60 protein-coding genes (2 of these 60 only partly in view) are annotated in these 53756 nt (G+C 68.7%); 31 read left to right on the top strand and 29 right to left on the bottom strand.

The features are described 5' to 3' along the window. The 3 genes in view from ACYVIO_RS25665 to ACYVIO_RS25675 are tightly spaced (at most 44 nt apart) and all read left to right on the top strand, a layout consistent with a single transcriptional unit that may run on beyond the window. On the top strand, positions 1-92 hold the 3' end of the coding sequence (locus tag ACYVIO_RS25665) for an aldo/keto reductase (RefSeq protein WP_460653426.1). The gene continues 928 nt to the left of window position 1, outside the view; the window shows 92 of its 1020 coding nt (coding positions 929-1020); its start codon lies beyond the left edge, outside the window; its stop codon occupies positions 90-92. Between the two features lie 15 nt (positions 93-107). Further along, positions 108-926: an NADPH-dependent oxidoreductase gene (locus ACYVIO_RS25670; protein WP_460653427.1), complete on the top strand. Its 819-nt coding sequence runs from the start codon at positions 108-110 to the stop codon at positions 924-926. A 44-nt stretch (positions 927-970) separates the two neighbouring features. After that, on the top strand, positions 971-1297 hold the full coding sequence (locus tag ACYVIO_RS25675; protein ID WP_460653428.1) for a hypothetical protein: 327 nt from the start codon (positions 971-973) through the stop codon (positions 1295-1297). Positions 1298-1476: 179 nt separating this feature from the next. Here the strand turns inward: ACYVIO_RS25675 and ACYVIO_RS25680 are convergent, their stop codons facing one another. After that, positions 1477-3021 (bottom strand): amidase, encoded by a 1545-nt coding sequence (locus ACYVIO_RS25680; protein WP_460653429.1) that lies wholly within the window; start codon positions 3019-3021, stop codon positions 1477-1479. A 58-nt stretch (positions 3022-3079) separates the two neighbouring features. Here ACYVIO_RS25680 and ACYVIO_RS25685 point away from each other — a divergent pair, with 58 nt between their 5' ends. Continuing rightward, complete coding sequence (locus tag ACYVIO_RS25685; RefSeq protein ID WP_460653430.1) at positions 3080-4282, top strand: MFS transporter; 1203 nt, start codon at positions 3080-3082, stop codon at positions 4280-4282. On the opposite strand, the gene ACYVIO_RS25690 is transcribed toward ACYVIO_RS25685, so the two are convergent. From ACYVIO_RS25690 to ACYVIO_RS25705, 4 genes are all read right to left on the bottom strand, one after another. Beyond that, on the bottom strand, positions 4244-5443 hold the full coding sequence (locus ACYVIO_RS25690) for a PP2C family protein-serine/threonine phosphatase (protein ID WP_460653431.1): 1200 nt from the start codon (positions 5441-5443) through the stop codon (positions 4244-4246). The genes ACYVIO_RS25685 and ACYVIO_RS25690 overlap by 39 nt on opposite strands. Further along, the gene (locus ACYVIO_RS25695) at positions 5440-6243 is read right to left on the bottom strand and encodes an alpha/beta fold hydrolase (RefSeq protein WP_460653432.1); all 804 of its coding nucleotides are present in this window, start codon (positions 6241-6243) and stop codon (positions 5440-5442) included. Before ACYVIO_RS25695 ends, ACYVIO_RS25690 begins: the two co-directional genes overlap by 4 nt. Before the next feature lie 42 nt (positions 6244-6285). Continuing rightward, the gene (locus ACYVIO_RS25700; protein ID WP_460653433.1) at positions 6286-6606 is read right to left on the bottom strand and encodes a hypothetical protein; all 321 of its coding nucleotides are present in this window, start codon (positions 6604-6606) and stop codon (positions 6286-6288) included. A 108-nt stretch (positions 6607-6714) separates the two neighbouring features. After that, complete coding sequence (locus ACYVIO_RS25705; protein ID WP_460653434.1) at positions 6715-7458, bottom strand: GAF and ANTAR domain-containing protein; 744 nt, start codon at positions 7456-7458, stop codon at positions 6715-6717. A 151-nt stretch (positions 7459-7609) separates the two neighbouring features. Between ACYVIO_RS25705 and ACYVIO_RS25710 the strand changes: the two genes are divergently transcribed. From ACYVIO_RS25710 to ACYVIO_RS25725, 4 genes are all read left to right on the top strand, one after another. Continuing rightward, a complete protein-coding gene (locus ACYVIO_RS25710) occupies positions 7610-8074 on the top strand; it encodes an SRPBCC family protein (protein ID WP_460653435.1) in 465 nt (154 codons plus the stop codon). An 82-nt stretch (positions 8075-8156) separates the two neighbouring features. Next, entirely contained in the window at positions 8157-9137 is a 981-nt protein-coding gene (locus ACYVIO_RS25715) for a serine hydrolase domain-containing protein (protein ID WP_460653436.1), read from the top strand. Positions 9138-9231: 94 nt separating this feature from the next. Next, complete coding sequence (locus tag ACYVIO_RS25720; RefSeq protein ID WP_460653437.1) at positions 9232-9597, top strand: hypothetical protein; 366 nt, start codon at positions 9232-9234, stop codon at positions 9595-9597. Between the two features lie 123 nt (positions 9598-9720). Then, positions 9721-10233, top strand: a complete 513-nt coding sequence (locus tag ACYVIO_RS25725) for a VOC family protein (RefSeq protein WP_460653438.1) — start codon at positions 9721-9723, stop codon at positions 10231-10233. A 93-nt stretch (positions 10234-10326) separates the two neighbouring features. Here the strand turns inward: ACYVIO_RS25725 and ACYVIO_RS25730 are convergent, their stop codons facing one another. Next, positions 10327-11037 carry a DinB family protein gene (locus ACYVIO_RS25730; protein WP_460653439.1) on the bottom strand — a complete coding sequence of 237 codons (711 nt, stop codon included), beginning with the start codon at positions 11035-11037 and terminating at the stop codon, positions 10327-10329. 64 nt (positions 11038-11101) lie between these two features. Between ACYVIO_RS25730 and ACYVIO_RS25735 the strand changes: the two genes are divergently transcribed. Together ACYVIO_RS25735 and ACYVIO_RS25740 are read left to right on the top strand one after the other, a co-directional pair. After that, positions 11102-11896: a class I SAM-dependent methyltransferase gene (locus ACYVIO_RS25735; protein WP_460653440.1), complete on the top strand. Its 795-nt coding sequence runs from the start codon at positions 11102-11104 to the stop codon at positions 11894-11896. A gap of 48 nt (positions 11897-11944) precedes the next feature. Continuing rightward, positions 11945-12709 carry an SDR family NAD(P)-dependent oxidoreductase gene (locus ACYVIO_RS25740; RefSeq protein ID WP_460653441.1) on the top strand — a complete coding sequence of 255 codons (765 nt, stop codon included), beginning with the start codon at positions 11945-11947 and terminating at the stop codon, positions 12707-12709. On the opposite strand, the gene ACYVIO_RS25745 is transcribed toward ACYVIO_RS25740, so the two are convergent. The 3 genes from ACYVIO_RS25745 to ACYVIO_RS25755 all read right to left on the bottom strand — a co-directional run bounded on the left by ACYVIO_RS25745 (position 12706) and on the right by ACYVIO_RS25755 (position 15215). Beyond that, positions 12706-13722 (bottom strand): polysaccharide deacetylase family protein, encoded by a 1017-nt coding sequence (locus tag ACYVIO_RS25745; RefSeq protein ID WP_460653442.1) that lies wholly within the window; start codon positions 13720-13722, stop codon positions 12706-12708. The two genes, ACYVIO_RS25740 and ACYVIO_RS25745, sit on opposite strands and share 4 nt — an antisense overlap. Then, positions 13719-14675: a hypothetical protein gene (locus ACYVIO_RS25750; RefSeq protein ID WP_460653443.1), complete on the bottom strand. Its 957-nt coding sequence runs from the start codon at positions 14673-14675 to the stop codon at positions 13719-13721. The genes ACYVIO_RS25745 and ACYVIO_RS25750 overlap by 4 nt, the downstream gene beginning before the upstream one ends. A 111-nt stretch (positions 14676-14786) precedes the next feature. After that, on the bottom strand, positions 14787-15215 hold the full coding sequence (locus tag ACYVIO_RS25755) for a nuclear transport factor 2 family protein (protein WP_460653444.1): 429 nt from the start codon (positions 15213-15215) through the stop codon (positions 14787-14789). Positions 15216-15319: 104 nt separating this feature from the next. Here ACYVIO_RS25755 and ACYVIO_RS25760 point away from each other — a divergent pair, with 104 nt between their 5' ends. Genes ACYVIO_RS25760 through ACYVIO_RS25770 form a run of 3 tightly spaced genes read left to right on the top strand, consistent with a single transcriptional unit; the run spans position 15320 to position 16587 of the window. Beyond that, positions 15320-15865 (top strand): dihydrofolate reductase family protein, encoded by a 546-nt coding sequence (locus ACYVIO_RS25760; protein ID WP_460653445.1) that lies wholly within the window; start codon positions 15320-15322, stop codon positions 15863-15865. Positions 15866-15916: 51 nt separating this feature from the next. Next, complete coding sequence (locus tag ACYVIO_RS25765) at positions 15917-16381, top strand: DUF2975 domain-containing protein (protein ID WP_460653569.1); 465 nt, start codon at positions 15917-15919, stop codon at positions 16379-16381. Further along, entirely contained in the window at positions 16381-16587 is a 207-nt protein-coding gene (locus ACYVIO_RS25770; protein ID WP_460653446.1) for a helix-turn-helix domain-containing protein, read from the top strand. Before ACYVIO_RS25765 ends, ACYVIO_RS25770 begins: the two co-directional genes overlap by 1 nt. On the opposite strand, the gene ACYVIO_RS25775 is transcribed toward ACYVIO_RS25770, so the two are convergent. Further along, entirely contained in the window at positions 16584-17015 is a 432-nt protein-coding gene (locus tag ACYVIO_RS25775; RefSeq protein ID WP_460653447.1) for a MaoC/PaaZ C-terminal domain-containing protein, read from the bottom strand. The genes ACYVIO_RS25770 and ACYVIO_RS25775 overlap by 4 nt on opposite strands. Between ACYVIO_RS25775 and ACYVIO_RS25780 the strand changes: the two genes are divergently transcribed. Continuing rightward, positions 17014-17307 (top strand): DUF4287 domain-containing protein, encoded by a 294-nt coding sequence (locus ACYVIO_RS25780; RefSeq protein WP_460653448.1) that lies wholly within the window; start codon positions 17014-17016, stop codon positions 17305-17307. The two genes, ACYVIO_RS25775 and ACYVIO_RS25780, sit on opposite strands and share 2 nt — an antisense overlap. Before the next feature lie 102 nt (positions 17308-17409). Here ACYVIO_RS25780 and ACYVIO_RS25785 read toward each other — a convergent pair whose 3' ends face one another. The 7 genes from ACYVIO_RS25785 to ACYVIO_RS25815 are packed head-to-tail and all read right to left on the bottom strand — an operon-like array spanning position 17410 to position 24145. Then, positions 17410-18240, bottom strand: coding sequence for a phosphoenolpyruvate hydrolase family protein (locus tag ACYVIO_RS25785; RefSeq protein ID WP_460653449.1), 831 nt, complete (start codon positions 18238-18240; stop codon positions 17410-17412). Beyond that, positions 18237-19559 (bottom strand): Tm-1-like ATP-binding domain-containing protein, encoded by a 1323-nt coding sequence (locus ACYVIO_RS25790; protein WP_460653450.1) that lies wholly within the window; start codon positions 19557-19559, stop codon positions 18237-18239. The genes ACYVIO_RS25785 and ACYVIO_RS25790 overlap by 4 nt, the downstream gene beginning before the upstream one ends. Continuing rightward, entirely contained in the window at positions 19559-20641 is a 1083-nt protein-coding gene (locus tag ACYVIO_RS25795; RefSeq protein ID WP_460653451.1) for a Gfo/Idh/MocA family protein, read from the bottom strand. The genes ACYVIO_RS25790 and ACYVIO_RS25795 overlap by 1 nt, the downstream gene beginning before the upstream one ends. Beyond that, positions 20638-20955, bottom strand: coding sequence for an EthD family reductase (locus tag ACYVIO_RS25800; RefSeq protein ID WP_460653452.1), 318 nt, complete (start codon positions 20953-20955; stop codon positions 20638-20640). The genes ACYVIO_RS25795 and ACYVIO_RS25800 overlap by 4 nt, the downstream gene beginning before the upstream one ends. A 1-nt stretch (position 20956) precedes the next feature. Beyond that, the gene (locus ACYVIO_RS25805) at positions 20957-21850 is read right to left on the bottom strand and encodes a carbohydrate ABC transporter permease (RefSeq protein ID WP_460653453.1); all 894 of its coding nucleotides are present in this window, start codon (positions 21848-21850) and stop codon (positions 20957-20959) included. Further along, positions 21847-22758 (bottom strand): carbohydrate ABC transporter permease, encoded by a 912-nt coding sequence (locus tag ACYVIO_RS25810; protein ID WP_460653454.1) that lies wholly within the window; start codon positions 22756-22758, stop codon positions 21847-21849. Before ACYVIO_RS25810 ends, ACYVIO_RS25805 begins: the two co-directional genes overlap by 4 nt. A 1-nt stretch (position 22759) precedes the next feature. Continuing rightward, positions 22760-24145 (bottom strand): ABC transporter substrate-binding protein, encoded by a 1386-nt coding sequence (locus tag ACYVIO_RS25815; protein WP_460653455.1) that lies wholly within the window; start codon positions 24143-24145, stop codon positions 22760-22762. A 115-nt stretch (positions 24146-24260) separates the two neighbouring features. Between ACYVIO_RS25815 and ACYVIO_RS25820 the strand changes: the two genes are divergently transcribed. Continuing rightward, positions 24261-25457, top strand: a complete 1197-nt coding sequence (locus ACYVIO_RS25820) for an ROK family protein (protein ID WP_460653456.1) — start codon at positions 24261-24263, stop codon at positions 25455-25457. Between the two features lie 14 nt (positions 25458-25471). Here ACYVIO_RS25820 and ACYVIO_RS25825 read toward each other — a convergent pair whose 3' ends face one another. Further along, positions 25472-26209 carry a LysR family substrate-binding domain-containing protein gene (locus ACYVIO_RS25825; RefSeq protein ID WP_460653457.1) on the bottom strand — a complete coding sequence of 246 codons (738 nt, stop codon included), beginning with the start codon at positions 26207-26209 and terminating at the stop codon, positions 25472-25474. Positions 26210-26267: 58 nt separating this feature from the next. Between ACYVIO_RS25825 and ACYVIO_RS25830 the strand changes: the two genes are divergently transcribed. Further along, on the top strand, positions 26268-26663 hold the full coding sequence (locus ACYVIO_RS25830) for a DUF5997 family protein (protein WP_460653458.1): 396 nt from the start codon (positions 26268-26270) through the stop codon (positions 26661-26663). 60 nt (positions 26664-26723) lie between these two features. On the opposite strand, the gene ACYVIO_RS25835 is transcribed toward ACYVIO_RS25830, so the two are convergent. Continuing rightward, positions 26724-27485, bottom strand: a complete 762-nt coding sequence (locus ACYVIO_RS25835; RefSeq protein WP_460653459.1) for a carbonic anhydrase family protein — start codon at positions 27483-27485, stop codon at positions 26724-26726. Between the two features lie 98 nt (positions 27486-27583). On the opposite strand from ACYVIO_RS25835, the gene ACYVIO_RS25840 reads away from it, so the two are divergent. Genes ACYVIO_RS25840 through ACYVIO_RS25850 form a run of 3 tightly spaced genes read left to right on the top strand, consistent with a single transcriptional unit; the run spans position 27584 to position 29297 of the window. After that, positions 27584-27724 (top strand): hypothetical protein, encoded by a 141-nt coding sequence (locus ACYVIO_RS25840; RefSeq protein WP_460653460.1) that lies wholly within the window; start codon positions 27584-27586, stop codon positions 27722-27724. Between the two features lie 31 nt (positions 27725-27755). After that, a complete protein-coding gene (locus tag ACYVIO_RS25845; RefSeq protein WP_460653461.1) occupies positions 27756-29087 on the top strand; it encodes a M20/M25/M40 family metallo-hydrolase in 1332 nt (443 codons plus the stop codon). A gap of 21 nt (positions 29088-29108) precedes the next feature. Then, a complete protein-coding gene (locus ACYVIO_RS25850; RefSeq protein WP_460653462.1) occupies positions 29109-29297 on the top strand; it encodes a hypothetical protein in 189 nt (62 codons plus the stop codon). 392 nt (positions 29298-29689) lie between these two features. Here ACYVIO_RS25850 and ACYVIO_RS25855 read toward each other — a convergent pair whose 3' ends face one another. Beyond that, the gene (locus ACYVIO_RS25855; RefSeq protein WP_460653463.1) at positions 29690-30559 is read right to left on the bottom strand and encodes a LysR family transcriptional regulator; all 870 of its coding nucleotides are present in this window, start codon (positions 30557-30559) and stop codon (positions 29690-29692) included. Positions 30560-30632: 73 nt separating this feature from the next. On the opposite strand from ACYVIO_RS25855, the gene ACYVIO_RS25860 reads away from it, so the two are divergent. The 4 genes from ACYVIO_RS25860 (at position 30633) to ACYVIO_RS25875 (ending at position 37106) form a co-directional block, all read left to right on the top strand. Then, positions 30633-31958, top strand: coding sequence for an MFS transporter (locus tag ACYVIO_RS25860; protein WP_460653464.1), 1326 nt, complete (start codon positions 30633-30635; stop codon positions 31956-31958). Further along, positions 31918-32661: an N-acetyltransferase gene (locus ACYVIO_RS25865; protein ID WP_460653465.1), complete on the top strand. Its 744-nt coding sequence runs from the start codon at positions 31918-31920 to the stop codon at positions 32659-32661. Before ACYVIO_RS25860 ends, ACYVIO_RS25865 begins: the two co-directional genes overlap by 41 nt. A 143-nt stretch (positions 32662-32804) precedes the next feature. Further along, complete coding sequence (locus ACYVIO_RS25870) at positions 32805-33434, top strand: glyoxalase superfamily protein (RefSeq protein ID WP_460653466.1); 630 nt, start codon at positions 32805-32807, stop codon at positions 33432-33434. 636 nt (positions 33435-34070) lie between these two features. Then, positions 34071-37106, top strand: coding sequence for a DEAD/DEAH box helicase family protein (locus ACYVIO_RS25875; RefSeq protein ID WP_460653467.1), 3036 nt, complete (start codon positions 34071-34073; stop codon positions 37104-37106). Between the two features lie 383 nt (positions 37107-37489). On the opposite strand, the gene ACYVIO_RS25880 is transcribed toward ACYVIO_RS25875, so the two are convergent. From ACYVIO_RS25880 to ACYVIO_RS25890, 3 genes are all read right to left on the bottom strand, one after another. Next, a complete protein-coding gene (locus tag ACYVIO_RS25880; RefSeq protein WP_460653468.1) occupies positions 37490-38887 on the bottom strand; it encodes a hypothetical protein in 1398 nt (465 codons plus the stop codon). Positions 38888-39987: 1100 nt separating this feature from the next. After that, positions 39988-40173 carry a DUF5703 family protein gene (locus ACYVIO_RS25885; RefSeq protein ID WP_344171206.1) on the bottom strand — a complete coding sequence of 62 codons (186 nt, stop codon included), beginning with the start codon at positions 40171-40173 and terminating at the stop codon, positions 39988-39990. A gap of 28 nt (positions 40174-40201) precedes the next feature. Beyond that, a complete protein-coding gene (locus ACYVIO_RS25890; RefSeq protein WP_344171208.1) occupies positions 40202-41143 on the bottom strand; it encodes an aldo/keto reductase in 942 nt (313 codons plus the stop codon). Between the two features lie 51 nt (positions 41144-41194). Here ACYVIO_RS25890 and ACYVIO_RS25895 point away from each other — a divergent pair, with 51 nt between their 5' ends. Next, positions 41195-42253 carry an LLM class F420-dependent oxidoreductase gene (locus tag ACYVIO_RS25895; protein WP_460653469.1) on the top strand — a complete coding sequence of 353 codons (1059 nt, stop codon included), beginning with the start codon at positions 41195-41197 and terminating at the stop codon, positions 42251-42253. Between the two features lie 7 nt (positions 42254-42260). Beyond that, a complete protein-coding gene (locus ACYVIO_RS25900) occupies positions 42261-43088 on the top strand; it encodes an undecaprenyl-diphosphate phosphatase (protein ID WP_460653470.1) in 828 nt (275 codons plus the stop codon). 26 nt (positions 43089-43114) lie between these two features. Here ACYVIO_RS25900 and corA read toward each other — a convergent pair whose 3' ends face one another. Then, positions 43115-44089: a magnesium/cobalt transporter CorA gene (corA, locus tag ACYVIO_RS25905; protein ID WP_460653471.1), complete on the bottom strand. Its 975-nt coding sequence runs from the start codon at positions 44087-44089 to the stop codon at positions 43115-43117. A 48-nt stretch (positions 44090-44137) separates the two neighbouring features. On the opposite strand from corA, the gene ACYVIO_RS25910 reads away from it, so the two are divergent. Genes ACYVIO_RS25910 through ACYVIO_RS25920 form a run of 3 tightly spaced genes read left to right on the top strand, consistent with a single transcriptional unit; the run spans position 44138 to position 46235 of the window. Next, positions 44138-44857, top strand: a complete 720-nt coding sequence (locus ACYVIO_RS25910) for a histidine phosphatase family protein (RefSeq protein WP_460653472.1) — start codon at positions 44138-44140, stop codon at positions 44855-44857. Between the two features lie 14 nt (positions 44858-44871). Further along, positions 44872-45447, top strand: a complete 576-nt coding sequence (locus ACYVIO_RS25915; RefSeq protein WP_460653473.1) for a DUF3090 domain-containing protein — start codon at positions 44872-44874, stop codon at positions 45445-45447. Further along, on the top strand, positions 45444-46235 hold the full coding sequence (locus tag ACYVIO_RS25920; RefSeq protein WP_460653474.1) for an SCO1664 family protein: 792 nt from the start codon (positions 45444-45446) through the stop codon (positions 46233-46235). Before ACYVIO_RS25915 ends, ACYVIO_RS25920 begins: the two co-directional genes overlap by 4 nt. On the opposite strand, the gene ACYVIO_RS25925 is transcribed toward ACYVIO_RS25920, so the two are convergent. Beyond that, positions 46144-47097: an AraC family transcriptional regulator gene (locus ACYVIO_RS25925; protein WP_460653475.1), complete on the bottom strand. Its 954-nt coding sequence runs from the start codon at positions 47095-47097 to the stop codon at positions 46144-46146. The genes ACYVIO_RS25920 and ACYVIO_RS25925 overlap by 92 nt on opposite strands. A gap of 244 nt (positions 47098-47341) precedes the next feature. Here ACYVIO_RS25925 and ACYVIO_RS25930 point away from each other — a divergent pair, with 244 nt between their 5' ends. Together ACYVIO_RS25930 and mshC are read left to right on the top strand one after the other, a co-directional pair. Further along, complete coding sequence (locus ACYVIO_RS25930) at positions 47342-48181, top strand: NAD(P)H-binding protein (protein ID WP_460653476.1); 840 nt, start codon at positions 47342-47344, stop codon at positions 48179-48181. 83 nt (positions 48182-48264) lie between these two features. Next, complete coding sequence (gene mshC / locus ACYVIO_RS25935; protein ID WP_460653477.1) at positions 48265-49485, top strand: cysteine--1-D-myo-inosityl 2-amino-2-deoxy-alpha-D-glucopyranoside ligase; 1221 nt, start codon at positions 48265-48267, stop codon at positions 49483-49485. Between the two features lie 318 nt (positions 49486-49803). Here the strand turns inward: mshC and ACYVIO_RS25940 are convergent, their stop codons facing one another. Beyond that, complete coding sequence (locus tag ACYVIO_RS25940; protein ID WP_460653478.1) at positions 49804-50754, bottom strand: AraC family transcriptional regulator; 951 nt, start codon at positions 50752-50754, stop codon at positions 49804-49806. A gap of 118 nt (positions 50755-50872) precedes the next feature. On the opposite strand from ACYVIO_RS25940, the gene ACYVIO_RS25945 reads away from it, so the two are divergent. After that, on the top strand, positions 50873-51574 hold the full coding sequence (locus ACYVIO_RS25945) for an SDR family oxidoreductase (protein ID WP_460653479.1): 702 nt from the start codon (positions 50873-50875) through the stop codon (positions 51572-51574). Between the two features lie 144 nt (positions 51575-51718). On the opposite strand, the gene ACYVIO_RS25950 is transcribed toward ACYVIO_RS25945, so the two are convergent. The 3 genes in view from ACYVIO_RS25950 to ACYVIO_RS25960 are tightly spaced (at most 58 nt apart) and all read right to left on the bottom strand, a layout consistent with a single transcriptional unit that may run on beyond the window. Continuing rightward, entirely contained in the window at positions 51719-52612 is an 894-nt protein-coding gene (locus ACYVIO_RS25950; RefSeq protein ID WP_460653480.1) for a hypothetical protein, read from the bottom strand. 11 nt (positions 52613-52623) lie between these two features. Continuing rightward, positions 52624-53400 carry a L,D-transpeptidase gene (locus ACYVIO_RS25955; RefSeq protein ID WP_460653481.1) on the bottom strand — a complete coding sequence of 259 codons (777 nt, stop codon included), beginning with the start codon at positions 53398-53400 and terminating at the stop codon, positions 52624-52626. A 58-nt stretch (positions 53401-53458) separates the two neighbouring features. After that, positions 53459-53756 carry the final stretch of a polysaccharide deacetylase family protein gene (locus ACYVIO_RS25960; RefSeq protein ID WP_460653482.1) on the bottom strand. Its footprint extends 566 nt past the window's final position, so the window shows 298 of its 864 coding nt (coding positions 567-864); its start codon lies beyond the right edge, outside the window; the stop codon is at positions 53459-53461.

Below are 53756 nucleotides of genomic sequence, written 5' to 3' on the forward strand. Positions count from 1 at the left end.
ACCTCGCCGCGCTCGACTTCCCGCCGCTGACCGACGCGGAGCTGAAGCTGATCGACGAGCATGGTGTCCACGGCACGGGTCAACGTGCCTGACCTAGGGGAGTGGTTGTGACCGTTTCACCTGAAGCTTCGTTTCGTTTGCGGTACGGCGCTGAGGAGGTGCCGCCGGCTGCGTGGACCGAGGTGATCGCCCAGCAGTTGGCGCACCGGTCGGTACGGAGCTACCGGCCTGATCCGGTCTCCGACGAGACGCTGACGGCGCTGATCGCCGCCGCGCAGTCGGCGCCGACGTCGGGCAATCTCCAGCTGTGGAGCGTGGTCGCCGTACGGGATGACGATCGTCGCGCCCGGCTGGCGGAGCTGGCCGGAGAGCAGGACTTCATCAAGCAGGCGCCGTTGCTGCTCGTCTGGCTCGCGGACCTCGCTCGCGCGCGGCACGTGACCGAGCAGATCGGTCAGGCGTCGTCGGAGGGTGCGGACTTCGTCGAGGCAGCGCTGCTCGGGTTCGTGGACGTTGCTCTGGCGGCGCAGAACGCAGCGCTGGCCGCCGAGTCGCTCGGGCTCGGCACGGTGTTCGTCGGCGCGATTCGCAACCGGCCGCTGGAGGTCGCGGCGGAGCTGGAGCTGCCGGCGAACGTTTTCCCCGTCTTCGGGCTGACTGTTGGACATCCCGACCGGTACGACGAGACGTCGGTGAAGCCGCGGCTGCCGCAGGAGGCGGTGCTGCACCACGAGCGGTACGCGCTGGAGCCCCAGGCGGCACACGTCGATGCCTACGAGGAGCTGCTGAACCGGTACTACGTGGCCGCGGGGATGCCTCAGGGGTGGGTGAGCCGGGTGGCGGCCCGCTTCGGCAGCGTGGCCGGTCTGAAGGGTCGCGAACACCTGCGCGAGGCGCTCCGGGTGAAGGGCTTCCAGCTCCGATGAGAGCGCTCGCGTGACGGACTGGACCACTCATCCGTTGTCAGGTCATGAAGACTCACGGGGACAGTGTTGAGGAGGTTCGGCCGGACACGGTCGATCCCGGGTTGGCGGCCGCGACGCTGAGCGTCTACGCACATCGCCACGAGGTGGTCCATCTGTTGTACTCGGCAACCGACGAGCCGGACGCGTTGCGCCGGGTGGCCGAGATCCTGCACCTGGAGGAGTCGACCGTGGCCCGGGTGCTCGACCAGCCGCTGCGCTGGATGGCGGCCCCGGCCCGGGAGGCATTGGAGGCGGCTGCCGCGCGCGGGGTCTCGATGATCCCCGAGACGGCGGAGCTGGCCACGACAGCCGCCGGCGCCGAGCAGCCCTAGGGCCCGATCACGGCCCGCGGGGCCTGACCTCGCCCACCGGGCCCAACCTCTCCCACCGGGCCCGACGCCGGCCTCCCGACCACCACTTTGAGCACCATCCAGCCACATTTCCGGTCTCCGGGCGGCTGGATGGTGCTCAAGGTGGGTTTCGGCGTGCTCGGTGGATGTGGCCTGTCCGCTCAGACCAGTGGTGGAGGGGTGAAGCCGCCCAGTTGCTCTGCCATGAGTTGGGCGAAGTGGATGGGCGTGCGGTCCTCGTACAGGGGGCCGATGAGTTGTACACCGACCGGTAGGCCGGCTGGGGTGAGGCCGATCGGGGCGACGGTCGCGGGGAGGCCCGTGGTGCTCGCGAGGCCGGACCAGACGAGTTGGTCGGCGTAGTTGCGGGCGACGCCGTCGATGGAGAGTTTGCGCGACCACTGATCTGGGTTGTGGTCGTGGGGGAAGGCCGTGGTCGGTGAGGCGGGGGCTATGACGACGTCGTACTGGCGGAAGAGGTCGGTCCACTGGGCGACGTGCCGGGCGCGGAGGGCGTCGGCGGCGATCCAGTCGCGGTAGGAGAGGACCGCGCCGCGGGCTCGTTCGGCGGCCAGGCTGTGGTCGTCGGCATCGATGCCTGCGGCAACCGATCGGGCCTGTTCGTAGGCGGCGGCCGGGTAGCCGGCGGCCATTGAGGCGAGCAGGAGCCTCATATAGAGCCTGGCCGACTCGGTCAGGTCAGGGAGCAGGGGGCTGTGGCGATCGACCTTCGCGCCTGCCGCCGCGAGGTCGACGGCGGCGTGGTCGATCGCCGTACGGACGTCCGAGGCCGTCGGGATCAGCGGGTGGGTGTCGAGGACGAGGACGCGATAGTCGGTCAGGGTGTCGTGCCGCGGCGGGCGAAGGTCGAGGCGGTGCGCGAGACCGAGGCCGGTCTCGTCGGGCTCGGCGAGGAGATCGAGCAGGAGCATGAGGTCCTCGGCGCTGCGGGCCATTGGACCGATGACGGTCAGGTCGCGGCGGTAGGTGAGCGGGGCCGCCGGGGGAGCGATGTGGCCGCGGGACGGCAGCAGGTCGTACGACGGCTTGTGGGCGTAGACGCCGGTGAAGGCAGCTGGGACGCGCAGCGAGCCGGCGATGTCCGAGCCGATCGAGAGGGCGCCGAAGCCGGCGGCCAGGGCGGCGGCCGATCCGCCGCTCGACCCGCCCGGCGTCCTGGTCAGGTCCCAGGGGTTGTTCGTTGTCCCGTGCAACGGGTTGGAGGTCTGCAGGTCGCCGAGCGCGACCGGGACGTTGGTCTTGCCGAGGATCACCGCTCCGGCCGAGCGCAGACGTGCGACAGCGAGTGCGTCGTCTTGAGCGACGAAGTCCTTGTACGGCGGCAGGCCCCACGTCGTCGGCAGCCCGGCGACGTTGAACGACTCCTTGACCGTGGCCGGGATGCCGAGCAGCGGCCGGTCGTCGCCCTGGGCACGCGCGGCGTCGGCGGCGCGGGCCGCGGTCAGGGCCCGGTCGAAGTCCCGGACCGGGACGGCGTTGATCGCCGGGTCCAGGCGCTCGATCCGCGCGATCGCGGCCTCGGCGACCTCGACCGCCGACGTACGGCCGCCGCGAAGTTCGGCGACGAGCGCGGTCGCGGACATTTGCCCGGCGCGAAGTTCCACGGCGAGCTCGGTCGCCGACATCCGGCCGGCGCGACGCTCCTCGGCGGGCTCGGTCGCCGGGAGCTGACTTGATGTGTCCATAGCTAGGAGGTTACGCTCTGACTATTAGTCGGTAAAGTCAGCCAGGAGGAGTGTCTTCGTGTCGCAGCAGGCCGTGATGCAGCGTCGGGTGCTGCCACCGGGGGTCGCCTTTGCCGGTGCCGCTCTCGCGTTCGCCGCGCTGTATCTGGCGGCGGGCGCTCCGACGCCGCTGCTGGTCCTCTACGAGAAGCAGTGGGGGTTCTCGCCGGACGTGCTGACCATCGCCTTCGCGGTCTACTCGCTCGCGTTGCTGGCTGCGCTGCTCACGACCGGCTCACTGTCGGACCACATCGGCCGCCGGCCCGTGCTGATCGGCGCGGTGCTGGTCGAGCTCGCGGCGATGGTGATGTTCCTGGTCGCACCGGACATCGGCTGGGTGATCGCCGCCCGCGTCGTCCAGGGACTCGCGACCGGCGCTGCGACCAGCGCGTTCACGGCCTCGATCGTCGAGCTGGCGCCCGCCCGGCACAAGCGGCTCGGCACGGTGATCGGGTCGGTCGCGCCCACCGGTGGCCTCGGTCTCGGCGCGTTGCTGACCGGCGCGGCGATCCAGTTCAGCACCGCCGCGAACACGATCGTGTTCACCGCGCTCTCGATCATCATGGTGCTCGGTACGGCGGTCGTCGCGTTCTCCGGCGAGACCGTCAGCAGGGCGCCCGGTGCGCTCCGGTCGCTGGCTCCGCAGGTCGCCGTACCGGCGGCGGCCCGGCGCGAGTTCGCGGCCGCCGTACCGGTGCATGTGGCGGCGTGGATGCTGGCCGGGCTGTTCATGGGCCTGGCGCCGACGATCATCCGGAACATCTTCAGGATCGACAGCGGACTGATCAACGGGCTCAGCGGGTTCGTCGCGCCGGCGACGGCCGCGGTGGTCGGCGTGGTGATGGCTCGCTTCGCGGCCCGGCGTACGACGTTGCTGGGTGGGATGGCGACGCTGGTCGGTGGCGTGGTGATCACGGCGGGAGTCGCGGGCGGGAGCCTGACCACGATGCTGATCGGTGAGCTGATCGCAGGCTTCGGGTTCGGGGCGTCGTTCTCGGGCGCGCTGCGGATCATCGTGCCGCTGGCCGAGCCGCACCAGCGGGCCGGGCTGATCGCGGCGATCTACGTGATCGCGTACCTGGCGTTCGGGGTGCCGTCGATCATCGCGGGTCAGCTGGCGGCGCCGTACGGGCTGCAGCACACGGTGATCGGGTACGGCGCGACGATCGTTGTCGTGGCGGCGCTAGGCCTGGCTGCTCAGCGACGGGCCGCGCGGAGCTAGCGCGCTCAACGCGAGCAGGGCGGTGTCGTCCGCGAGCGGCTCTCCGAAGCTGGTGAGGAGTTCGGAGAGGGCGGTCACCAGTTCACCGGCGGGCGCACCGGCGTACTGGAGGGCGAGCGTTCGCAGGGCGTGCTCGCCGTAGAAGTCGCCGCCGACGCGGGCTTCGGTGAGACCGTCGGTGTAGAGCAGGAGCGTGTCGCCGGGCTGCAGACGCAGACGGGTCGGCGGGAACTCACCGGTCGGGAGGATGCCGATCAGCGTGCCGTCCGCGCTCGGGAGGAAGCCGGCCGTGCCGTCGGCGCAGATCAGGAGCGGCGGCGGGTGGCCACCGGAGGCGAACTCGACCTCGACCTGACCGGTCGCCGGATCGGGGATCAGGGTGCCGAAGATCGCCGTGCAGTAGCGCGGGTCGCCGGTCGCGTAGCGCTCGTTCAGTACGGCGTTGAGCGTGGCGAGCGCCGACCCGGGATCGTGCAGCGCGGCCGCGCGCAGGGTGTAGCGGGCGAGCGAGGTGACAGCGGCGGCCGCCGGGCCTTTGCCGCAGACGTCGCCGAGGAAGAAGCCCCAGCGTTCGCGGTCGACGGCGAACACGTCGTAGAAGTCGCCGCCGAGCTGGATGGCCGACGCGGTGTGGTAGTACGCCGCGGTCTCGACGCCCGGTACGTCGGGGAGCTGGGCGGGGAGCAAGGACTGTTGCAGGACCGCGAGCGCGTCCTGGAGTTGCGCGCGATCGGCTTCGGCCTGGAGTTGGGCGGCTTCGGCGACCTGGCGGCCGCGGAGCAGTTCCTCCTCGTACGCGCGGCGGATCTGCGCGTCGAAGACCGTCGTACGGATCAGGACCGGCTCGCCGGCGTCGTACTTGACCACGGACGAGATCAGGACCGGGAGCCGGCCGCCGTCGTCCTGCTTCAGCTCGAGCGCGACCCCGCTGATCTCGCCCTGCATCCGCAGCGACGGCGCCAGGTGGGTCTCGTGGAAGAGCTTGCCGCCGATCGTCAGCAGGTCGGCGAACCGCATCCGCCCGACCACGGCGTCCCGCCGAAGTCCGAGCCAGCCGAGCAGCGTCGCGTTGATCATCACGATCGTGCCGTCCATCGCCGTCGACACCTGACCGCTCGGCGCGGACTCGTAGACCTCCTCGGCGCTGTCGCCGAGCGTCACCTCAGGCCTGCGAGGAAGCCGGCGATCGCTCGATTGGTTGCCTCCGGCGCCGACAGGTGCGGGCAGTGGCCGGTCGCTTCGAGCGTGACGAGCGTCGAGCCGTCGATCGCGGCGTGCGTGTACGCACCGACCTCGCGGGGCGCGATCACGTCCTCGGTCGACTCCAGGATCAGCGTCGGCACCTTGACCGACGCCAGGTCGGCGCGCGAGTCCGACAGGAACGTCGTACGAGCGAAGACCCGGGCCATCGCGGGATCGGTCGCGCAGAAGCTGGTCGTCAGCTCCTCGCCGAGCGCCGGCCGGTCGGCGTTGCCCATGATCACCGGCGCCATCGCCGACGACCAGCCGAGGTAGTTGGACTCCAGCGAGGCCAGCAGTTCGTCGATGTCGTCGCGGCCGAACCCGCCGCGGTAGTCGCCGTCGTTCAGGTAGTGCGGCGAAGGCGCGACCATCACCAGCGCGCCGATCCGGTCGGGCGCCTTGCGGGCGGCGAGTACGCCGACCATCGCGCTGACCGAGTGGCCGACGAAGACCGCGTCGTGCAGGTCGAGCGCCGTACAGACCTCGACGACGTCGTCGGCGTAGCCCTCGAGGCTGGAGTAGCGCTGCTCGTCGAAGGCGGCCGGGTCGGACTGGCCGGCGCCGACGTAGTCGAACAACGCGATCCGGTAGTCGTCGGCCAGGGCCGGGACGGTCAGGCGCCACATGTTCTGGTCGCAGCCGAAGCCGTGGGCGAGCAGGACCGTGCGGCCGTCGGGGTTGCCGGTCGTGGTGACGTTGTTGCGGCGCAGGATGTCCACCCGGCCATCTTCGCAGCCTGGTCCGGATCTTGCGGCGACGGCTTACCGGCGATCTGTACGTCGCGGATGCTGCTGGTCGCGCACCGGACCCGGGCAGGGCTCCTCGCCGGCGGCGTCGGCGAGGTCGTAGGCCACGAGGGGGCAGCGCGTGCAGTAGAGCAGGCCGTCGTCCGGGTCCACCAGCAGGTCGTGGTTGCCGGTCGAGAACGGGACCGGGCAGGCCGTGTCCGCGATCTCCTGGCGGTCGACGAAGTGCATGTCGCAGCGGATGCAGACCGGCCCGGCGGAGAACCGGCCCTCCGAGGTGACCCGGTGCAGGTCGATCACCTGGTGACCGTTGATCTCGGCGTACGGATCCGTCACGGGCGTCGTCCTCCAGGCTGGTGAGCGCTCGCCCTCCTAGGTGCCCACAGCAAGGTTGGGTTATACATCCGGTCTATGACGGATCCGTCACGGGCCGGACGAACCAGCTCACTGGGGGAGTTTCCGGGTGTCGATCAGGTGCTGGGCGACGTCGCGGAGCTTGGTGTTGGTGTCCTGGGAGTACCGCTTGAGGATCTCGAACGCGCGCGACTCGTCCAGGTCGAAGCGCTCCATCAGGATCCCCATCGCCTGACCGACCAGCTTGCGGGCGTCGACCGCGGCCGTCATCGTCTCGCCGTCGCGAGCGGCGGCGACCGCGACCGACGCGTGCCGGGCCAGGATGTACGCGATCGCCTCGTCGTCCGCGCTGAACGCGTCGGGGTGACCGTTGTAGAGACTCAGTACGCCGATCAACTGGTCGGCGGCCAGCATCGGGACGTGCAGGACCGAGCCCACGCCGTACGACGTGAGCCGCGTGCTCCAGCCCGGCCAGCGTGTCTCGGCCGCGACGTCGGCGACGTACACGGTCGTGCCGCTGGTGAGCGCGGCGAGCAGCGGGCCGTCGCCGGCGTCGATCTGCTCCTGGTAGATCCGCGCCACCAGCGCGTCGGTGACCGCGCCGATCTCCCAGCCGGTTCGGCTGGTCAGCATCACCCCGGCGTACGTGCAGGCCTCCGCCTGCAGGGCGAACTGGACGACGGCGTCCACGGTCTCGTCCACGCCCTCCGCGTCGTGCAGTTCCACGGCGAGTTGCGCGAAAACGGTGGCCAGCATCGGCTCGGGACCGTCGTGGTCCAGAGCGTCCTGCAGGACCTGCTTCTCGACCGCCGGGGCCGAGGCGTGCTCAGTCATGCCCATATGATGCACGGCCCCCTCCTCGCCCCGGCCATAGCTCCCGGATGATGCTCCCGAGTCGTTATCCATCGGTCGTTCGCTGTTTGCGGCGGTCCGCCGTGGGTCACCGGGCGTCGTACCAGGTTTGCCGAAGGAGAGGACCGGTTCGATGGGTGACTACGAGGCGACGACGGTGGTGGACGTCGCGCCGAACGTGCTGTTCGACTACCTGTCCGACGTCGAGCGGCTGCCGGAGTACCTGCCGCAGATGACCGAGGCGCACCGCCTGGACGAACCGTCGGCGAAGTCGCAGGGCGCCGAGGCTCGGCAGCCCGGCGAGGCCGTCCACGAGCGGGTCGAGGTGGCCGCGGTGGTGGATGACGAGCGGGAGGTCCGGAGCGAGGCCGAGATCGACATCGTCGAGGAGGGCCGGAAGATTCGCTGGTCGGCGCCGGGCCCGCACGACTACCACGGGGAGCTGGAGGTCGACTTCGTCGCTGATGGCACCGCTCAGCTGACGGTCCGCCTGCACACCGAACACGCGGAGGGGCCGTCCATCGAGGAGGGCTTGGAGCGGACCTTGGCCGGAATCAAGGCGACTGTCGAGCGGCCGGACAAACAACCCCGGGAGTAGGTGGCTCAGACGCTCGGACCAACGCCGCTGGATCGTAGGTCGGCTTCCCGCGAGGAACCAGCGCCGCGGGTAGCCTCCGGGCGTGGAGAAGCTGCAGAGGGTGCTGGATTCGCTGGTTTCGGGTGGGGCGACGGGGGTGCTGCTGGACTGCCGGTCGCCTGCGGGGCGGTGGGTCGGCGGTAGTGGGGTGGCCGAGCGGGCGAGTGGGGACGCGGTTGATCCGGCCGGGTGGTTTCGGGCGGGGAGTGTTACCAAGACGTTCACGGCGGTGGTGGTGCTGCAGTTGGTGGGGGAAGGGCGGCTGCGGCTGGACGAGGCGGTGACGGAGTGGCTGCCGGGGGTGCCGGGGGACGTGACGTTGCGGCAGTTGCTGAATCACACGAGTGGGCTGCACAACTACACCGACGACCTGCCGGATGCGGCGGGGATCTACCGGGACCGGTTCGAGCACTGGGATCCGGCGAAGACGCTGGCGGGGGCGGTGGCCAAGCCTCGGGGGTCGGGGGAGTGGGCCTACTCCAACACCAACTACGTCGCGCTGGGGCTGCTGATCGAGGCGGTGACCGGGCGTTCGTACGAGGACGAGGTGCGGGCGCGGATCCTGGAGCCGGTGGGGTTGACCCGGACGCGGATGCCAGGGGATGACGTGGACCTGCCGGATCCGCAACTGCACGCGTACCTGGAGGTCGAGGGGGAGCTGGTCGACCTCGCGCGGGTGAACGTCTCGCAGGCCTGGGCGGCCGGGCAACTGGTGTCGACGGCGGCGGATCTGAATCGGTTCTACGCGGCGGTGCTGGATGGGTCGTTGCTCGGCGAGGCCGAGTTGGCGGCGATGCTGACCGGCGTACCGAACGGCGACGGCACGGCGTACGGGCTGGGAATCGCGCAGGAGACGCTGCCGGACGGGCGCGTGCTGTGGGGGCACACGGGTGGGATCTTCGGGTACCTGACCCTCAGCTACCACTCGCTCGACCTGTCGCATCAGGTGACGCTGGCGCTGGCCGGAGGTGGCGGGAGCGAGCCGGAGACGAGCGCTGTGCTGGCGGACCTGCTGGGGAGCTAGTTGCAGGAACCTGCAACGGGTTTGCCGGTTCTCGCCGGGCCGACAACGGTGTGCGGACCAGGCCCCGCCGGGGCCCGCCCACTGGAGGTTCCTGATGCTCAAGATCAAGCGCGGCGCTGCCGCCGTACTGACTGTTCCGTTGCTGGCCGGCGGGTTCGTTGTCGTCAGCACGCAGACCGCCGAGGCCGCGTGCAACCGGCCGGCCACGCAGAACCTCAGCCCCGCCGCGGGGCGAGTGAAGTCCTCGTCGCCGCTGCGCGTCGGCCCGTCCGAAGGCTGCGGAGTGGTCCGCACGATCGGGACCGGGACCGACCTGTTCTACCACTGCTGGGTCGAGAACTCGGCAGGCCACAAGTGGACCTACGTCCGCGTCGCGAACACGAACGTCGAGGGCTGGATGTACAACGGCAACCTCAACGACGGAGGCAGCGTCCACCCGGACAACCGCTGCCGCGCCTGACCTGAGCGGGCGGCGCCTCAGACACGGGGAGAGGCGCCGCTCCCGCGCAGCGCGGGTCGACTTCGTCTTGACATTGAGGGCTCAACTAGTCTGGTGGGAAGCGGCGACCAGGGAGTTGAGGACATGGCGATCTTCAGGCTGAATCATGCGGTGCTGTACGTCGGGGATCTGGCGGCGAGTGTCGCGTTCTACCGCGACGTGCTCGGCTTCGGGTACACCGAGGTCGGGGACAGCTTCAAGGGTGGGGCGTTCCTGCGGGCGCCGGGGTCGACGAACGACCACGACCTCGGGCTGTTCGAGCTCGGTGCGCAGGCGGGACCGTCGCAGGCGGGGCGGTCGACGGTTGGGCTGTACCACCTGGCGTGGGAGGTGGACACGCTCGGCGATCTGGTCGATCTGGAGGAGACGCTGGCTGCCGCGGGGGCGCTGGTGGGGAAGTCGGATCATGGGACGACGAAGTCGTTGTACGGCAAGGATCCGAACGGGCTGGAGTTCGAGATCGTCTGGATCATTCCGGCGGAGCTGTTGACTGATGCCGATCGCAACAAGGCTGGTGTCGCGCCGCTGGACTTGGCTGCTGAGGTGGAGAAGTACGGGCGTGAGGCGTTGAGTGGGGTGGGGATTTCTCGGCCCTGACGGGGGCTGGTATTTGTTCGTCGGAGGGCGTCGGAGGGCGTCGGAGGGCGTCGGAGGGTGTCGGAGGTTGGGGCGGGACGGCGGGGCTGGGTTCTAGCCTTCGAGGATCGTCAGGTCGCGTTCGGCGTACTGGCGGTGTTCCCACTCCTCGATGAGGACGATCTGGAGGCATTCCTGCAGCGGGAGGTCCTCGATGATCGGCCAGCCGGGCGCGGTCTGGGAGACGGTCGACGCCAGCTGCTCGTCGGTGAGTGACGCGATCACCTTGCGGACCATCGCCTGTCGCTCGGCCCTGAGTGCGAGCACCTCGTCGAACGGCGGCCGGGCCTCGCGGTCCCACGGGATGCCGGGCCAGCCGGGCGCCTCGTCCCAGGGGAGATCGAGCGGGTGCCACGGCGACGGATCGCCGAGGATCATCCGCCCGACCCACGCGTCGCTCGCGAAGCACAGGTGACGCAGCGTCTGGACGAACGACCATTCCTCGCCGACGTTGCGGTGCAGGTCGTCCTCGGAGAACGTCTTCGCGCGCTCGACCGTCCCGGCCCACAGCCGCTCGAGGATCTCCCACGCCTCGCGGTACTCGTCGGCACTGGACGGACGCATCTTCGCGCGCTCCGGCGTACGGCGGTTGAGCTCGGCGTCGATCAGCGGCGCGATGTCGACGCCGTTCACGACGACGTTCTGCACCTCGCCGTGGATCTCCAGGTCGCACAGCTCCACGCCGTACAGCTTGGTCCGGTACAGGCTGCCGCCGCGAACCTGCAGGTCACTGAACGCCACTTTGCGCACCACGGTCTCGTTCATGCCGCTCACCTTAAAACCATTGCCGGACATTCCCCTTCCGCGAATCAGACCAGATGATGAGCGGATGGACCAGTACGAGGTGAACCGGGCGATCTGGGGCGCCGGAACGTGGGACGCGATCGCCACCCTGATCGCCTCCGTGGGACCCAGGCTGCTCGACGAGGTCCCGGTCGGACCAGGCGTCGACGTGCTCGACGTCGCGACCGGGTCGGGCAGCTCGATCGCGATCCCGGCGGCGCAGCGCGGCGCGAACGTCGTCGGCTGCGACCTGATCCCGCAGCACTTCGTCGCCGGCCGGCGACGCGCGGCCGAGGCGGGCGTCGAGCTGGAGTGGGTCGAGGGCGACGCCGAGAACCTGCCGTTCGAGGACGGCCGGTTCGACCGGGTCTTCTCGACGTTCGGGCACATGTTCGCGCCGGACCAGGCGAAGGCGGGCGCGGAGCTGATCCGGGTCTGCAAGCCCGGAGGCACGATCGCGCTGGCCACCTGGACGCCGACCGGGTACTCCGGGAGCTTGTTCGCGGTGGTCGCCCGGCATCTCCCGTTCGCGCCTTCCGGCCCGCCGCCGACCGCCTGGGGAGACCCCGACCAGGTCCGGGCGATGTTGCCCGGTGTCGACCTCACCTTCCACACCGACACGCTGGTCCTGGCCGCGCCGACCGTCGAGAGGTTCGCCGACCTGTACGCCGAGAACTTCGGCCCGCTGGTCCTCGCCCGCCAGGCCCTCGGCGACGCCTGGCCGGCCCTTCACGACGACCTCCTTGCCTACGACAAGGAGTGGAACACCGCCACCGACGGCACGCTGCGCATCCCCGCCGACTATCTGGTCTCGATCGGGAGGAAGCCCGCCGCAGGGTAGACCGCATACTGTGCACCAAGAGCTGACTCGGCGAAGGAGTGGTGGACGGTGGATCTCCAGCTGAAGGGCCTGCGGGCCCTGGTGACCGGCGGGACGAAGGGCATCGGGCGGGCGGTCGTCGAAGGGCTGGTCGCCGAGGGTGCGTCGGTCGCCTTCTGCGCGCGGACCGAGAGCGACGTGACCGCTGCCGTCGAGGAGCTGCAGGACGGCGGCGCGACGGTCACCGGTACGGCGCTGGACATCGGCGACGGGCCGGCCCTGATCCAGTGGGTCAACGACAGCGCGGCCGAGCTCGGCGGGATCGACATCGTGGTCGCCAACGTCAGTGCGCTCGCGATCGGCATCGAGGGCGAGGAGCCCTGGAAGCTGTCGTTCGAGGTCGACCTGATGGGGACCGTCCGGATGGTCGACGCGGCGATGCCGTTCCTCGGCCGGAGCCAGGCGCCGTCGATCGTCACCGTGTCGAGCGTGTCCGCGCGTGAGATCGATTTCGCGGCCGGTCCGTACGGCACGTTCAAGGCCGCGATCGTGCACTACACCCAGGGCCTGGCCTTCCAGTTGGCCGGCAAGGGGATTCGCGCCAACACTGTCTCGCCGGGCAACACGTACTTCCCGGGCGGCGTCTGGGAGTCGGTCGAGAGCGGCAACCCGCAACTGTTCGCCGACTCGCTCGCGCTCAACCCGACCGGCCGGATGGCCCGTCCCGACGAGATCGCGCGCGGCGTCGTCTTCCTCGCCAGCCCGGCCGCGAGCTTCGTGAGCGGCACCAACCTGGTCATCGACGGCGCCCTGACCCGCGGGGTGCAGTTCTAGCCCTGGGCAACGACTCCGCTGTTGTTGCTCGCGGCAATGAATTTCTGGTGCGACAGGCGGTCGAGCCAGTAGTCCATCAAGAGATCGCCCTGGCCACCCTGGTACGAGCTGCAGCGGATCCGCGGGATCGCCATCGGGTCGAAGCTCTTGCTGTACGGCGACGCGCACGGTCCGGCACCGACCAGCAGCACGCCCTCGTTCCTGTACGCCGTACCGCCGTGTCCTCCGGAAGCGAGGACGTGGCGGTCGCGCGGGTGGACGCCGAGCGGCAGCGCGAGTGTCCGCGGGGCCGCGGCTGGGACTGCGGTGGTGATCATCGCGGCGAGCCGGCCGATCTCGCTCTCGGCCTGGGCGGTGCTGAGGTGGTGGAGGTTGGGGTGGTCCCAGGTGTGGTTCCCGAGTTCGCAGCCGGCGTCGTACAGGTACTTGAGAGCGCGGGGGATCTCGCTGCCCTGCAGGCCGAACGGTGACTTGTTGAGGTAGAACGAGCCGACGGCGGGGAAGTCGGGGTAGCGCGTCTGAAAATCGAGCATGATGCCCAGGGCCGTGTCGGGGACGACGCGCCCGGCCTTGTCGAGGGCGAACTGGCCGGGCGTGCTGTCGTCGAAGGTGAGCACGACCGGGGTCTTGCCCTCCGGTACGGCGGACAGGTCGCGACGGACCAGGTCGATGGTGCGGATCGGGTGGTAGCCCTCGTGGTACAGGCGTTCGAGCTCGGCGCGGAAGAAGGCCGGCGTCATGTCGTACTCGCCGCTGACGTTCGGCGTGAGGCGGTGGTGCATGAGGACCGGGATCACGCCGAGCTCGCTGGGCGCGGGCGGGCGGCTGGTCACCGGCTTCGGCGCCTCGGGGGCTTTGGGGGTTGGCGTCGTCGGTGGATGGTCGGTGTCGACGACCGGCGCGGCGTCCGGGATCGTGGTGTCGTTGCACCCGGCAACGACGGCCGCGGCGGCGATGCCGAGGAACGCGCGGCGGGGGAGCGGTGCGCGGCGTACCGGCGTACTGTCGCTCATTCGTAGATCACCAGCTCGGGCCGCGGCTTCAGCGCGAGGACCTGCGCCGGTGTCATCAAGGGGCCGTGCCGGGTGTCCTCGACGTAGAAGAGCTTGAAGGCCGTGTGGACGCCCTTCGGCAGCTTGGTCACCAGCCCGCGGTACGTCGCTTCCTTCGCGCCGCGCGTGCCGATGCCGTCGACCGACTTGATCAGCGCGACACCGCGGTGCGGGCGCAGCGCGGCTTCGTTGGTGACGATCCTCGCGGTCAGTTGATGGAACACGAACAGCTTCTCCGGCAGCCGGTACTTGGTCGTCACCGCGGACAGGTAGGCGCCGATCTCGTTGAGCTCGGCACCCGACGTACGTCCGAAGACGCGGCCCGGGACCTGGCCGGGGCCGACCTGCCACTCGGGGTCGACAGCGAGGCCGACGTCCGGCTGGCGCAGCCACGGTTCTAGGCGGCGTACCTCGTCCAGCGGCTTGGCTTGGCCGGGCTGGACGTCGAGCATCAGCAGCATCTTGTGTTTCCGCGCGACGGCGAGATAGCGGTCGATCTGCTTCGGATCGATCCGGCTGCGGTACTTGCCGTCGCTGCCGGCGGCGCCCTGCGCGGTGACGACGATCAGCTCCATCACCGGGAGGATCGTGCGACCACCCCGGTACGACGTCGCGAGCTTCTCGAGCCGGCGGGCGCGTTCCTCGAGGTTGCTGTCCAGCGGTCCGAGCGCAGGGGCGCCCGGCGCGCCGACGAAGGCGACGAGTTGATGGGTCGGGAACAGACTCCGGCCGCCGCGGGGGAGCTGCGGCAAGGGCTTCGGCTTCGGTTTCGGCGGCTGCGCGGGAGCGGCCGGCGCGCTCGGGCTCGGTTTCTTGGCCGGCCGGTCGGACGCGCTGACATCGGCCTCCACATCGGCGCAACCGACGGCGAGCGAGAAGACGAGCAGTGAAGCCAGCAGAGGTCGAACAGCCACAGGTACACCCGATTCCCCAGAAGGTGATGAGGCACGTGGCTGTACCTACGTTTCACGCTAAGCGTGATCACGCCGTCGCACAACGTGACCACGCCGTGTCGGTGTGTCTTTCTACTGGCCGACGGTCAGGCCGTCGCGTTCGTCGTCCCAGGCCGCCGACGAGATGCGCCAGCCGGCCGTCGTACGGACGAACTGGATCGTCTTCATGCCGCGGCCGGTGAACGGTTCGCCGTCCTGGACGCCGGACTTGCCGTAGGCACCGAACCAGTGGGCGATGTCGCCGAACACCTCGGTGCGGCCGTCCTCGGCCCACTCGCGGAAGTCGGTCAGGCGGCCGCCGGTCAGCAGCTCCTGGCGGGGTGCGATGAAGTCGTCGACGCCGTACGCGACCGGTTCGGCGCCGCAGGTCTTGACGATGAGGGCCGTGGGCAGCAACAGAGCGCGCAAGCCGTCGAGCCGCTCGGCCACGCCGTCGCCTGACGTGAACGCGCTGAAGAACGCCTGCACCATCGCCTCGAGCTGTTCGGTATCGGTGTCCACTCGTCTGCTCCCTCTCGACCGGTCAAGGCGTCCGAGACTAGCTTCGACAGGAGCGTGAAAGGGAACGTGGTTACCGTCGAGGGATCTGCGAGAAGGAGCCGACAATGAGATCACTCATCGTGTTCTGTTCCGTCACCGTCGACGGGTTCATGGCCGGGCCGGACAACGACCTGCACTTCATGGTCGACGACGAGGAGCTGGAGAGCACGCTCAACGGGGAGCTGATGCAGGCCGCGGACACGATCGTGGTCGGGCGGAAGTCGTTCCCGGAGATGTCGTCGTACTGGACGAGCGCCGAGGGTGAGCTGGCGGACTGGATGAACGGGACGCCGAAGCACGTGCTGTCCAGCGACGACTCGTACGACGTGAGCGCGTGGGGCAGCGCGGTGCTCGCGGCCGGCGACGGGGTCGAGCAGGTCCGGAAGCTGAAGGGGAAGAAGGGCAAGAGCATCGTCGTGTTCGGGGGAGTCGAGACCGTGCGGGCGCTGGTCGTCGCGGGGATGGTCGACGAGTACTGGTTCAAGGTGCACCCGATGGTGGTCGGGCGGGGGCGCTCGATGTTCTTCGACGTGACCGACCGGACCGAGCTGAAGCTGCGCAGCGTGCGGTCGTTCCCGAGCGGGAGTCTGGGCGTCGTCTACACAGCGTGACGCGCGTCGATTGACAGTCGATAGGAAGGCAGTGATAGTCGAGCCGTGCAGATGATGGATCGGGTCGTGGTGCCGCTCAGGGTGTTTCTCGTGCTGCTGTTCGTGGGGCTGGTGTTCGCGCAGGTGGTGAGCCTGCCCGGGCAGTTCGGGCAGCTGAAGGGCGACGGCGCCGACCTGCGCTGGCCGCTGACCGTGTTCTCGATCCTGGAGGTGGTCTGCGTCCAGGTCGTGATCGTCTGCATCTGGCGGCTGCTGACGCTGGTGAAGGCCGACCGGATCTTCAGCGAGAAGGCGTTCGCCTGGGTCAACGTGATCCTCGTCGCGATGGTCGCCGGCTGGGTGTTGCTGCTCGGGATGACGATCTACCTGTCGCTGCGCGCCGACGACCCCGGCCTGCCGATCCTGCTGATCGGGCTCGTGCTCGCGGGCGGCGTCGTACTGCTGCTGATGGTCGTGATGCGCGCGCTGCTGCGCCAGGCGACCACGCTGCAGACCGACATGGAGGCGGTGATCTGATGCCGATCGTGGTCCGGATCGACGTCGAGCTCGCCAAACGCAAGATGGGCGTCGGCGAGTTCGCGGAGCTGGTCGGCCTGACTCCGGCGAACGTCGCCGTCCTCAAGAACGGCCGCGCCAAGGCGGTCCGCTTCAGCACCCTCGAGGCGATGTGCCGCGTCCTGGAATGCCAGCCCGGCGACCTGCTGGAGTGGGTCGAGGACTAGCTCACCCGTACGGCGAGGAAGTTCAGCGCCTCGACCCGCAGTACGACGACGTCGTCCTGGTTGAGCAGCTCAGCCAGCGTGCGCACCAGCCCGCGATCCGGCTTCGACCGGGACAGCCGGGCCTCGAGCACCGTCGTACGCAACCGCAGCTGGTCGCCTGGCCGGACCGGGACCAACCACCGCAGCTCGTCGACGCCGGGGCCGCCGAGGCTGGCGACGTGCGAGAGATAGTGCTTGGCGTACAGCCGCATCATCAGGCTCGCCGTGTGCCAGCCGCTCGCGATCAGCCCGTGGAACGGGCCGCCTCCGGATCGACGTGGAAGGACTGCGTTGGCCCGCCCGAAAAGTTTCTTGAGGACTGATGTCGATCTCGGGTTGGGTTGTCCGACGCAGGGGTGAGGATCGATTTCGACGAAAGGCTGGAGCATGTCTTTTCAGGCGTACCTGGACAAGATCGAGGAGAAGACCGGGATGACCCCGCGGGAGCTGCTGGAGGTCGCTCGGGCGAAGGGGATCGAGGGGCCGGAGACGAAGATCGGGCCGTTGGCGGAGTGGTTGAAGGACGAATACGGCGTGGGGCGGGGGCACGCGATGGCGTTCCTGCACGTGGTGAAGAACGGCACGACGATCAGCGACAAGCACGTGGGGACCACCGGCGTCCACCGCGACGCGAGCAACGAGCTCTGGCTGGACGGCAAGGCCACCAACCCCCTCGGCTGAGGGGGAGGGGGAGGGTGCTCGCCCGGAACGCCACGCTTCGCGGGCGTGCTGTGGTGGCGGCGCCCCCGGGTGGAGGGCGCCGCCGGGCGCCGTACAGCTCGGTCAGTTGCGGATTTCGTGGAAGCTGGTCATGTGGTTGACCATGGCGACCTCGGTGGGGAGGCGTTCCATGCTGCTGGCGCCGAGGAAGCCGACGATGCCTTCGACCTTCGCCAGGACGTGGCGGGCGTCGTCGGGGGTGGCGATCGGGCCGCCGTGGCAGATCACCATCGCGTCGGGGTTCACGGCGAAGATCGCGTCGCGCAGGCGGGTGACGAGTTCGACGGACTCGTCGAGGGTGAGGCTGCTCTGCGCGCCGATCATGCCGGACGTGGTCAGGCCCATGTGCGGGACCAGGATGTCGGCGCCGGCCTCGGTCATCGCGGTCGCCTCGGCCTCGTCGTGCACGTAGGCCAGCGTGATCAGGTCGCGTTCGCGGGCGGCGGCGACCATCGCGACCTCGGTGTAGAAGCCGAGCCCGGTCTCCTCCAGGTTCGCGCGGATGATGCCGTCGAACAGGCAGACCGTCGGGTAGTTCTGCACCCCGGCGAACCCGGCCTCCTGGACCTTGTCGAGGAACCGCGGGATGTCCCGGAACGGGTCCGACCCGCAGACCCCGGCCATCACCGGGAGCTGCTTGGTCAGCGGCAGCACCTCCGAGCCCATCTCCATCACGATCGCGTTCGCGTCGCCGTACGGCATCAGGCCGGCCATCGAGCTGCGGCCGGCCATCCGGTACCGGCCGGAGTTGTAGATCACGACGAAGTCGAGCCCGGCCTCCTCGGCGCACTTCGCGGACAGCCCGGTACCGGCGCCGCCGCCGATGATCGGGCGGCCCTCGGCGACCTTGCGGCGGAATCCGGCCAGCAGTTCGGCGCGGGACAGAGTGTTCATCTCGTCTCCTTCTCCAGCCAGGTGGCCAGCAGGTCCACCGCGGCGGCGGACACCGTGGGGTCGTTGATGTCGGTGTCGAAGTCGTGCACGACGATGTCCGGCCGCAGCGCGGCGCGGAGATTCGCGTAGAGGGCGTGGTCGGCGGCCGGGTCGTGGAACGGCGCACCGGGCACCGATAGCTGCGACAGCCCTTGGTGCGGGAAGAGCACGGCGACCGGCCCGGTGGACGGGTTGATCCTGGAAGCGATCCGCCGGCCCAGCTCCGCGCACTCGTCGGCGCTCGTGCGCATCAGTGTCACGGCTGGGTTGTGCGGGATCAGCTGCCGATCACGAAGGTGCGAGGGGACTCGTTCGGGCCCGTAGAAGTTGACCATGTCGAGCGCACCGACACTCACCACCTGCGGTACGCCGGCGCTCGCGGCCGCCGTCAAGCGCTGCGCGCCGGCCGAACACACTCCGCCGACCAGTTCGTCGGCCAGCTCGGTCGTCGTCAGATCGGCCACAGCCTGTACGCCGCCAGTGCGGACCAGCGACTCCAATGTCCGCCCGCCGACTCCCGTGCAGTGGAAGGTCACCGCCTCGATTCCACGCTCGTCCAGGCCACCGACGACCGCGCTCCCGCAGACCGTCGTCACGCCGAACATGCTCACGGCAACCAATGCGCCGTCCTCGGCCGACTGGCGCGGCGTCGCCGCCATCCCGACACAGGCCGCGGCCGCGTTCGCGAGGACCGGACGACTCAGGCGGTTGAGTCCGTTGATGTCGACGACCGGGTACATCAACGTCAGGTCGGCTTCGCGGACGTACGCCGTGGTGTCGCCGGCGGCGATCGTCGAGACCAGCACCTTGGGAAGCCCGAGCGGAAGCGCCGCGCTGACCTCGGCCATCACGTACGCCGCGTTGGAGCCGCCCACGGCAAGGACGGCGTCGACCTCACCCCGAGCAACCAGTTCGAGCACCACGACCGCAGCGCCCCGACCCATCACGGTCATTGCCGCGTTCCGATCGCCGACGCGGCGCAACTGGTCCAGCTCATCGCCTCCGGCGCGAGCGACCGTCTGCCGTGTGATGGTGAGGGAGCGGGCCCGGCCGACCGCCGCCTGGCCTGCGGCGGCCCGGCCGCTCGGCGCACCGCCTGGCGACCCGCCGGAGGTCGAGCCCGCGGCCGTCGCCTTGCCGAGGGCATCGAGCCCCGGCTCGCCCAGGACACCGACGTCGATCAGGACCGACGAAGCGCCCAGCTCGCTGATCCGGTCACGCAGGAACGCGTACTCGGACGCCTTCGTGTCGAGCGCGCCGATCAGCGCGATCGCAGGCATCAACTGACCCCGTAGTCCGGCACGAGCACCTCGGCCCCGCCCTGCAGCGCTGACTGATGGGCGCAGATCCCCGGCGCGGTCCAGGTCGCCGCGGTCCGCGCGTCGACCCGCGGCCGCCGCTCCTCGACGATGCTGGACACGAACTCGTGCACCAGATGCGGATGTGACCCGCCATGCCCGCCGGCGGTGAACGACCGCAACGACTCAGGCAGCAGCTCCGGCGCACCCTCAGGCCGTACGTCGCGCTCGTCGACCGCTCGTCCACGCCGCCCTGCCTCCAGCGGCCGCATCGCGAACTCCTTCATCGGCCCGCCCTCGAGCTGCGGCCATTCCAGCGCACCCTCGTCGCCGTACACGGAGAAGCCCTCGAGGTAACTCCGGCCGAGCTGGAAGAAGGACATCGTCACGTTGGCCACCAGGTCGCCGGAGAGCTGGAAGAGCGCGGCCTCCGTCCCGTAGCCAGGCCCCGCGACACCGATGCGATCCGGTGTCAGCGGGCTCGACCCGAGACAGCGCACCGACTCCACCCGCGAGCCGGCCAGCGCGAGTGCGGGCGAGAGCGCGTGCGTGACGTAGTGCATGGGCGGATACCCCAGCCAGTACGGCGGGAAGCCGTCGAGGTTCTGCAGATGCTCACCCCGGAAGTAGCTCAATCGCCCGAGCCGGCCCGCATCGAGCAGGGACCGCGCGTGGAAGTACTCGCGGGAGTACACCGCGGTCTCCATCATCATGTAATTGCGCCCGGCCCCTTCCTGGGCCGCGATCAGCAGGTCGAGATCCTCCAGAGTCGTTGCCATCGGCACCGCCGACGCGCAGTGCCGCCCCGACTTCAGCACCTGCTGCACCTGCCCGGCGTGCAGCGCGACCGGCGTCAGCAGGTGGACGGCGTCCCAGTCGGGCGCGGCCAGCGCCTCCTCGAGACTGTCGAACCGGTCCGCGATCCCGAGGCGGTCCGCGACAGCCGCCGTACGGGCCGGATCGCTGTCGACCACGGCGACGCGGCCGACCGACTCGTGGGCCTGGTAGATCGGGACGAAGTCGGCACCGAACCCGAGGCCGACCACGATCACGTCGATGCTCATCGGACCGGTACCTCCCGCTCCTCGCCGAACAGGAAGACCGCGCCGCCGGTGGCGAAGTTGTCCAGGTCGGCGTTCGCCTCCTGGCCGGCCTGCGACTCCAGGACCAGTTCCAGATCGGCGCGGCAGTCGGTGTAGAGCTCGGCCTGGTAGTGGTACGCCGGGGGAGTGCCGTCCGGCGCCGGGTCGAACCGGCAGATCGTCCAGCGCTGCAGGCCCACCATCCGCTGGGCGATCGGGATGTGCTTGTCGTCGTAGTACCGGTCGAACGCCCCGGCGTCGTCCGGGGTTCCGTAGAGCACGGTCACCTTGTACATGTCAGCCCTTCAGTCCGGTCAGCGCGATGCCCTCGACGAAGTACTTCTGAGCGAAGGCGAACAGCAGGACGATCGGCAGCAGCACGACGGCGGCCGCGGCCATCAGGTAGCCCCACTGTGCCGTGTACGTGCCCTGGAACGAGGCCAGGCCCATCGCGAGCGTGTACTTGTCGGAGTCGTTCAGGTAGATCAGGGGTCCGAGGTAGTCGTTCCAGACGCCGAGGAAGGTGAACACGCCGACGACGGCCAGCGCGGGTTTCGACAGCGGCAGGATGATCCGCCAGTAGACCTGGAACGGTGAGGCGCCGTCGATGTAGGCCGACTCGTCCAGCTCGTACGTGATCGACAGGAAGAACTGGCGGAGCAGGAAGATGTTGAACACCGCGGTCCCGAAGAACGACGGCAGCACCAGCGGCACGTAGGTGTTCACCATCCCGATCTTCTGCCAGAACAGGAAGGTCGGGATCAGCGTCACGGCGTACGGGAGCATCACTCCGGACATCAGCAGGCCGAAGACCAGGTTCTTGTGCTTCCAGCGCAGCCGGGCGAACGAGAACGCGGCCAGCGAGCAGGACAGCAGCGTGCCGATCAGGACGCCGGCCTCGATGATGAGCGTGTTCAGGAAGTAGCGGGCGAACGGCACCTGGGTGAGCGCGCCGGTGAAGTTGTCCCAGGCAAACGGTTTCGGAATCCACTGCGGCGGCGAGACGAAGATCTGGCCGCTGTTCATCAACGCCGAGCGGACCAGCCAGATCAGCGGCAGCAACGTCGGGATCGCGCCCGCCACGAGCAGTGCGTAGACGAGGATCTTCTTGCCGAGCCCGCGCGGCGCGAGCGGTCCACGCGGAGCCGGTACGTCGGTCGCGACGGCCGGCTTGTCCAGTACTGCGGTCATCGGGTGCTCCCCGCCTCGTAGTAGACCCATCGGCTGGAGTTGCGGAACAGCACGACGGTGACGGCCATGATCACCAGGAACAGGACCCAGGCCAGCGCGCTGGCGTAGCCCATCTCGTTGTTGGTGAACGCGGTCCGGTACAGGTAGTAGATGTAGAACAGCGTCGAGTCGTTCGGCCCGCCCTCGGTCATCACCGCGGCCTGGACGAAGACCTGCAGCGCGCCGATCACGCCGGTGACGAGGCTGTAGAAGATCGTCGGCGTCATCATCGGCAGCGTGATGTGGCGGAACTTGCGCCACGTCCCGCCGCCGTCGACCGAGATCGCTTCGTACAGCTGGCGCGGCACGCCCTGCAGTCCCGCCAGGAAGATGACAGCGACGTTGCCGAACCCCCAGACCGACATCAGGATCAGTGAGGGGATCGCCGTCGACTCGTCGAAGATCCACTGCGAGCGCGGCAGCCCGGCCTTCTCGGTCATCGTGTTGAGCAGCCCGAAGTCGGGGTTGAACAGCCAGATCCACAGCATCGAGTTGGCCACGATCGGCACGATCGCGGGCAGGTAGTAGATCACCCGGAACACGGCCTGGCCGCGGACCGGCTGGTTGAGCAGCAGCGCGACCGCGAAGGCGACGATCAGCAGCAGCGGTACGGCGCCGAGCGTGTAGTAGAGCGTTGCCCACAGCGACTTGTAGAAGCTGTCGTCGGCGGTGAACATCCGCTTGTAGTTGGCCAGTCCGACGAAGCTCGGCTTTCCGCCGATGGTCCAGTCGGTCAGACTGATCACCAGCGAGGCGATCATCGGTGCCAGCGTGAACGCGACGAAGCCGATGATCGCGGGCAGCGCCAGCAGCACACCCCAGCGGCCTTCTGTCTTCAAAGGGCTGGGCTTCTTCAGAGGGCCCGCCACGTCACAGCTCCTGGGTGGGCCACTTGCCCTGCAGCAGCGGCTGCATCTTCGGTTTGAGCGCCTTCACGATGTCGACCGGCGCGCCCTTGTTCAGACTGATCTGCTCCAGCGCCGGGTCGAGCACCTGGTGGATCCGGTCGGCGTTCTTGATCTGCTGACCCCAGTCGGTGACGCCGTTCTTGAGCGTCGGTTCGACCACCGCGGTCTGGAAGTTGGCCGGGTACTTGTCCTTCAGCACCCACTTGTCGATCTCGGCCTGGTCCGTGTAGTACTTCTTCTGCAGCGGCGCCCACAGACCGTCCTTGAACAGGTCCACGTGCTCGGGATCGTTGTAGTAGAGGTAGAGCTCGATCGCCTCCTCCGGCTGCTTGGTCTTGGCGAAGATCGCGCCGGCCGCGCCGCCCGTCATCGTCAGCGGTTCCTGGAACTTCGGCAGGACGCCGACGCCGAACGGGACCTTGGACTCCATCAGGTCGAGCAGCGTCCAGTTGCCGTCGATGATCATGCCGACCCGCTTGGTCTGCAGCTGCACCGACGTGGTCGGCGCGTTCTTGCCCAGCTGCGCCGGCGACGGCGCCACCCGGTGCACGTAGATGAGGTCCTGGATCTTCTTCAGTACGTCGACCGACGCGGCCGAGTCGAGCGCGAACTTCGTCCCGTCCTCGTTGACCATGTCGCCGCCGTTCGAGCGCAGCAGGCTGTACAGCGCCGCGCCGCCGGCGGGAGCGATGGTGCCGAACTGCTTGACCTTGCCCGCGTCGAACCCGTCCTCCGACGGGTGCTTGCCGTTCTGGTCCAGGGTCAGCTTGTCGGCGGCCTGGACGAAGTCGTCCCAGCTCCACGCCGTACCGACCGTGAAAGGTGCCGGGTCGAGTCCGGCCGCGCTGAAGGCGTCGGTGTTGTAGTAGAGGATCTGGACGCCCATGGCGAGCTGGTTCGCGGCGAGCTTGTCCTTGCCGTACCAGAAGTAGCTGCTCGGCAACCGGTCCTTGAGGTCCGGGTATTTGTCCAGGTACGGGAACAGGTTGAGGATCAGGCCCTTGTCGGCCAGGTCGTACATCTGGCCGGTGCCGAGGTAGCCCAGGTCCGGGGGAGTGTTGGCGGCGACCAGGCTGGACACCTTGGTCGGGTAGTTGGAGACCGGGACGAACATCGGCTTCACGCTCGCGCCGTCGTGCTCCCCGGCGTACTTCTTGAGCATGTCGTCGATCGCCTTCTTCTCGAAGGCCGATCCCCAGTACATGAAGGTCAGGTCGGACCCGCCGCCGCTGCCGCCGGCCCCGTCGCCGCAGCCGGCCAGCGCGGTGGATCCCAGACCGGCGGCGAGAGCGGCCGCGCCGCCGGTCCTGAAGAGCTGTCTCCTGCTGAGTCGGGTCTGTCCGATCATTGCTGCTCCTCGGGTCGTTTCGGCGAGCGTAGGACCAATAATGTCGACCGTCAACATAAAGATGTCGAGTACAGTGATAAATAATCAGGATGCCGACACCGCGGGAGAATCCGGGATGACCACGCAGGAGTACCGCTCCGTACGGCGGCCGCCGGCCTCGCGGATCAGCCGCTCGGGCGAGATCCTCGACCTCGTGCGCCGCGGCCAGGCGACCACGACCGGTCAGCTCGCTGATCAGCTCGGCCTGGCCCGCTCGACGGTCAACGACCGTGTCGAACTGCTGCTCGCCTCACAGTTGCTGAGTACGTCGACGGAACAGGTGACCGGCTCGCGCGGCCGCCCGGCCTCGACTCTCGTCTTCAACCCCGGAGCCGGTACGACGTTGGCCGCGCAGTTGGGCATCTCAGGCATCCGGCTGGCGGTCACCGACCTGGCCGGCGAGATCCTCAGCAGCGAGATGATCGACATCGATCTGGCCGACGGTCCGCAGCACGTCCTGCGGTTGGTGACCGAAGGGTTCGACCAGGCGCTGGTCCGGCTCGGTGAGGACCGCGCGCAGGTGCACGGCATCGGCTTCGGCCTGCCGGCCAGGGTGGAGCTGGCCGGGCATCCGAGCGAGACGCCGTGGTCCGACGAGGTGGTCCAAGCGGTACTGGCCGAGTGGTTGCCGGTGCCGGTCTTCGTCGACCACGACGTGAACCTGCTGGCCTTCGGCGAGTTGTGCGCCCGCGACGACGCGCCGGAAGTGCTGGTCAGCGTGAAGGTCGGCACGGTGATCGGCTGTGGCCTGGTGATCAACGGCCACGTCGTTCAGGGCGAGTCCGGGATGGCTGGCGAGATCGGGCACACCCGCGTCGGCGACTCCGAGGTGCCGTGCAGCTGCGGCAACGTCGGCTGCCTGAATGCTGTCGCGAGCGGTGGCGCGCTGGCACGTCGCCTGCGGGAGAAGGGAATCGACGCACCGAACGCGCGGGCCGTCGCCGCACTGGCCAAGGCCGGTGACGTCGACGCCGGTCACGCCGTACGGATGGCTGGTCGCGACATCGGCGAGGTGCTCGCCGGGGTGGTCAACCTGCTGAACCCGGCGGTGATCAGCCTGTGGGGATACCTGGCCGAGGCCGAGGAGCAGCTGATCGCGGGGATCCGGGAGAGCATCGCGCGTTCGGCGCAGCCGGGTCCGGCGGGCAAGGTCCGGATCGAGCCGGCCGTGATGGGTGGCGACGCGGGCCTGTACGGCGCCGCGATGATGGTCGTCGAGCACGCGCTCCGGCCGGAGGCAGTGGACAGCTACCTGCACGCCAGCCTCGGCTGAGATCTCCCGGCGAGCTAGCGGCGGGGTTTGCCGCGGCGCGGGGCCGCGGCCTTCTTCGCGGGCGCGCCCTTCTTCGCCGGCGCGGCCTTCCGGGCCTTCTTGTCGGCGGTCTTCTGGGCGGCGGTCCGCTTCTCCGAGCGCTGCGGCGTACGGGTGCTGTTGACCGTCCGGCCGCGGACGATACCGATGAACTGTTCCATCAGTTCGCTGGGCTCGCCCTCGGGCCAGGTCAGGACGACGCTCGACTCCGGCGCGTCGACGTACGGCCGGTAGGTGAGGTCCTTGCGGTGGTGCAGGCGGGCCAGCGACTGCGGTACGACGAGCAGACCGACGCCCGCGGCAACCAGTTCGATCGCCTCGGCGGTCGTCGCGGGCACGATCGTTGCCGCCTCACCCGGCCGGTCGGTCCAGGTGAGCGTGTCGTCCTGCGGGTACAGGATGAAGTCGTCGGCCAGATCGGCGGCCGTGACCTCCTCGGCCGCGGTGACCAGGTGGTCCTTCGGTACGACGACGACCGTGGTCTCGGTGTAGAGCGGGATCGCGCTCAGCCCGGTCCGGTCGATCGGCAGGCGGACCAGCCCGGCGTCCGCCTCACCCGCCCGTACGACGTCCGCCGCCTCCGCGGCGGTGACCGTGACGAGCGTCAGCGTGACCCGGGGAAGGCGTTCCTTCCAGATCCGGACCCACTTGGCCGGCGTGACGCCGGGGACGTACGCGAGCCGGAACGAAGCGGGGGTGTTGAGGTCGGTCACCGGGCCAGGCTATCCGCCGGTGGTCGGGGACCCGGTCAACCCTCGATACCCTGGCCGTATGACGTCGCAGAAATCCCCACAAACGATGAAGCCCGCGACTGCGGCGAAGAAGCTCGGTGTGCTGCTCGACCTGACCCCCGCCGAGTTCCAGGAAGGCGTCGTCTCGCGCGACGAGCTCAACGCCCTGCAGGCCGACCCGCCGGAGTGGCTGCGCGAACTGCGCAGTACCGGCCCGCACCCGCGCCCGGTGGTCGCCGCCAAGCTCGGCGTGTCCATCTCCGGCCTCGCCCGCGCCGGCGTGATGGACCCGCTGACCACGGACGAGATCGAGGCCCTGAAGGACGAGTTCCCGGAGTGGCTGCGCCGCGAGCGCAACACCCACGCCGAGGTCCAGCGCGAGGCCGCCGAACTGAAGGCCGAGAAGGCGGAGAAGGCCGAGCGGTCCCAGGCCTGATCCAGCGCGGTTCTTCTGAGTGGGCGGGCCTTCGTGCGGCCCGCCCACTTTTGTCTCAGCTCAGTGCTGGGGGCGGTACTTGACCGTGCGGCCGTTCAGCGGCTGCGGGGCGCGGCTGTCGCCGTCGGGGAAGCGGCTCTGGAAGTGGTTCAGCGAGACCGGGAGGATCTCGCGGTGGTGGGCGAGCACCAGCCACGAGACCGGCTCGGAGTACGGCGCGGTGGTCAGCGAACCGTCGTACCGGTACGTCGACAGGTCGTGCGGCAGCGCCGCCGCGAGGTTCACGGGTCCGAGGTCGACCTCTTCGTCGCACTCCTCCGGGACCGTCGCCAGCACCTTGTCCTGCAGGGTGCCGCCGTGACCGCCGGTGGTGATGAACAGGGCGACCACCAGCTTCTCGCCGTTCGGGCCGCTGTGCACGAAGTGCTGCTCGAGCGCGTACTGGTGGCCGTTGAGTCGGTGCTCGGACCGGGTGTGGAAGTGGAAGTTCACCAGGTCGTAGCGGACGCCGCCGACCGTCACCCAGGCCGCGCCGGCCGGGATCTCGGCGAGGATCGTCTCCTCCGCGGTCCGGTGCTCGCAGCCACCGGGCTGACCGGCGTCGCGGCTCTCGTACCGGATCTTGAGGGCGAGCGAGCTCGGGTAGTGGACGTGCAGCCCCGGCAGCCCCGGGCTGGTAACGGCGTGACCGGTCCGGATGTCGATCGGGCTCTGGTGCGGGGTCTGCGCGGAGGCGCTGGTGAGCAGAGAGGGCGACGCCAGGACGGCGGCGGTCGCGGGAACGCCGAGCAACAGGGCGCGACGGGACACAGGCAGGGACACAGGAACTCCGTATTCGGGCGGGAACAGGAAGACGGCCCGGTCCTCAACCGGGCCGTCTCGCAGTATGCGCGCGGCGTAGGCCAACCACCACGGAGGGTGTGGAAGACGGCGACTTTCCGCCTGTCCGGATCCGCGGGTGGGACGGGTGGTCGGAGGACACCCAGGCGGGGCTGGCCGAGGAGTTGGCGGACGACGTGTGCCTGTTCGTGCGGGACGCCGGGCCGCGCAGGTGGCTGTAGACCAGTCGACGCTGTGGGGCAGGATGGGGCCATGACTTCTCCGACGACCCCCGAGAGCACGTCGTACCGGCCTGAGGCTGAGGTGGTGGACCTCTGTAGCGAGCTGATTCGGTTCGACACCACGAACTACGGGAACGGGAAGAGCAACGGGGAGCGGGGGGCCGCGGAGTACGTCGCGGCGAAGCTCGACGAGGTGGGGATCGAGTCGACGATCTACGAGTCGGAGCCTGGGCGGGCGACGCTCGTGGCGCACTGGGAGGGGGAGGACCAGTCGGCGGACCCGCTGCTCGTGCACGGGCACCTGGACGTCGTACCGGCTGATCCGAAGGACTGGAAGGTCGACCCGTTCGCGGGGGAGATCTTCGACGGGTGCGTGTGGGGACGCGGCGCGGTCGACATGAAGGACTTCGACGCGATGGTGCTGTCGGTCGTGCGCGCGCGGCAGCGGGCGGGCGTGAAGCCGCGCCGGCCGGTGCGGCTGGTGTTCACGGCTGATGAAGAGGCCGGCGGCCTGTACGGCGCGCAGTGGTTGATCAACAACCACCCGGACACCGTCGCGGACTGCACCGAGGGGATCGGGGAGGTCGGCGGGTTCTCGATCACCGTGCAGGACGACCTGCGGCTGTACCTGATCGAGACGGCCGAGAAGGGCATGAACTGGATGCGGCTCAAGGCGCGCGGGACCGCGGGCCACGGGTCGATGATCAACGACGACAACGCGGTCACCGAACTGGCCCGCGCGGTGACGCGGATCGGCGACCACGAGTGGCCGCTGCGCATCACGCCGACCGTGCGGGAGTTCCTGAAGACGCTGGAGGACCTGCTCGGGACCGAGCTGGACCCGGAGGACCGGAACGGGGTGCTGTCGAAGCTCGGCACGTTCAGCCGGATGTTCGGCGCGACGATCCGCAACACGGCCAACCCGACGATGCTGAACGCCGGCTACAAGGTGAACGTGATCCCGGGTGACGCCGAGGCGCACATCGACGGGCGGTTCCTGCCCGGGTACGAGGACGAGTTCTTCGCGACCATCGACGAACTGCTCGGCGACAAGATCCAGCGCGAGACGGTGATCGAGGACATCGCGCTGGAGACGGAGTTCAGCGGCGGGCTCGTTGAGGCGATGAAGTCGTGCCTGGCCGCCGAGGACCCGCAGTCGCGCACTGCTCCGCTGCTGATGTCGGGCGGCACGGACGCCAAGTCGTGGTCGCGGTTGGGGATCCGGTGCTTCGGGTTCGTTCCGCTGCAGCTGCCGCCGGACCTGGATTTCATGGGGATGTTCCACGGGATCGACGAGCGTGTGCCGACTACGTCGCTGGAGTTCGGGTCGCGGGTGCTGGACCGGTTTTTGACGGAGGCCTGAGTACGGCGTACGAGTCGCGCGATGGGCATCGATAGGTCGGGACCGCCGGCGGCGACCACACGGCTGTCGATCGACGGGTTGCTTGCGGCGAAGCACACGCGACCGATCGGCTCGGTTGACGACCTGGCGGCGGAGACGTTCGCGTCGGACGACGAACTCGACGAGTTGTTGGCGTTCACGGCCGCGGAACGGCGTCGCGAGGTCGGCTGAGCCTTCTGGTTCCTGTGCTGATGGCAGGTGGTCGGCGGCGGGTCGCCCGTCGGTTCGCGGACCTGCCGGGACGACTCGGCGCGGCTCCTGGGGATCTGGGCGAGAAAGGTGGCCCGCACGGCCGAGTCGGCAGCGCGGGATGCTCGCGCTCCAGGGGCGGGAACGGCTCGCCGACCGCCGTCGTCGAGCTCGTCGCGGCGCGTCTTTGTACATCGGCCAGCCACGCGCAGACTGCTGCGATGGCTGGCCGGTGCACAAAGTGTTGACTTGCCCGGTGGCCGGACCCGGCGATGGACTGCGGGCTGATGCTCGATCGGCGGGCGGATCCGCGCGGCGTACGGGGTGAGCTAGCGGCTGGGGTGAACTGGTCGGCGGCTGACGTGTGCTCGGCGTCAGCGGGTCAGGTTGAGGGCTGATCTGAGGGTGGGGAGTAGTTGGGTGAGGGCGGCTGGTGGGGTGGTGCGGGTTACTGCTGAGAGGGTCAGGCGGTAGCGGAAAGGGGCTGGGAGCAAGCGTTCGCCGGGGTGGAGTTCGGCGGCGAGTGCGCTGCGGGGGATGAGGGCCAGGTGGGTTCGGCGGCGGGCCATGGCGATGGTGGTGGCCAGGGTGACGCCTCGGCGGGGGACGGCGCCTAGCGTGATCAGGCGGGTGCGGAGGTCTTCGGCGCCGCGGTCGTAGGTGGAGAACGGGATCGGGCGGTTCTTGAGGGGCTGTTTGCCGCGGGTTGGCGGTTCGGCGCCGGCGGGGGCGAAGAGGACGAGCTCGTCGCGGCCGACGGTGCGGGCGGCGGTGCCGCGGGGGAGGACCATCTGGTCGGCGATCGCGATGAAGGCGGCGTCCATGGTGCCTTCGGCAACCTTTTCGACGAGGTAGTGGCCGTGGTCGACCTGTTGCTCGAGGTCCACGTCGGGGAGCTCGGCGTCGAGGACCGGGAACAGGATCGGCGCGAGGCTGGCGAACGTACCGACGACGAGGCGGGTGCCGGTCGCGGCAGCGCGGGTCGCGTCGTACACCTCGTCGAGGTGGCCGAGGATGTGCTCGGCGCGGCGGGCCAGTTCGAGGCCGGCGGTGGTCGGGCGGGCGCCGCGGGTGTCGCGGTCGAACAGCTTGACGGCGCATGCGCGTTCGAGGCGGGCGAGGCGTTGCGAGGCTGACGGTTGGGAGATCCGCAGCTCGCGGGCGGCGGATCCGACCGAGCCGGTTCGGTGGATCGTGAGGACCAGGCGGAGGTCGTCGACCGACGGGCTGCGTGATGAGGCCATAGGGTCAGGCTATGGCCGGAGGGCAAGCCCTGCCGACTACCTGCGGGCTGCCGGCCCGACGAGGATCGCGGATATGGATGCTCGCCGGGATGCTGTCGTACTGCTGGCTGGTGGTGCGGTTGCGGACTTCGCATTCCGGATCGCGCAGATCGCGCTGCCGCTCGTCGTACTGCAGTCGACGGGGTCGGTCGCAGCGACGGGGTTGGTTGGGGGTGCTGCCGGGATTCCGGTGATCTTGTCGCCTTGGTGGGCTCGGCGGGCGCGGCAGTGGGTCGATTCTGGGCCGCGGCTTGCGGTGGTCGCGGTGGTGTCGGCACTGGCGTTGGCGATCGTGCCGGGGTGTGCGGCGTACGGGGTGTTGCGGCCGTGGGTGCTGATGGTGAGTGGGCTGCTGCTCGGGTGTGGAGAGGCGTTGTCGACGCCGGGGCGGTCGGCGTTGCTGGCTGATACAGGGGATCGGCTGGGTGGGGATCGGGCGGTACTGCTGCTGACGTGGCAGGACGGGCTTCGGCGGGCAGGGATGCTGGTTGGGCCTGCGGTGGGGGCTGTTGCGGTGGCGGCTGGGCTGACGAACACGGTGTTGTGGGTTGAGGCGGGGGTGGTGCTGGGGGCTGGGGTGCTGGCGGGGACGGTGAGGAAGGAGCACTCGCGGGCTGCTGTGAGTGCCGAAGGAACGGGCGACTCGCGCGTACGGCGCGTTCGTCGGGCTCGCGTTGTCGACGAGCGTTCGCGAGGCGCCGGCGAGTCCGCTCCGACGATTCGGGCGAGTCTTCGGGGGCGGGAGGACGTGCTGTACGGGTGGATCGCGCGGGGGACGGGGTGTTTGACGTGGTTCGCGTTCACGCTGGGGCTGTCGGTGATCGGGGCTGAGCGGGGGCGGCCGGGGGTCTACTTGGCGGCGGGGATGAGTGGGTACGGCGCGGGAGCGTTGCTGGGGACGGTGGTGTCGCTGGCCGTCGTACGGCGGGTTGCGCCGATTCCGGTCGCGTCGGTTGCGTGGACGGTGATGGGGTTGTGCTGGGTGGGGATGGGGGTGTGGACGACGCCTGCGGCGATCGCCGTACTCGGTGCGTTGTCGGGCGTGACTGTGGTGCTGGGGATCGCGGCGATCTCGATCCTGATCACGCGGTCGTCGTACGGGGCTGAACGGCGGGCGCTGCTGTCGGGGCAGAGTGTGGTCGTGAGTGCGAGCAGTTCGGCCGGGTTGTTCGTCGGCGGGCCGATCATTGCGGCGGTCGGGGCTGAGGAGACGCTGATCGGTGCTGGGCTGTTGACGAGTGCTGTTGCCCTCGGAGTTCTGATGATCCGGCCGAGAAATGCGGTGCCGGGTGGGGTGGTCGAGTGCCACACTGCGAGACATGGCGGAGATCGTGATCACCACGTTGGCGGAGCGGCCTGAGGTCACGCCGTACCTGGGCGACTTCTGGAACGTCTGGCCGCGGTTCATGCTGAACGACCTGATTGCGGACGCGCTGCTGTGGCGGGCGACGGCGGATTTCGCCGACCAGTGCCTGATCGCGACCGAGGACGGCGAGCTGGTCGCGCACGCGCGGAGCATCGCGTTCGCGTTCGGTGACGACGAGGACCGGATGGAGCTGCCGCCGGGTGGGTGGGACCAGGTGGTGCAGTGGGGGTGCCAGGACCTCGATCGCGGGCGGGCGGCGAACGTGTCCAGCGCGCTGGAGATCATGATCAAGCCGAGCCACACGGGACGCGGGCTGTCGTACGAGATGCTCGCGGCGATGAAGGCCGCGGTTCGGGCGAAGGGGCACGGCACGTTGTACGCGCCGGTGCGGCCGAACGGGAAGGCTGATCCGGCGGTGCCGATGGTCGAGTACGTCGAGCAGATGCGCGCGGATGGTTTGCCGGTGGATCCGTGGCTGCGCGTGCACGTGCGGGCCGGAGGGACGATCGTTCAGGTCGCACCGCGGTCGATGGTGATCGCGGGGACGCTGGATGAGTGGCGGTCGTGGACGGGGTTGCCGTTTGATCGGACCGGGGCGGTGCTGGTTCCCAAGGCGCTGGCGCCGGTGATGTGCGATGTGGAGCACGACCACGCGGTGTACGTCGAGCCGAACGTGTGGGTCCGGCACGATCTCTGACGGGTGAATTGTGCTGACTGGGGGCCGATTCGCCATGGTAATCTCGAACTTGCAGGCGCGGGTTCAATCCCGGTCGTAGGGCGCAGCGGCACACCAGCCGAAAGGGCAAGGCCCACCTACTTCATCACCGAAGAGGGAGCGCCATGCCCAAGCTCGAAACGTACAAGAAGCAGGCGAAACTGCTCGTTCGCTGGCACCGCGAGGGGAACTTCTCGATCGGCGGCCGCATCCGGCAGCTCGCGCGCTACCGCGCGTTGTCCGACCGCGAAGCACTCGCACTGAAGTTCCCGCTCACCGAAGCCCAGGAGATCATCGCCCTAGAAGAGGGCTTCGCCAACTGGGCCGAACTCAAGGCGAGCACGGAAGCGGCTCCGTCCACCAGCCGGCAGCCGGAGCCCCAGGACACGGCAGCCGCGATCGCCCGACCGGTGCTGTACGTCGCCGACGTCGACGCGTCGGCCACGTTCTACCAGGACCAGCTCGGCTTCCGGGTCGACTTCCTGCACGGCAACCCGCCGTTCTACGGATCGGTGTCGCGCGACGGCGCGATCTTGCACCTGAAGTTGGTGCACGAGCCGGTGTTCGCTGCCGGTGCCGCGGAACGGGAAGGGCTCATCATGGCGTTCGTCGAGACGGCGAGCGTCCGCGAGCTGTATGCGGAGTATCAGGCCGCCGACGCCGACATCGTCCAGAAGCTGACAAAGCAGGCGTGGGGCGGCACCGACTTCATCGTCCGCGACCCGGACGGCAACGCAATCGCGTTCGTCGGCTGAGCCTCGACGCGGCACGACCAGTTGCGGTCAATTGTCGTCAGAACCGCGAACTCCGCCGACCATTGCCTGATCGCGACCGAGGACAGGCAGCTGGCCGGGCCCGGTCGATCTCTCCCGCTTTGCGTTAGGTCAGGTGCAACACTGCCTATGCTCCTTTGGTGGGATTCACCGCCGTCGATGCTAGGACCGGGCGCTGCTCAGGAGGTGTTCGGGCAGCGCCAGCCACTAGGCGGCTGCCGCGCGGGGTCGAAGGTGGATGAGTCAGACGGGCGGATTCTGATCATCGCCACTGAGGGCCCCCGGCTCGAACGCTCGGCCATCCGAAGCAGTCTAGTGAGCACCGGCATCGCAGCAAGTCAGGCCGAGGTATCGCCTGGTTGATACGGGGAGGTGCGGCCAACCGGTCGGCGGTGGCCCGGCTGGCGACCGGCCAGCGCCGCGCTGAGGTGTTCAGCGACCCGCTGGTCCGCGATGGAACGGCTGAAGGTATACGCGTTCGCCGGCAGCTGTGTTGTAGACGGCACCTTTCGCACGCAGCCACGAGATCGACGATTCTTGTAACGGACCGTGCTCGACTTCGGATACATCGGGCGGGGTAGCTACACAGCGTGGCGCCCATGTTGGGGGGAATGAGCGATGGGTTACTACGGCGGTGACGTGGGTTTCAGCCTGTTCAACGAGAACTCCCGCGACCGTTGGAGACCGGCGCAACTCGGAGCACTCGGAGCGTTGATCGGGCACTGGTCGATACCGCGGCAGCCGCCAGCGCTGGTGTCGCTTCCCACCGGGACGGGGAAGACAGCGGTCGCCGTGGCGGCACCACACCTCCTCACGGCCGCGAGAGTCTTGGTGGTGGTCCCGAGTCGCGACCTGCGGAAGCAGACGGTTGAGGCTTTCAAAAGCCAGGACGTACTGCGACATGTCGGCGCACTGTGTGGTGCGGGGAACCCGTCGGTGCTTGAGCTGATCGGAGTTACATCGGACTGGCAGCAGGTCCGTGATGCCGATGTAGTCGTCGCCTTGCCGAACGCGATCAGCCCGGCGTATTACACGGACGGAGAGCCACCACCACCACGAGGTCTGTTCGACCTCGTGATCGTTGACGAGGCTCACCACTCACCGGCGCCTACCTGGCGCGCGATCCTGGAGCATTTCGGTGATGCTGACGCGCTCTTGCTGACAGCAACCCCGAGACGGCGGGATCGGCAGCGCCTGCCCGGCACGGAGCTTTACCACTATCCGGTGAGCTTGGCGTTGAGCAACGGGTTCTACAAGCCGGTTCACCCGACGATTCTCGATCTACCGCCCGCGCCGACGCAGGAGAGCACGGATCGCATGATTGCCGTGGAGGCAATCCGCATCGCCAACGAACCCGACCACGCGACTAGCTCCGTCATGATCAGGGCCAGGACACGTAAGCGTGCCGCGGCCCTCGCCGACCTGTATCGGTCTCTCGGGATGGAAGTCGAGACGCTGCACGGCGGCATGGACGATGGTCAGCGAGAGGCACTGGTCGGAAGGATTCGTTCGGGAGAGTGTCGTGCGGTCGCCGTTGTCGACATGCTTGGAGAGGGTTTCGACCTTCCGAGGCTTCGGATCGCGGCGTACCACGACAAGCACAGATCGCTGGTTGCGACGACACAGTTCCTCGGTCGTCTCGCTCGCGTCGACGTCGCCTACCCGCAGGCGTCGGTACTGGTGACAGTTCGTGACATCGATATGCATCCGCATTTGCAAGGCGCGGTGCGTGAGCTCTATGCGGAGGATGCGGACTGGGTTCAGGTCCTACCTGGACTGATCGATGACGAGATCGCGGAGGCCGCCGCGGACAGAGCTTATGTGGCCGAGTTCGGTGCAGCGCCGCCGAGTCTTGCGCTGAACGCGATCACGCCTGCGTGCAGTGTTGTCCTGTACGAAGTCGACACGCAGCACGGATATGAGCCTCCGATCGTGAACGGCGAGGTGCCGGAGTCGCTTCTCGAAGGTGGGCGCCTCAACGGTCAGTCGATCATCTACAGCTCGATGAATCAGGCCAATTCGACTCTGGTTGTCGTGACGACTGCAACGAATAGGCCGCGTTGGCATGCGTCGAGCCCCGGCCTCGACACGCCGACCTACGACCTCCACCTGGTCACCTGGATTCCGTCGCCGCGCATCGATGAGCCTCACCTGTTGCTCATCAACAGTGCCGACGGAGCAATCAGGAACCAGTTGCGCACCGCGCTCGGTGCGGAGCAGTACGCACGAACGACGGATCCTCGGCGACTGCAGGAGGCGTTCGACGCGCTGGATCGGATCTCCGTCTCGTCGGTGGGCGTCCGCAACACATACCGAGGGAGTGCAGGCGTTCCGTCGTACACCATGTTCGCGGGAAGTGGCGTCGATCGGGGCCTCCGAGCAGCTGACACGGATCAACGTGCGCTTGGCCATGCGATCGCTCAGGTTGGTTCGGGGCGAGGTGCGTTCTCAGCCGGCGTCGCGACTGGTAAGAGCAAGTACTGGGAGGGCCGCTATCTGTCCTTGCGCAATTACGAGGTCTTCGCGGCCGATCTGGCGTCCAGGTATTGGCTGCCCACCACATCCGCGGCGGGCCGGCTGTTGCCCAACGTGACTCGTGGCCGCCGACTGACCGCGTTCCCAGACTCCGAGGTTGCGGTGATCGAGCACAGTCCCGGGCTCCGCACCATGGACTGGAGGACGCTGGATGGCCGGCCGGTTGAATCCCTGGAGCTGTATCTCGACACCTCGCAGGAACGAACGGCGGAACGCCTTCCCGTGGTTGCCATCGATCCTGCGAAGCCGGAGGAGGAGGCGTGGAACGGCTACCAGGACACTGACGGAGACTTCCACTGCTCCGGAGCAGCGCTTGAGATCAAGATGGGCTTCTTCGGCTCGACTCTGCAGTTGGAGCAGCTTCTGTCGGCAAAGCCGCCGACGGTCTTCTTCCTCGACAGTCAGACCTGCATCGGATCCGTGCTGTACGAGTCTCGGGACGAGCGGACGACTCTGCCCGCGATCCTCTACAACTCGCTTAAGTGGGATCAGGTGAACCTTCAGGCCGAAACGAAGAAGAAGGCGGACGAGAAGGGGCTCGGTCACTCGGTCCACGAAGAACTTGAGGACTACCTCCGTCGTCAGCCGAAGAGAGCGAAACACCGGTGGATCCTTGGCAACGACGGGCCGGGCGAGATCGCCGACTACATCGTCGTCGAGGTCGATCCTGGTAGGCGAGTCAATCTGTCCTTGTGGCACGCAAAGGCCACGGAGGGGGCCAAGCCTGGCGTTCGGGTCAAGGATATGCAGACCGTCGCGCAACAGGCAGTCAAGAGCCGCGGGTACATCACAGATCCCAGGTTCTGGCGGACCGTAGGGGCGCGGATGACTGGTGACGACACCCCGAGGATCTCCGTCGTGGAGGGGAATGAGCGTCTCCTACTGATCCTCTGTGGCCAGGACCCCGAGCACCCGAAATGGGGCTTCGCCCATCGACCTCCGCCAATTGCCGCAGGACGAATCGCGATCGCTCAGCCCGGGCTGTCGATCAGCATGTTGCGAACCGAGCTCAGTGGCGGTGCTCCGACGATCGCGGCGAAGCAGGTCCGCGAGTTCCTGACGGTCTTGCACGACGCTGCATCCTCGATCGCGGAGATCGAACTCCTGTCGAGCGAGTGAACTTCAAGCAGTCTGAGCTGAGCTCGATACCCCTTCGCGTCCCTTGCCCGATGGCGATCGTCGAACTGCCTAGCACGAAGCCGCTCAAGGACAGGTGTCTGAGCGCCGTCCTAGCCTGATGTCATGAAGTTTGGAGGAGGTCAGAACCCAGCTCTCCGACCTGGTTCGATGGCGGAGTGGCAATGTCGAGCCGCGAGGCGTTAGCTCGCCGTCGGTGCCATCCTTCATCGGCATACGTCAGGGCTCATCAGTACCTCGCGAGGGATGGAGGCCGCACGAACGGTCACGCGCTAGCATGACCCGTTGGCTCTTCGCTAACTCACGAGCGATCGATCACATCGCTTCAACACCAGCAGTCGCCTGGTACTCGGTGAACGGTACGGTTATTTTCGTCGCCCCTTGCGTGAAAGCACCGGCGGGATCGAGACGGTCGCGACGCAGACTTCAACAATGCGTCCGTCTACGCGGTACCGGAGCAGAGGCCAACCGTCGATTGGACTGTTGCGTCGGGACTCGAAGCCTTCAGCCTCTGAAGCCCATGCATGCACTCTCCGTTGAGCAGCTTTGAAGTTCTTGTGCCGACACAACACGAGCAAGGTCGCATCGGTGGAATGTGCTGTCACGTAACGAAAGATCTGCTCCTGCAAACCCTGTACGATCGGAGCCCGTCCGCCGGCCCACTTGGTCTCACAGATATAGACCTTCGCTGGCCCGGTACCCTCGGCGAGGACATCAGCGCTGATGAAGATGTCGGTCTTGCCGCTTCGTGAGTACACCTCGCGGCCAGCGTTCGGAACTGTGGCGTTGAGCGTCGCTGCGAGCACGTCGCTTACCGCATCCTCATCCAGGTGTCCAAATCCTCTGGGGTTCTGTTCTACAGCGTCCGCCCAGATCCTGATGGTGGTGAGGACGTCTTCGAACGACTTCGCACTGAGACGATAGCGCGCTCCGATCACGTCGAGTGCGACCGCGGCCGGTGCCCCATCGCCAGTACTGATCTCCGCTGCGGCGCTGTCCTCATCGAGTTGGAGTGCGTCGCTGGCCCACTCGCCTGGCAGGCTGATGCTCCGCAAGATTTCGGCGCGATCACTCAGAACATCGCCTCGCTCGTCGGCAACCGACGTCACGACATTGGCCAACTCCACGTCATAGAAGTGAGTTGTTTGGTCCGCAATTGCAGCGACGATTGCGAGGAGCTCGTCGTACCGTGACTGCAAACGCTGGCCTAGGTCGCCATCTGAGGCAAGAGTCCGCTCCTCTTCGCGCGTCAGATCCAGATATGAGTAAAGGGCCCACGGTCCATCAGATTTCACAGTGAGGAGCTGCCAAGTCAACGTTAGTCGCCAGTATTCTTTGGCGTCGTCGGCGGCGTGCTGAAGTTTCTCATATCCACCGATCCTCGCCATCAGGTCGTGGTGGACGGTTCTAAGATCACGATCGCTCTCGTCGGGCCAATAGCGGAGCAAGTCCGGATCGCCCTCGACGAGGCATCGTACGTAGTACCTCGTCGTCGAAAGGCGGTTGCCGCCCCCAACATCTCGCGGTTCACCACCGTCATCGCGGACCTGTCCCGGCTGTAGCGGTCCTACGGACGGCAGCGCTGGCTTCATAGCGGAGATCCGGCTCTGAAGATCTGTTCCTCGAAAGGTAGCCAGCTCATCAATCGAGCCGACTTGCCGGACAGCATTGAGTAGACTGCGGACCTCTGGGCGGCTCCACAAGTATCTCGACAGCGGCTTCTCAGCTTTTATGAACTCAGTAAACAGCCCACGGTCACTCACCCGTGAATGCTACCTGCCGACGGCGCACAGCGCACAGCGCAATTGAGACAGGCGTCAATCCTGCTGCGCTGCACAGTGCACGCAGTGCGCGTCGAAGTTGAAGAGCTCTGATTCGCCGATGATCGAGGCATTGGTGAGCAGCCCGATCGCCGAGCCGCCATCTGGGCTTTCACCGGCGATATCGAGGCCGCCGTACTCGCCCTCGAGCGGTACCCAAACACGCTGATGGAGGTGTCGTCACTCCGAGTTGCTCCCAGCTCAGTGCCGACCGCGTGCAGACCGGCGCCCACGAATCGTGCCAGGCCAAGCACCCCAGCTGAGGCAGGCCACACGAGCACAGCTACGCATCAAGCGCTGAGGCTCACGCGTGTGGATAAGGTGTGCTCCCCTCGGACACGCACCCTTGCCACACGCGGCGCTGGTGTCGGAGCGTCGCTCGACTGCGACTCGGCGGTTCGTCTGCTCCGTCGCTGCTCCGTCGACCACTGACCAAGGTCGGCGATGGTTGACCACAGGTGACCGGCAACGTGCAGGTCAGAGGGCGATTCGTCGAAAGCGTGAATTCGCCGCGCTCGTAACACCAAGATCCTCCACATCTTCGACGGTACCCAGCAGATCCAGCAGATCCAGCAGATCCAGCAACTGATCGTCGCCCGCGGGCTCCTGGGGAAGGGAAGGCCTCAGTCGAGCTGAGATAGCGTTGTGGCGCGGGGGATTCCCGCCCGGTGGGGGTCGCCTGGGTGTTCCGGGCCACAGGTATCGGATTCTGTGCGATGACGGCGCTAGCCGGTACTCCGCAGCGACAGTTGCGCACGTCGGCGGTGGCCGATCACTCCGGCGCTAGCCGGTAGCGCGGGCGATAAGCCCGCACGTCGGCGGTAGCCGACCACTTCGGCGCTAGCCCGGTCGTCCCGGCGCTAGCCGCTACTCCGCGGCGCCAGCCGCGCACTCCCGGCGCAAGCCGGAAAATGCCGGCGATAAGCCGGCAACCCTCGCCGGCGCTAAGCCGGAGGGTGGGCGGGAGCGGGCGGAGCTGATGTCCGGAGGAGCGTAGCGACGGAGGACATCTGCGGAGCGCGCGTGGGATGAAAGTCTTCGAGTCAGAGCGTGCGCATGACCTTGATGATTCGGCGGCGGAGCCAGACCCTCCGAGTACCGTCCGGGTAGCGGCGGAGGCGGGCCAGCTCCCAGCCGCCGTACTCGGCGTGTTCGGTGAGTAGGCGGCGGACCGCGCCGCGGGTTTCTGTTCGGGACAACTCGAACTGCTGCAACTCGTACTCGGCCATCCGCACCTCCGTCACTTCTGGCGTTACCTCACGACACATCCTCCAGCGCGGCCGCGATGGCCGGCGGAAGGGTGAGCTCCTCCGTTCCCAGCACCGACTTCAACTGCATCGCCGTCCGGGCGCCGACGATCGCCGCCGTCACGCCCGGGCGGTCCCGGACCCAGGTCAGTGCGACCTCCAGCGGGCTCCAGCCGAGCCCGTCGGCGGCCCGGGCCACCGCTTCCACGATGCCCGAACCGCGGCCGTCGAGGTAGGGGTCGACGAATCTGGACAGATGCTGAGACGCCGCCCTCGAGTCCGCGGGGATGCCGGTCCGGTACTTCCCAGTCAACACGCCCCGCCCAAGCGGCGACCACGCCAGTACGCCGATGCCGAGGCCGCCGGCGGCGCGGATCGCGTCCGCTTCGGCGTCGCGGGCGAGCAGCGAGTACTCGACCTGGTTCGAGACCGGTACGGCGCGGCCGGGCCAGGCCTGCTGCCACGTGACGGCGCGGGCCGACTTCCAGCCGACGTAGTTCGACACCCCGACGTACCGGACCTTGCCCGAGTTGACCGCGTGGTCGAGCGCCGACAGCGTCTCCTCCAGCGGGACGTCGTCGGACCAGGTGTGCAGCTGCCAGAGATCGATGTGGTCGACGTTGAGCCGCCGTAGCGAGCCCTCCAGATCGCGGAGCAGCGCTCCGCGTGACGTGTCGGTGATCCGCTCGCCCCGGCGCACGCTGAACCCGGCCTTGGTCGCGATCACGAGGTCATCGCGGTCCACGACGTCGCCGAGGAGGGTGCCGATCAGGCGCTCGCTGTCACCGTCCCCGTACGCCGCTGCCGTGTCGATCAGGGTCCCGCCCGCAGCCACGAAGGCGGCGAGCTGTTCACGGGCCTCGTGCTCGTCGGTGTCCCGGCCCCAGGACATCGTGCCCAGACCGAGCCGGCTCACCGCCAGACCACTGTGACCGAGATAGCGCTGCTGCATACACCGAGCCTATTGCGGACGACGGGGAACGGCTCGTTAGGCTCGCCTGTCATGCGACTCGGACTCAACATCGGCTTCGTTCTCGGTGGCGACGACCACCTCGACCATCTCAGGCTGGTGAAGGAGGCGGAGCAGCTCGGGTTCTCGGTCACCTGGGCCGCGGAGGCGTACGGCTCGGACGCCGTCACGCTGCTGACCTGGATCGCCGCCCAGACGTCGACCATCGACATCGGCGCCGGCGTTCTGCAGATCCCGGCCCGGACCCCGGCGATGACCGCGATGACCGCGGCCACCCTGGACCGGCTGTCCGGTGGCCGGTTCCGGCTCGGGCTCGGCGTGTCCGGCCCGCAGGTGTCCGAGGGCTGGCACGGAGTCCGGTTCGGCAAGCCGCTGGAGCGGACCCGCGAGTACGTCGAGATCGTGAACGCCGCAATGCGCCGCGAGACGGTCGCGTACGACGGCAAGCACTTCACGCTGCCGCTCCCGGACGGTCCCGGCAAGGCGCTGAAGCTGTCCACCCGGCCGCTGCGTGACCACGTGCCGGTGTACCTTGCGGCGGTCGGGCCGAAGAACCTCGAACTGGCCGGCGAGATCGCCGACGGCTGGCTCGGCATCCTGAACGACCCCGCTTATCTGGGAGAACAGTTGAACCACATCCGGACCGGCCGCGACAAGCGCGAGCCCGGCCTCGGCCTCGACGGTTTCGACGTGGTCGCGACCGTGCCGGTGATGACCGGTGACGACCTGCAGGCCGCCGCCGACCCGATCCGCGGCTACACCGCGCTGTACGTCGGCGGGATGGGCAGCCGGGAGAAGAACTTCTACAACCAGCTCGCGGTCCGGATGGGCTACGCCGACGCGGCCAGGGAGGTCCAGGACCTCTATCTGGCCAAGCAGCACCGCGAGGCGATGGCCGCCGTACCGTTCGGCTTCATCGACGCGATCTCGCTGCTCGGCGACAAGGCGCGGATGGCCGACAAGCTGACGGCGTACGGCGAGGCCGGCGCGACGACGCTGACGCTGACCCCGTTCGCGTCGACCGTGGACGAGCGGATCGCCGCGCTGCGCACGGTGTCCGAGGCGCTCGAGCTCGCCGGGATCGGTGACTGACCTCCCCATGACGATTTGGGACGCCATCATCCTCGGCATCGTCGAGGGCCTCACCGAGTTCCTGCCGGTGTCCAGCACCGGCCACCTCACCATCACCTCGAAGATCCTCGGTCAGCAGATCGACGATCCGGCCATCACGGCCTTCACCGCGGTGATCCAGTTCGGCGCGATCGCGGCGGTCGTGCTGTTCATGTGGAAGGACATCAAGACGTACGCCGTCGCCTGGTTCAAGGGGTTGCGCCACCCGGAGCACCGGGGGGAGTTCGACCACCGGATGGGCTGGTTCGTGATCGTCGGCTCGCTGCCGATCTGCGTCGTCGGGTTCGTCTTCCGCGACCTGATCTCGGGTCCGCTGCGCAGCATGTGGTGGGTCGCCGGGTCGCTGATCGGCTGGTCGTTCTTCATGGTCGCGGCCGAGCGCCTCGGCAGCAAGGCGCGGCCGTTGACCCGGATCACGCTGATCGACGCGGTCGTGATGGGAATCATCCAGTGCCTCGCGCTGATCCCGGGCGTCTCGCGCTCGGGCGCGACGATCACCGCCGGTCTGTTCCGCGGCCTGGACCGCGTCGCGGCCACCAAGATGGCCTTCCTGCTCGGCATTCCGGCGCTGGTCGGCGCCGCGGTGTTCCAGTTGCCGGAGGCCCTGAAAGGCGACGTCGGCGTCGTCCCGGTGATCGTCGGCACGATCGTCAGCTTCATCGTCGGTTACGCGTCGGTGGCCTGGCTGATCAAGTTCGTCGCCAAGCACACCACCGAGGTGTTCGCGTTCTACCGGATCCTGCTCGGCATCGTCATCCTGATCCTGCTCGCCACGAGCACGATCACGGCCACCTAGTACGCCGTACGCCGGGCCGGCGGGCGCTAGAGCCAGCCGGCTCGGCGGAAGCCGGCGTACATGGTGGTGCAGACGACGGCCATCAGGGCCACGCAGGCGTAGTAGCCGTAGTACCAGCGCAGCTCGGGCATGTTGTGGAAGTTCATGCCGTAGATGCCGGCGATCATCGTCGGGGCTGCTGCGATTGCTACCCAGGCGGAGATCCGGCGCATGTCGTCGTTCTGCTGGACCGAGACGCGGGCGAGGTGGGCGCTGAGCGCCGAGCTGAGCAGCGTGTCGAGCGCGTCGGTCTGGTCGGAGACGCGGATCACGTGGTCGGCGACGTCGCGGAAGAACGGCGCCGCCTGCTTGCTGACCAGCGGGACCGAGCCGTGTGCGAACGCCTCCATCGGGTCCCGCAGCGGGCCGATCGCGCGGCGCATCTCCAGTACTTCCCGCTTGAGCAGGTAGATCCGCTCGGCGTCGCTGGTGCGTTCGGGCGAGAAGACCGAGCTCTCGACCTCGTCGACGTCGATCTCGACCTGCTCGGCGACTGACTCGTAGCCGTCGACGACCGAGTCGCAGATCGCCCACAGCACGGCGGCCGGGCCGTGGCCGAGGACCGAGGCGCGGTCCTCCAGGTCCTGGCGGGCGGTGGTCAGCGGCGCGCCCTCGCCGTGCCGAACGGTCACGACGTACCGCGGCCCGACGAACACGCTGACCTGACCGGTCTCGACGGCGTCGCCCTGGTCGACGTACCAGAGGGTGCGCAGTACGACGACGACCGAGTCGCCGAACCGCTCGACCTTGGGCCGCTGGTGGGCCTTGAGCGCGTCCTCGACCGCCAGCGGGTGCAGGCCGAACAGCTTCTGCACCCGGACCAGCTCGTGCTCGGTCGGTTCGTGCAGGCCGACCCAGCCGAAGCTTTCGCCGTCGTCGCCGATCGCCTGCGCCACGGTCTCCGGGTCGGCGGGCAGGTCCTTGCGCTCGCCCTCGGCGTACACCCCGCAGTCCACGATCACGCGACCATCATGGCATCGGAGTTGCGTGGACCGGATAACGTGCGGTTTATGCCCACGGTGATTCTGGTTCGGCACGGCCGTAGTAGTGCCAACACATCCGGCGTACTCGCCGGCCGGACTCCGGGGGTGAAGCTCGACGACACCGGCGTGCAGCAGGCGGCCGCGGTCGCGGAGCGGCTGGCCGGGCTGCCGCTGGCCGCGATCGTCACCTCGCCGCTGGACCGCTGCAAGCAGACCGCGGCGGCGATCGCCAAGCAGCACCCCGAGTTGCGTCCGGCAACGGACCGGCGGCTGACGGAGTGCGGGTACGGCGACTGGACCGGTCAGAAGATCAGCACGCTGGCCAAGGACCCGTTGTGGACGGTCGTGCAGCAGCACCCGTCCGCGGTGACCTTCCCGAACGGCGAGTCGATGCGCGGCATGCAGCAGCGCGCGGTCGACGCGATCCGCGCCCACGACGCCGCCCTGGCCGCGAGCCACGGCCCGCAGGCGCTCTGGGTCGCCGTGTCGCACGGCGACGTGATCAAGGCGATCGTTGCCGACGCCCTCGGTCAGCACCTCGACACGTTCCAGCGGATCGTCGTCGACACGGCCAGTACGACGATCATCAGCTACACGCCGACCCGCCCGTTCCTGGTCCGGCTGAACGACTCCGGGAGCGAACTGGCGTCGCTCGTGCCGCCTCCGCCGAAGGCGAAGAAGGGCACCCAGAAACGGGCGCAGAAGTCCGCCGTACCCTCCTCCGACGCCGTTGTCGGTGGCCGGTAGATAGGGTCTGAGGCATGGCGCGCGTAGTGCATTCGTACGACGACCCTGACCGGTTCGTCGCCGGCACCGTGGGAGAACCCGGTGCCCGGACGTTTTTCCTGCAGGCCCGGGCCGGTACCCGGCTCACCTCGGTGGCCTGCGAGAAGGAACAGGTGATGGCGCTCGCAGAGCGGCTCGACGTGATGCTGGACGAGGTGGCCCGGCGGTTCGACCGCGAGCCGGTCGCGCTCACCGGCGTGGACGACACCGACCCGCTCGAGCAGCCGATCGAGGAGGAGTTCCGGGCCGGCACGATGACGCTGGCCTGGGAGGCCGACGCCGAGCGGGTGGTGATCGAGGTGTTCGCGGTCGTCACCGGCGACCAGGCCGAGCTCGAGGAGGCCGACCCGGTCGCCGCGGCGCTGGAGTCGGAGGACTCCGAGGTGTTCATCGTCCGGATCAGCGAGGAGCAGGCCCGCGGGTTCGCCCGCCGGGCGGTCGCGCTGGTCGCGTCCGGCCGGCCGAGCTGCCCGTTCTGCGGCCGGCCGATCGACCCGGAGGGGCACATCTGTCCGCGGGCCAACGGCTACCGTCGGCACGTCCGCGAATGATCGATCCAGATCTGCTCGCGCGGGGCGAGCTGTCCCTGAACGGGCGACTGGTGGCCGCGTCGAACGGCACCTTCCAAGGGGTCGTCAGCCTCGGCGACGAGACGGCGACGGTGGTCTACAAGCCGGTCGAGGGCGAGCGCCCGCTGTGGGACTTCCCGGACGGCACGCTGGCGCAGCGCGAGTACGCGGCGTACGTCGTGTCGGAGGCGCTCGGCTGGAACGTCGTACCGCCGACGCTGCTGCGCGACGGGCCGCTCGGCGAGGGCATGGTCCAGCTGTGGATCGACGAGGCCGAGCTGCCGCCGGGCGAGACCGAGCTGGTCGACATCGTGCCGCAGGGGCGCGTGCCGGCCGGGTGGGTCGGCGTGCTGGACGCGCTCGACGGGCGGCACAACCCGGTGACGCTGGTGCACGCGGACAACGAGCAGCTGCGGCGGATGGCCGTGTTCGATGCCGTGGTCAACAATGCGGATCGCAAGGGTGGGCACGTGCTCAACCCTGGCGACGGGCGGGTGTTCGGGGTCGATCACGGCGTGACGTTCAACGCTGACGACAAGCTGCGGACCGTCTTGTGGGGTTGGGCGGGTGATCCGATCCCGGGCGAGCTGCTGGACGACGTACGGAAGCTCGCGGACGGGCTGGCCGGGGCGTTCGGGCAGGAGTTGTGCTCGTTGATCACCGCGGTCGAGTTGAGTGCTACGCGGGAGCGGTGTGCGGGGTTGCTGAAGTCGGGGAGCTTTCCGTACCCGAGCGACGACTGGCCGGCGATCCCTTGGCCGGCGTTCTGAGCCGGTTCGGGCTGGTGCCGCGTTCGCGTTTGAACGCGGTGCTGAAGCTGAACGCGTCCGCGTAGCCGACGCGTCGCGCGACCGCGGCGACTGTCGCGTCGGGCTCGGTGAGCAGGTCGGCTGCGAGGGACATCCTGAGGTTGGTCAGGTAGGTGAGGGGCGGTTCGCCGATGAGGTCGGTGAAGCGGCGGGCGAGCGTCGTACGGGAGACGTTGGCTACGCCTGCGAGGGATGCCAGGGTCCAGGGGGCTTCTGGGGTGGTGTGGAGGGCCTGGAGGACCGGGCCGATGGTTTGGTCGCCGGCTGCCCGGTACCAGGGTGGGGTGTTGAGCTCGAACCAGTCGCGCAGGGCGCAGACCAGGAGCCAGTCGATCAGGCGGTCGAGCACGACGCGGCGTCCGTGGGCGCCGGCGGCGATGCGTTCTTCGAGGTAGTCGCGCAGGGGTTTGCAGTCGTGGTCGGACGGTACGACGACGGCGCGGGGGAGTTCGCGCAGGAGGCGGGTGGGGAGACCGGCGCGGACGTTGGCTGCGCCGGCGAGGAGGACTGTGCCGCCGGTGGTTTCGTCGTACGGCGCGCCGAGGACGGTGCCGTCGCAGGAGATGTCGAGCGTCGTGCTCGGGCGGTCCGGGTCGTCGGTGACGACGAAGGGTTCGGAGCCGTGGACGACGGCGGTGTCGCCGGGGCGGACGAGAAGTGGTGTCCCGTCGGCGACGATCCAGGCGTTCCCGCGCAGGGGCGCGATGAGCGTGAGCTCAGCACGATCGGTGAAGCGGAGAGCGTAGGGGGCGGCGAGCACAGGCGTGCCGAGCACGGCCCCGTCAGCTCGGACGGCACGCAGGAGGTCGTCGAGAGGTTCCACAGCACCACGATAGGCAGATCGTCGGTGCAGCCCGGCCGGACCGCTCGCCCGGCCAACGCGGCAAGAGTCCCGCGCCCCGCGCGGCGACGGTCGGGCCGCCCGCGAAGCGTGGCGGGGGCGGGGCGCTCGCTCCAACCCCCCTCCTCCCTTCCCCCCCCGTCCGTCCCGCGCAGCGGGACGGACGGACATGGGTGGCGGACGATCGCCGATGGGATCGCGGGGGCTTCGGCGGTTGAGTGTGGGTATGACGATTTTGGTGCTTGGGGCAACGGGTAAGACGGGGCGGCGGGTGGTTCCTCGGTTGCGGGGGATGGGGTTCGAGGTGCGGGCTGCGTCGCGGTCGGGGGAGGTTCGGTTCGACTGGTTGGAGCGGGAGGGCTGGGGAGAGGTACTGCGGGGAGTCTCCGCGGTCTATCTGGTGGCGCCGGAGGAGGCGGAGCCGGCTGAGGCGTTTGTGGAGTTGGCGGTGAAGGCTGGGGTCAAGCGGTTCGTGGTGCTGTCGGGGCGGGGGATCGATCGGGCGGCTGAGGCACTGCCGGCACGGGCCGATGGGTCGCCGGGGGTGTTCGGGCCGGGGATGGTGGCGGCTGAGCGAGCCGTCGAGGCATCAGGGGCTGAGTGGTCGGTGATTCGGGCCAACAACTTCGCGCAGAACTTCTCCGAGGACGTGTGGACGGCGCCGGTTCAGGCCGGGCGGTTGGCGTTGCCGTTGGGGGCTGTGGGGGAGCCGTTCGTCGACGTCGAGGATGTGGCCGAGGTTGCGGCCGCGCTGCTGACCGAGGCCGGGCACTCGGGGCGGATCTACGACGTCTCGGGGCCGGACTCGCTGACCTTCGCGGAGGCGGTCGAGGTGATCGGCCGGTGGACGAAGCCGATCGAGTACGTCGAGCTGACGCCCGACCAGTACGCCGAGGAGTTGCGCGCCGAGGGGTATCCGGAGGAGGTCGTCGAGGTCCTCGAAGCGATGTTCGGGATCATGCGCGCCGGCCATCTGAGCGCGCCGGCCAAGGGTGTCGAGCAGGTGCTGGGACGCCCGCCGGCGAGCTTCGCGGCGTACGCCGAGCGCACCTTCGGCAGCCTCTAGCAGGTCGGCCGGGAAATTGCCCGGAGTACCGGAGAGTGGGCCTCCGGGCATGGCCGGTTTGCTGACTGGATAGGCTCCGTCCCATGCAGGCGTGGACGAATCCAGACATCCCGGTCGTACCCGGGCCGGCCCGGCGTCTTCGCCTTTACGACACCGCCTCCGGCGGCCCGGTCGAGGTGCCGCCCGGTGACGGCGGCACGGCGCGGATGTACGTCTGCGGCATCACGCCGTACGACGCGACGCACATGGGCCACGCGGCGACGTACGTCACGTTCGACCTGATCAACCGGCTCTGGCGCGACGCCGGGTACGGCGTGCACTACACGCAGAACATCACCGACGTCGACGACCCGCTGCTCGAGCGCGCGACCGCGACCGGGGTCGAGTGGACCGAGCTGGCCGAGCGCGAGATCCAGCTGTTCCGCGACGACATGACCGCGCTGCGCGTGATCCCGCCGCAGGAGTACATCGGCGTGGTCGAGTCGATCGACCTGGTCAGCGACGCGATTGGCGACCTGCAGCGGGCCGGGGCTGTGTACTCCGTCGACGAGGACCTGTACTTCGCGGTGAAGGCCGATCCGGCGTTCGGAAGCGTCTCGAACTACGACGGCGAGACGATGCGGACGCTGTTCGCCGAGCGCGGCGGCGATCCGGACCGCGAGGGTAAGCGGGACCCGCTGGACAGCCTGCTGTGGCGTGCGGAGCGTCCGGGCGAGCCGTCGTGGGACTCGCCGTTCGGCCGCGGCCGGCCGGGCTGGCACGTCGAGTGCTCGGCGATCGCGCTGAAGCACCTCGGGATGACGTTCGACGTCCAGGGCGGCGGGAGCGACCTGATCTTCCCGCACCACGAGATGTCGGCCAGCGGCGCGCAGGTCGCGACGGGGGAGTACCCGTTCGCTCGTGCGTACGTGCACCAGGCGATGGTCGGACTGGACGGCGAGAAGATGTCCAAGTCGAAGGGGAACCTGGTCCTGGTGTCGCGCGAGCGGCAGGCGGGGTCGGACCCGATGGCGATCCGGCTCGCGCTGCTCGCGCATCACTACCGGACCGACTGGTTCTGGACCGACTCGGATCTGCTCGATGCGCAGAGTCGGCTCGACGTGTGGCGTGGGGCGATTGCCCGGGGCACCGGTCCGGATGGTGCTGCCGCTGTTGATGCGCTGAGGGCGGCGTTGACGAACGATCTGGACACCGTCGCTGCGCTGTCGGCGATCGACACGTGGGCCGACACGAACGGCGACGACACCGAGGCGCCGGCGTTGGTCGCTCAGGCGCTCGACGCACTGCTGGGGATCAAGCTCTAGTCCCTGCTCGGAGCGCGCAGGGAAACGGCCCGGCACGACCTGCTCGGAGCCGACTCGGCCCCCATTCCACCAAGTACCGGCCAGTGATCGGGGGCCGGTACTTGGAGCGTCATCGGGGGACAGCTGACTGAGCAAGACGAGCCGAACCAGGGCGTCGGCCACCCCGGTTTGGGCGGCGTGGTTGGGAACGGGCGTTCAGGCGGTGGGCCCTGCTCGGAGCCGACTCGGCCTCCAATCCACCAAGTACCGGCCATTGATCCGGGGGCCGGTACTTGGAGCGTCATCGGGGGACCGGTTTGTGCGGCTGGGGACGGGCGTTCAGGCGGTGCTGTAGGTGTCCGTCTGCTGGTCGGCGCGGGCGGTGACTCGGTAGCGACCGGGGGACTGGCCGCGGGATCTGGTGAAGGCGCGGCTGAACGCGTACGGCGTGGTGTAGCCGACCGAGCGGGCGATTGCGTCGAGGGTGTCGTCGGTGTCGCGAAGCTTTCGCGCGGCGAGGTCCATCCGCCAGCGGGTCAGGTACGCGCCGGGCGCTTGGCCCGTCGTACTGGCGAAGCGGCGGGTGAGCGTCGCCCGGGACACCCCGAGCTCGGTCGCGAGCAGCTCGGTCGTCCACGCCCGGGCCGGATCGGCGTGGAGCTTGGTTAGCGCGGCGGTCAGGAGTGGGTCGTCGAGTACGCCGAGCCAGGTGTCCTTGGCCTCCTCCGGGCGGCGTGCGAGCCAGACGCGGAGGAACTGGATCAGCAGGATGTCGACGAGCCGGTTGAGCACGACCGAGGACGCCAGCTGGGGATAAGCCACCTCCCGGGCCAGCAGCCGGACGGAGTCGTCGAGGCAGCTGCCGCTGGCATCGGCCGGCAGGTGGACGACCTCGGGCAGCAGCTCCAGCGCCTGGGTCGACACCGCCGGGTCGTGCGAGTACGTCGCCGCGACCAGCTGGCTCTGCACCTCACCCGTCCCGAACCGCAGCGCCTCGCCGGTCAGCCGGGCGTGGGCAGCCGCTGCCGGACTGCATTCCGGAGCCTTCGCGCCGGGATCGCTGCTGAGCGTGTGGGGAGCACCGGTCGGCAGCAGGACCACGTCGCCGGCCGACAGCCGCAACGACTCCCGTCCGTGAATCGCGAGCCACGCCGTACCGGCGGTGACCGCGTAGAAGGCGGCGCCGGGAATGTCCGTCCACTGCAGGGCCCAGGGCTCGGAGCCCTCGACCCGGGCTCCGAGCGTCCCCTGGACGCCTCCGACGGCGAGCACCTCCGCGAGCAGATCCATACCTGCGACTCTACTGTGCACCAGGCGGGTATCAATGTGCGCCGAACGATCATCGTCCGGTGCAGGGGCTGGTTCCTACGGTGGTTTCACCAACACCACTTCACGCAAGGAGCCAGCTGTGAAACTGTCCGGAAGCACCGCCCTGATCACCGGCGCGAACCGCGGGATCGGCCGGCACTTCGTCGACCAGCTGCACGAGCGCGGCGCGCGGACGATCTACGCCACCTCGCGGACGCCGCAGTCGATCGAGCTGCCCGGCGTCGAGGTGCTGCCGCTCGACATCACCGATCCCACCTCGATCGCCGCGGCGGCTGAGCGGGCCGGTGACGTCGATCTGCTGATCAACAACGCGGGGATCACCACGCATCAGCCGCTTGTCACCGGTGATCTCGATCAGATCCGTCGTGAGCTCGATACGCACTTCTACGGGCCGTTGGGCACGATCCGGGCCTTTGCACCGATCCTTGCCGCGAACGGTGGGGGTGCGATCGTGAACATGTTGTCGGTGCTGTCGTGGCGGCCGTTCCTCGGTGCAGGTGGGTACGCCGCGGGCAAGGCGGCGGCGTGGAGCCTGACGAACAGCGTGCGGTTGGAGCTGGCGGGGCAGGGGACGCTCGTCAGCGGGGTGCACGTCGGTGCGGTGGATACCGACATGATGGCCGGCTGGGACGTGCCGAAGGTCGACCCTGCGGAGCTGGTGCGGATCGTGCTCGATGGGGTGGAGGCTGACCAGCTCGAGATCCTTGTGGATGAGCCGGCTGCCGCCGCGAAGGCGGCCGTCGCTGGAGACGTTCGGGCGGCGTTTCCTGAGTTGGACTGATGGGGTGAGCGGGAGCAAACTGCGGCCTCGACCCGCTGACACGCAACAAGTACCGGCTACCGATCGGGGGCCGGTACTTGAGAGCTGATCGGGGGCTCGTCCTTCAGCTGTACGCCGGTCTGCGCCTGCCCGATGGGGACCGGATCAGCCGGTGACCGGGTGGTGGGTTTTGACCGGGGTTGGGACCGGCGCTGCCGGTGGGTAGCCGACGTCGCCGGCGGGGACAGGCTCTGGGCGGAGGGTGGGCTTCGGCGTTGTCTTGGTGGCGGGCTTGGCGCAGGTGGCTGAGGCTAGGCGGATGACCTGGGCGCCGTCGCCTAGGTTGATGGTGAGGCCGGTGACGGTGAACGAGCCGTCGGGGGCTCCTGCCTGCTGGTTGACGGTGATTGTGGCCAGCGGGGCGGCGGGGATGACGGCGCCCTGCTCGGTGCCGGGGATCTGGATCTTCTGGCCGAGCAGGGTCAGTGAGCCGAGGTCGACGCCGCCCTTGTCGCCCGCGCACCAGACGTTGACCGAGTCGATGCCGAGGATCGAGCTCGGCGGTGTGAGCAGCAGGTTGCACAGGTCGGGCAGGTTCTTCACCGGCAGGTCGACGGTGCTGAGGTCCGGCAGCGGCAGGCCGAGGTCGGGCAGTGGCAGGTCCGGGACCGGCAGGTCGTCGGCGCCGGTCGGCGGGAGCGAGGCGCAGGACTTCTTCAGCTCCGGTGGCAGCTGGATGCTGTCGAGTGCGCCCTTGCCGAGCGTGACGTCGAGCAGTTCCACCGACGCCTTGTCGTTCCCGGCGGTGACGGTCGCCGTACGAGCGGACAGCAGCGGGTTCTTCGGCAGTTCGAGCGCTGACGAACTGCGCTCACGCCCGTCGCGCGACTCGACGTACGGCGTCTTGCTGACCGGCACCTGACCGTCCGCGCCGATCGCGTACGCCGAGGAGGGCCGGTCGGTCGCGTTGCCGGGCTGGGCGCCGGTGACGAGGGTCAGCACCACGACCCCGGTGACGGCCGCGGCCGTCGTGGCTGCCGGAACGATGTGTCGTCGCATCTGTCTCACCCTCATTTGCTGTCGATCAGAACGAGCGTCCCCAGGGGAACGCGTTGCAGCTTGTCGAGCGCGGTCTGCGGGACGCGCACGCATCCGGCGCTGACCGCGGCTCCGAAGACGTCAGGGCGCGGCCAGCCGTGGATCGCGACCGTGCCGGGTCCGCCGCCGAACGTGTCGAGCGTCGGACTGTGGGCGCCGAGCGGCAGGACGACGGGCGACGCCGACCGTTTCGGATCGATGATCGACCCGAGCAGGAACGTCCGGCCCGGGGGAGTCGGCGTCTTCTGCGCTCCGACCCCTGCCTTCCACTTGCCCAGGTGCTTCGCGCCGTCGTACAGCTCCAAGGTCCGCGAGCCGGTGTGCACGCGGATCGTGTACGGCGAGGAGGCCTGATCCAGGTCCTCGTCGACCAGCCAGCCGGTGGACCGGTTGGGCTTCGACGGCAGCAGCACGCGCACCCAGCCGTCGACCCGCTCGACGACCGGCAACCAGGTCGCGCCGAACTGCGCCGTCCCGATCTTGGCGAACGGCTCCCCGTCGGGTGCCGAGAACACGGCGGTCTCCGCGCGGGGATGCACGACCACTCCGTCGGTCGAGGCGAACGGCTGCGAGTCCAGCGGCGCGGTGCTGATCGTCGCGTGCGTCGACGAGGCGGCCAGCGTGGTCAGATCGACGTCCGGCTTGCCGTCGTCGAGCAGCGCCACGGCCCCGGCGATTCCGAGCACGGCAAGGACGGCGACCGCGGCGACAGAACTGCCGCCGCGCTGATTCCGCGTTGCCCCACGCATGTCGAACTCCCCGTCAGACCGACGTCGTCCGACGACGACAATAGGACGATTGCGATTATTACGCCACAGTATGTGACGCCCCGGTCCGGTAGTGGTCAGCGATCTCGTCGCTCGTGGTCAGCCAGACGTCGGGCTGCGCGGCGAGGTACTCCAGCGCCAGATCGAGGTACTTGGCGCGGAACGGCTGGCCGATGACGAACGGGTGCAGCGCGAGCGCCATCACCCGTCCGCTGTGCTCGGAGTCGGCGCGCAGTACGTCGTACTGGTCCTTGACCATCTGGAGGAAGTCGGGGCCGGTGAGGCCGCGCAGGAACAGGCCGAGGTCGTTGAGTTCGACGGTGTACGGGACGCTGAGC

It is taken from the genome of Kribbella endophytica, from assembly GCF_054781295.1.

Excerpts from the sequence above, each read along its gene's own strand:
- ACYVIO_RS25675 (WP_460653428.1), top strand. The coding sequence starts at position 971 with ATGAAGACTCACGGGGACAGTGTTGAGGAGGTTCGGCCGGACACGGTC.
- ACYVIO_RS25680 (WP_460653429.1), bottom strand. The coding sequence starts at position 3,021 with ATGGACACATCAAGTCAGCTCCCGGCGACCGAGCCCGCCGAGGAGCGT.
- ACYVIO_RS25705 (WP_460653434.1), bottom strand. The coding sequence starts at position 7,458 with ATGACTGAGCACGCCTCGGCCCCGGCGGTCGAGAAGCAGGTCCTGCAG.
- ACYVIO_RS25710 (WP_460653435.1), top strand. The coding sequence starts at position 7,610 with ATGGGTGACTACGAGGCGACGACGGTGGTGGACGTCGCGCCGAACGTG.
- ACYVIO_RS25720 (WP_460653437.1), top strand. The coding sequence starts at position 9,232 with ATGCTCAAGATCAAGCGCGGCGCTGCCGCCGTACTGACTGTTCCGTTG.
- ACYVIO_RS25725 (WP_460653438.1), top strand. The coding sequence starts at position 9,721 with ATGGCGATCTTCAGGCTGAATCATGCGGTGCTGTACGTCGGGGATCTG.
- ACYVIO_RS25730 (WP_460653439.1), bottom strand. The coding sequence starts at position 11,037 with ATGAACGAGACCGTGGTGCGCAAAGTGGCGTTCAGTGACCTGCAGGTT.
- ACYVIO_RS25735 (WP_460653440.1), top strand. The coding sequence starts at position 11,102 with ATGGACCAGTACGAGGTGAACCGGGCGATCTGGGGCGCCGGAACGTGG.
- ACYVIO_RS25745 (WP_460653442.1), bottom strand. The coding sequence starts at position 13,722 with ATGAGCGACAGTACGCCGGTACGCCGCGCACCGCTCCCCCGCCGCGCG.
- ACYVIO_RS25760 (WP_460653445.1), top strand. The coding sequence starts at position 15,320 with ATGAGATCACTCATCGTGTTCTGTTCCGTCACCGTCGACGGGTTCATG.
- ACYVIO_RS25765 (WP_460653569.1), top strand. The coding sequence starts at position 15,917 with ATGATGGATCGGGTCGTGGTGCCGCTCAGGGTGTTTCTCGTGCTGCTG.
- ACYVIO_RS25770 (WP_460653446.1), top strand. The coding sequence starts at position 16,381 with ATGCCGATCGTGGTCCGGATCGACGTCGAGCTCGCCAAACGCAAGATG.
- ACYVIO_RS25780 (WP_460653448.1), top strand. The coding sequence starts at position 17,014 with ATGTCTTTTCAGGCGTACCTGGACAAGATCGAGGAGAAGACCGGGATG.
- ACYVIO_RS25775 (WP_460653447.1), bottom strand. The coding sequence starts at position 17,015 with ATGCTCCAGCCTTTCGTCGAAATCGATCCTCACCCCTGCGTCGGACAA.
- ACYVIO_RS25785 (WP_460653449.1), bottom strand. The coding sequence starts at position 18,240 with ATGAACACTCTGTCCCGCGCCGAACTGCTGGCCGGATTCCGCCGCAAG.
- ACYVIO_RS25790 (WP_460653450.1), bottom strand. The coding sequence starts at position 19,559 with ATGCCTGCGATCGCGCTGATCGGCGCGCTCGACACGAAGGCGTCCGAG.
- ACYVIO_RS25795 (WP_460653451.1), bottom strand. The coding sequence starts at position 20,641 with ATGAGCATCGACGTGATCGTGGTCGGCCTCGGGTTCGGTGCCGACTTC.
- ACYVIO_RS25800 (WP_460653452.1), bottom strand. The coding sequence starts at position 20,955 with ATGTACAAGGTGACCGTGCTCTACGGAACCCCGGACGACGCCGGGGCG.
- ACYVIO_RS25805 (WP_460653453.1), bottom strand. The coding sequence starts at position 21,850 with ATGACCGCAGTACTGGACAAGCCGGCCGTCGCGACCGACGTACCGGCT.
- ACYVIO_RS25815 (WP_460653455.1), bottom strand. The coding sequence starts at position 24,145 with ATGATCGGACAGACCCGACTCAGCAGGAGACAGCTCTTCAGGACCGGC.
- ACYVIO_RS25820 (WP_460653456.1), top strand. The coding sequence starts at position 24,261 with ATGACCACGCAGGAGTACCGCTCCGTACGGCGGCCGCCGGCCTCGCGG.
- ACYVIO_RS25830 (WP_460653458.1), top strand. The coding sequence starts at position 26,268 with ATGACGTCGCAGAAATCCCCACAAACGATGAAGCCCGCGACTGCGGCG.
- ACYVIO_RS25845 (WP_460653461.1), top strand. The coding sequence starts at position 27,756 with ATGACTTCTCCGACGACCCCCGAGAGCACGTCGTACCGGCCTGAGGCT.
- ACYVIO_RS25850 (WP_460653462.1), top strand. The coding sequence starts at position 29,109 with ATGGGCATCGATAGGTCGGGACCGCCGGCGGCGACCACACGGCTGTCG.
- ACYVIO_RS25855 (WP_460653463.1), bottom strand. The coding sequence starts at position 30,559 with ATGGCCTCATCACGCAGCCCGTCGGTCGACGACCTCCGCCTGGTCCTC.
- ACYVIO_RS25860 (WP_460653464.1), top strand. The coding sequence starts at position 30,633 with ATGGATGCTCGCCGGGATGCTGTCGTACTGCTGGCTGGTGGTGCGGTT.
- ACYVIO_RS25865 (WP_460653465.1), top strand. The coding sequence starts at position 31,918 with ATGGCGGAGATCGTGATCACCACGTTGGCGGAGCGGCCTGAGGTCACG.
- ACYVIO_RS25870 (WP_460653466.1), top strand. The coding sequence starts at position 32,805 with ATGCCCAAGCTCGAAACGTACAAGAAGCAGGCGAAACTGCTCGTTCGC.
- ACYVIO_RS25875 (WP_460653467.1), top strand. The coding sequence starts at position 34,071 with ATGGGTTACTACGGCGGTGACGTGGGTTTCAGCCTGTTCAACGAGAAC.
- ACYVIO_RS25885 (WP_344171206.1), bottom strand. The coding sequence starts at position 40,173 with ATGGCCGAGTACGAGTTGCAGCAGTTCGAGTTGTCCCGAACAGAAACC.
- ACYVIO_RS25890 (WP_344171208.1), bottom strand. The coding sequence starts at position 41,143 with ATGCAGCAGCGCTATCTCGGTCACAGTGGTCTGGCGGTGAGCCGGCTC.
- ACYVIO_RS25895 (WP_460653469.1), top strand. The coding sequence starts at position 41,195 with ATGCGACTCGGACTCAACATCGGCTTCGTTCTCGGTGGCGACGACCAC.
- ACYVIO_RS25900 (WP_460653470.1), top strand. The coding sequence starts at position 42,261 with ATGACGATTTGGGACGCCATCATCCTCGGCATCGTCGAGGGCCTCACC.
- ACYVIO_RS25910 (WP_460653472.1), top strand. The coding sequence starts at position 44,138 with ATGCCCACGGTGATTCTGGTTCGGCACGGCCGTAGTAGTGCCAACACA.
- ACYVIO_RS25915 (WP_460653473.1), top strand. The coding sequence starts at position 44,872 with ATGGCGCGCGTAGTGCATTCGTACGACGACCCTGACCGGTTCGTCGCC.
- ACYVIO_RS25920 (WP_460653474.1), top strand. The coding sequence starts at position 45,444 with ATGATCGATCCAGATCTGCTCGCGCGGGGCGAGCTGTCCCTGAACGGG.
- ACYVIO_RS25930 (WP_460653476.1), top strand. The coding sequence starts at position 47,342 with ATGACGATTTTGGTGCTTGGGGCAACGGGTAAGACGGGGCGGCGGGTG.
- mshC (WP_460653477.1), top strand. The coding sequence starts at position 48,265 with ATGCAGGCGTGGACGAATCCAGACATCCCGGTCGTACCCGGGCCGGCC.
- ACYVIO_RS25940 (WP_460653478.1), bottom strand. The coding sequence starts at position 50,754 with ATGGATCTGCTCGCGGAGGTGCTCGCCGTCGGAGGCGTCCAGGGGACG.
- ACYVIO_RS25950 (WP_460653480.1), bottom strand. The coding sequence starts at position 52,612 with ATGCGACGACACATCGTTCCGGCAGCCACGACGGCCGCGGCCGTCACC.
- ACYVIO_RS25955 (WP_460653481.1), bottom strand. The coding sequence starts at position 53,400 with ATGCGTGGGGCAACGCGGAATCAGCGCGGCGGCAGTTCTGTCGCCGCG.